Annotated in this window: 48 protein-coding genes (1 of these 48 cut by a window edge); 38 read left to right on the forward strand and 10 right to left on the reverse strand. The window is 35.7% G+C overall.

The window, feature by feature from the left end:
* Positions 1–511, forward strand: the 3' portion of a protein-coding gene (aroC, locus tag EDC58_RS09180) for a chorismate synthase (RefSeq protein WP_123353219.1). Its footprint begins 563 nt before the window's first position; the window shows 511 of its 1074 coding nt (coding positions 564–1074); the start codon falls outside the window, past its left edge; it ends in the stop codon at positions 509–511.
* Here the strand turns inward: aroC and EDC58_RS09185 are convergent.
* Together EDC58_RS09185 and EDC58_RS09190 are read right to left on the reverse strand one after the other, a co-directional pair.
* Entirely contained in the window at positions 505–804 is a 300-nt protein-coding gene (locus EDC58_RS09185) for a cupin domain-containing protein (RefSeq protein ID WP_123353220.1), read from the reverse strand. The two genes, aroC and EDC58_RS09185, sit on opposite strands and share 7 nt — an antisense overlap.
* Positions 767–1405 carry an MqnA/MqnD/SBP family protein gene (locus EDC58_RS09190; protein WP_123353221.1) on the reverse strand — a complete coding sequence of 213 codons (639 nt, stop codon included), beginning with the start codon at positions 1403–1405 and terminating at the stop codon, positions 767–769. The genes EDC58_RS09185 and EDC58_RS09190 overlap by 38 nt, the downstream gene beginning before the upstream one ends.
* A gap of 39 nt (positions 1406–1444) precedes the next feature.
* Here EDC58_RS09190 and EDC58_RS09195 point away from each other — a divergent pair, with 39 nt between their 5' ends.
* Both EDC58_RS09195 and EDC58_RS09200 read left to right on the forward strand, forming a co-directional pair.
* Positions 1445–1666, forward strand: coding sequence for a MoaD/ThiS family protein (locus EDC58_RS09195; RefSeq protein ID WP_123353222.1), 222 nt, complete (start codon positions 1445–1447; stop codon positions 1664–1666).
* A 22-nt stretch (positions 1667–1688) separates the two neighbouring features.
* On the forward strand, positions 1689–2117 hold the full coding sequence (locus tag EDC58_RS09200) for a molybdopterin synthase catalytic subunit (RefSeq protein ID WP_123353223.1): 429 nt from the start codon (positions 1689–1691) through the stop codon (positions 2115–2117).
* Here EDC58_RS09200 and EDC58_RS09205 read toward each other — a convergent pair.
* Both EDC58_RS09205 and EDC58_RS09210 read right to left on the reverse strand, forming a co-directional pair.
* Positions 2109–3296, reverse strand: a complete 1188-nt coding sequence (locus tag EDC58_RS09205; protein WP_123353224.1) for a molybdopterin molybdotransferase MoeA — start codon at positions 3294–3296, stop codon at positions 2109–2111. The two genes, EDC58_RS09200 and EDC58_RS09205, sit on opposite strands and share 9 nt — an antisense overlap.
* 251 nt (positions 3297–3547) lie before the next feature.
* Positions 3548–4549 carry a molybdopterin-binding protein gene (locus EDC58_RS09210; protein WP_123353225.1) on the reverse strand — a complete coding sequence of 334 codons (1002 nt, stop codon included), beginning with the start codon at positions 4547–4549 and terminating at the stop codon, positions 3548–3550.
* A gap of 62 nt (positions 4550–4611) precedes the next feature.
* Here EDC58_RS09210 and nspC point away from each other — a divergent pair, with 62 nt between their 5' ends.
* The gene (gene nspC, locus EDC58_RS09215) at positions 4612–5727 is read left to right on the forward strand and encodes a carboxynorspermidine decarboxylase (protein ID WP_123353226.1); all 1116 of its coding nucleotides are present in this window, start codon (positions 4612–4614) and stop codon (positions 5725–5727) included.
* 5 nt (positions 5728–5732) lie between these two features.
* On the opposite strand, the gene EDC58_RS09220 is transcribed toward nspC, so the two are convergent.
* A complete protein-coding gene (locus EDC58_RS09220) occupies positions 5733–7736 on the reverse strand; it encodes an EAL domain-containing protein (RefSeq protein WP_123353227.1) in 2004 nt (667 codons plus the stop codon).
* Positions 7737–7827: 91 nt separating this feature from the next.
* Here EDC58_RS09220 and topA point away from each other — a divergent pair, with 91 nt between their 5' ends.
* From topA to gltX, 5 genes are read left to right on the forward strand one after another with little or no spacing between them, the layout of a single operon-like run.
* On the forward strand, positions 7828–10011 hold the full coding sequence (gene topA / locus EDC58_RS09225; protein WP_123353228.1) for a type I DNA topoisomerase: 2184 nt from the start codon (positions 7828–7830) through the stop codon (positions 10009–10011).
* Positions 10012–10539 (forward strand): metallophosphoesterase family protein, encoded by a 528-nt coding sequence (locus tag EDC58_RS09230; RefSeq protein ID WP_123353229.1) that lies wholly within the window; start codon positions 10012–10014, stop codon positions 10537–10539. It abuts the gene before it with no gap.
* Entirely contained in the window at positions 10536–11363 is an 828-nt protein-coding gene (locus EDC58_RS09235) for a biotin synthase (protein ID WP_170151142.1), read from the forward strand. The genes EDC58_RS09230 and EDC58_RS09235 overlap by 4 nt, the downstream gene beginning before the upstream one ends.
* Complete coding sequence (locus EDC58_RS09240; protein ID WP_123353231.1) at positions 11353–12507, forward strand: cation:proton antiporter; 1155 nt, start codon at positions 11353–11355, stop codon at positions 12505–12507. The genes EDC58_RS09235 and EDC58_RS09240 overlap by 11 nt, the downstream gene beginning before the upstream one ends.
* Positions 12507–13892, forward strand: a complete 1386-nt coding sequence (gene gltX, locus EDC58_RS09245) for a glutamate--tRNA ligase (protein WP_123353232.1) — start codon at positions 12507–12509, stop codon at positions 13890–13892. Before EDC58_RS09240 ends, gltX begins: the two co-directional genes overlap by 1 nt.
* Here the strand turns inward: gltX and EDC58_RS09250 are convergent.
* Positions 13889–14518, reverse strand: a complete 630-nt coding sequence (locus EDC58_RS09250; protein WP_139932229.1) for a metallophosphoesterase family protein — start codon at positions 14516–14518, stop codon at positions 13889–13891. The two genes, gltX and EDC58_RS09250, sit on opposite strands and share 4 nt — an antisense overlap.
* 1 nt (position 14519) lies before the next feature.
* Complete coding sequence (locus tag EDC58_RS09255) at positions 14520–15665, reverse strand: amino acid permease (RefSeq protein WP_123353234.1); 1146 nt, start codon at positions 15663–15665, stop codon at positions 14520–14522.
* An 84-nt stretch (positions 15666–15749) separates the two neighbouring features.
* Between EDC58_RS09255 and EDC58_RS09260 the strand changes: the two genes are divergently transcribed.
* Together EDC58_RS09260 and EDC58_RS09265 are read left to right on the forward strand one after the other, a co-directional pair.
* Complete coding sequence (locus EDC58_RS09260) at positions 15750–16547, forward strand: helix-turn-helix domain-containing protein (RefSeq protein ID WP_123353235.1); 798 nt, start codon at positions 15750–15752, stop codon at positions 16545–16547.
* Positions 16548–16810: 263 nt separating this feature from the next.
* On the forward strand, positions 16811–17689 hold the full coding sequence (locus EDC58_RS09265) for a DMT family transporter (protein WP_123353236.1): 879 nt from the start codon (positions 16811–16813) through the stop codon (positions 17687–17689).
* Here the strand turns inward: EDC58_RS09265 and EDC58_RS09270 are convergent.
* Entirely contained in the window at positions 17679–19616 is a 1938-nt protein-coding gene (locus EDC58_RS09270; RefSeq protein WP_123353237.1) for a transglycosylase domain-containing protein, read from the reverse strand. The genes EDC58_RS09265 and EDC58_RS09270 overlap by 11 nt on opposite strands.
* On the reverse strand, positions 19613–20674 hold the full coding sequence (locus EDC58_RS09275; RefSeq protein ID WP_123353238.1) for an aminotransferase class I/II-fold pyridoxal phosphate-dependent enzyme: 1062 nt from the start codon (positions 20672–20674) through the stop codon (positions 19613–19615). Before EDC58_RS09275 ends, EDC58_RS09270 begins: the two co-directional genes overlap by 4 nt.
* A gap of 50 nt (positions 20675–20724) precedes the next feature.
* Here EDC58_RS09275 and alaS point away from each other — a divergent pair, with 50 nt between their 5' ends.
* The 26 genes from alaS to EDC58_RS09410 all read left to right on the forward strand — a co-directional run bounded on the left by alaS (position 20725) and on the right by EDC58_RS09410 (position 45691).
* Positions 20725–23262, forward strand: a complete 2538-nt coding sequence (alaS, locus tag EDC58_RS09280) for an alanine--tRNA ligase (protein ID WP_123353239.1) — start codon at positions 20725–20727, stop codon at positions 23260–23262.
* Positions 23263–23338: 76 nt separating this feature from the next.
* A complete protein-coding gene (locus tag EDC58_RS09285) occupies positions 23339–23974 on the forward strand; it encodes a response regulator transcription factor (RefSeq protein WP_123353240.1) in 636 nt (211 codons plus the stop codon).
* Complete coding sequence (locus tag EDC58_RS09290; protein WP_123353241.1) at positions 23964–25847, forward strand: sensor histidine kinase; 1884 nt, start codon at positions 23964–23966, stop codon at positions 25845–25847. Before EDC58_RS09285 ends, EDC58_RS09290 begins: the two co-directional genes overlap by 11 nt.
* A 23-nt stretch (positions 25848–25870) precedes the next feature.
* A complete protein-coding gene (maf, locus tag EDC58_RS09295) occupies positions 25871–26428 on the forward strand; it encodes a septum formation inhibitor Maf (protein ID WP_123353242.1) in 558 nt (185 codons plus the stop codon).
* A complete protein-coding gene (locus EDC58_RS09300) occupies positions 26418–27317 on the forward strand; it encodes a PDC sensor domain-containing protein (protein WP_123353243.1) in 900 nt (299 codons plus the stop codon). The genes maf and EDC58_RS09300 overlap by 11 nt, the downstream gene beginning before the upstream one ends.
* A 2-nt stretch (positions 27318–27319) precedes the next feature.
* Entirely contained in the window at positions 27320–27925 is a 606-nt protein-coding gene (gene hisH / locus EDC58_RS09305; protein ID WP_123353244.1) for an imidazole glycerol phosphate synthase subunit HisH, read from the forward strand.
* A 9-nt stretch (positions 27926–27934) separates the two neighbouring features.
* Positions 27935–28639, forward strand: a complete 705-nt coding sequence (gene hisA / locus EDC58_RS09310; RefSeq protein ID WP_123353245.1) for a 1-(5-phosphoribosyl)-5-[(5-phosphoribosylamino)methylideneamino]imidazole-4-carboxamide isomerase — start codon at positions 27935–27937, stop codon at positions 28637–28639.
* A gap of 94 nt (positions 28640–28733) precedes the next feature.
* The gene (locus EDC58_RS09315) at positions 28734–29174 is read left to right on the forward strand and encodes a response regulator (RefSeq protein ID WP_123353246.1); all 441 of its coding nucleotides are present in this window, start codon (positions 28734–28736) and stop codon (positions 29172–29174) included.
* Positions 29175–29239: 65 nt separating this feature from the next.
* The gene (locus EDC58_RS09320; protein ID WP_123353247.1) at positions 29240–30070 is read left to right on the forward strand and encodes a 50S ribosomal protein L11 methyltransferase; all 831 of its coding nucleotides are present in this window, start codon (positions 29240–29242) and stop codon (positions 30068–30070) included.
* Positions 30063–32027, forward strand: a complete 1965-nt coding sequence (gene ftsH, locus EDC58_RS09325; RefSeq protein WP_123353248.1) for an ATP-dependent zinc metalloprotease FtsH — start codon at positions 30063–30065, stop codon at positions 32025–32027. The genes EDC58_RS09320 and ftsH overlap by 8 nt, the downstream gene beginning before the upstream one ends.
* Positions 32002–32649, forward strand: coding sequence for a phosphatidylserine decarboxylase (locus EDC58_RS09330; protein ID WP_123353249.1), 648 nt, complete (start codon positions 32002–32004; stop codon positions 32647–32649). The genes ftsH and EDC58_RS09330 overlap by 26 nt, the downstream gene beginning before the upstream one ends.
* Entirely contained in the window at positions 32636–33346 is a 711-nt protein-coding gene (gene pssA, locus EDC58_RS09335) for a CDP-diacylglycerol--serine O-phosphatidyltransferase (protein WP_123353250.1), read from the forward strand. Before EDC58_RS09330 ends, pssA begins: the two co-directional genes overlap by 14 nt.
* Positions 33347–33417: 71 nt before the next feature.
* Positions 33418–34971, forward strand: coding sequence for a 2-isopropylmalate synthase (locus tag EDC58_RS09340; protein ID WP_123353251.1), 1554 nt, complete (start codon positions 33418–33420; stop codon positions 34969–34971).
* Positions 34972–35016: 45 nt separating this feature from the next.
* Positions 35017–36405 carry a ribosome biogenesis GTPase Der gene (der, locus tag EDC58_RS09345; RefSeq protein ID WP_123353252.1) on the forward strand — a complete coding sequence of 463 codons (1389 nt, stop codon included), beginning with the start codon at positions 35017–35019 and terminating at the stop codon, positions 36403–36405.
* Positions 36392–37192, forward strand: a complete 801-nt coding sequence (locus tag EDC58_RS09350) for a TIGR04219 family outer membrane beta-barrel protein (RefSeq protein ID WP_123353253.1) — start codon at positions 36392–36394, stop codon at positions 37190–37192. The genes der and EDC58_RS09350 overlap by 14 nt, the downstream gene beginning before the upstream one ends.
* A 68-nt stretch (positions 37193–37260) precedes the next feature.
* Positions 37261–38055 carry a porin family protein gene (locus EDC58_RS09355; RefSeq protein WP_123353254.1) on the forward strand — a complete coding sequence of 265 codons (795 nt, stop codon included), beginning with the start codon at positions 37261–37263 and terminating at the stop codon, positions 38053–38055.
* Positions 38052–39020: a tryptophan--tRNA ligase gene (gene trpS, locus EDC58_RS09360; protein WP_123353255.1), complete on the forward strand. Its 969-nt coding sequence runs from the start codon at positions 38052–38054 to the stop codon at positions 39018–39020. Before EDC58_RS09355 ends, trpS begins: the two co-directional genes overlap by 4 nt.
* A 9-nt stretch (positions 39021–39029) precedes the next feature.
* Complete coding sequence (locus EDC58_RS09365; protein WP_123353256.1) at positions 39030–39263, forward strand: phosphoribosylaminoimidazole synthetase; 234 nt, start codon at positions 39030–39032, stop codon at positions 39261–39263.
* Positions 39260–40246 (forward strand): phosphoribosylformylglycinamidine cyclo-ligase, encoded by a 987-nt coding sequence (purM, locus tag EDC58_RS09370; protein WP_123353257.1) that lies wholly within the window; start codon positions 39260–39262, stop codon positions 40244–40246. Before EDC58_RS09365 ends, purM begins: the two co-directional genes overlap by 4 nt.
* On the forward strand, positions 40243–41031 hold the full coding sequence (locus EDC58_RS09375; RefSeq protein ID WP_123353258.1) for a phosphatidylserine decarboxylase: 789 nt from the start codon (positions 40243–40245) through the stop codon (positions 41029–41031). Before purM ends, EDC58_RS09375 begins: the two co-directional genes overlap by 4 nt.
* 8 nt (positions 41032–41039) lie before the next feature.
* Positions 41040–41588: a MotE family protein gene (locus tag EDC58_RS09380; RefSeq protein WP_123353259.1), complete on the forward strand. Its 549-nt coding sequence runs from the start codon at positions 41040–41042 to the stop codon at positions 41586–41588.
* The gene (locus tag EDC58_RS09385) at positions 41551–42261 is read left to right on the forward strand and encodes a hypothetical protein (RefSeq protein WP_123353260.1); all 711 of its coding nucleotides are present in this window, start codon (positions 41551–41553) and stop codon (positions 42259–42261) included. Before EDC58_RS09380 ends, EDC58_RS09385 begins: the two co-directional genes overlap by 38 nt.
* 33 nt (positions 42262–42294) lie before the next feature.
* Positions 42295–42852 (forward strand): DUF507 family protein, encoded by a 558-nt coding sequence (locus EDC58_RS09390; protein ID WP_123353261.1) that lies wholly within the window; start codon positions 42295–42297, stop codon positions 42850–42852.
* The gene (gene carA / locus EDC58_RS09395) at positions 42849–43973 is read left to right on the forward strand and encodes a glutamine-hydrolyzing carbamoyl-phosphate synthase small subunit (RefSeq protein WP_123353262.1); all 1125 of its coding nucleotides are present in this window, start codon (positions 42849–42851) and stop codon (positions 43971–43973) included. The genes EDC58_RS09390 and carA overlap by 4 nt, the downstream gene beginning before the upstream one ends.
* 253 nt (positions 43974–44226) lie before the next feature.
* Entirely contained in the window at positions 44227–45186 is a 960-nt protein-coding gene (locus EDC58_RS09405; RefSeq protein ID WP_123353264.1) for an SLAC1 anion channel family protein, read from the forward strand.
* A gap of 1 nt (position 45187) precedes the next feature.
* A complete protein-coding gene (locus EDC58_RS09410) occupies positions 45188–45691 on the forward strand; it encodes a DUF302 domain-containing protein (protein WP_123353265.1) in 504 nt (167 codons plus the stop codon).
* Positions 45692–45694: 3 nt separating this feature from the next.
* Here the strand turns inward: EDC58_RS09410 and EDC58_RS09415 are convergent, their stop codons facing one another.
* Complete coding sequence (locus EDC58_RS09415; protein ID WP_123353266.1) at positions 45695–46519, reverse strand: 3'-5' exonuclease; 825 nt, start codon at positions 46517–46519, stop codon at positions 45695–45697.
* A gap of 84 nt (positions 46520–46603) precedes the next feature.
* On the opposite strand from EDC58_RS09415, the gene carB reads away from it, so the two are divergent.
* Positions 46604–49873, forward strand: a complete 3270-nt coding sequence (gene carB, locus EDC58_RS09420; RefSeq protein WP_123353267.1) for a carbamoyl-phosphate synthase large subunit — start codon at positions 46604–46606, stop codon at positions 49871–49873.
* Positions 49874–49993 lie beyond the last annotated feature (120 nt).

Genomic DNA, 49993 nt, shown 5'->3' on the forward strand with positions numbered 1-49993 from the left:
AGAAGCGATAGATAAAGCAAGAGAGGAACATAACTCCCTTGGAGGAGTGGTGAAACTCAGAATAAAAAATCTCCCCGTAGGGCTTGGCGAGCCGATTTATTACAAGCTCGATAATATTTTGGCAAGTGCGATGGTTAGTATCAATGCCGTAAAAGGTATCTATATCGGAAACAGTGAGGCTCATAAACTAACAGGTCTTGAAAACAACGACGAAATAAGCAAAGATGGCTTTTTGAGTAATAATTGCGGAGGAGTTTTGGGAGGTATCAGTAACGGAGAAGATGTCGAACTTGAAGTCTTTTTCAAACCGACGCCTTCGATTTTTAAACCTCAGAAATCTGTCGATATTTACGGAAACGAAGTTGAAGTAAACCTAAAAGGCCGCCACGACCCTATCGTAGCGGTTAGAGGTAGCGTTGTGGCCGAAGCTATGGCTGCTTGTGTGGTAGCAGATATGCTGTTTTTGAATATGACGAGAAAAATGGAATATATCAAAAAGATTTATCAATAAATATGAATAGCAAGCCATACGGCCGTTTTTTTTGTTTTTAGAAGCGTATGGGGAGTATTTGCGGGAATAAAAAGATAATCTCCGGCTTTTAGTTTTTTAATCTCTCCGTTTATTTCTATTTTTGCGCATCCTTTAAGCAAAACTACGAATTCGTCTTCTTCCTGGCAGAAAGTTTGAGGTGTTTTTAGAGTGTTTGAAATTATTTTTTTTATTTCGACGTTTTTGTGTTTTAGGATAGTTTCGAAAAATTCGCTATCAAGAGGAGGCAGTTTTTCTATGTTTAGTAAGTTCATTCGCTTTTCTCCAAAATATTTTTAACGCTTTTTTTTCTCTCCAGCCGAGGTTGTAATATATGATTTTATCAAGATACTCTTTTGCTTCTTTGTAGCTTATTCCAAGAGACTCGGCATATTTTTTTAGAGTGAGATAAGGGATTTTTTGTTTTGTTTTTATGAACTCTTTAATAAGTTTTTCGTACTTTTCGTATTTTTTATTTACGCAAAATAGAGCGAATACAAAAGGTAGATTATATTTTTCATACCAAAGTTTCGCTAAATCTTGGCAGTTTTTTTCTCTAAAAGCTTTGTCGCCGATTACTACTTTTCCTTTTGTATTTAGGATTTTTGCAAGCACGTTTGAAGTGGCCGATTCGAAGTCGTCTCCGATTCCGGGGCATACGAGCACGCTTTTGACTTCTTTTTTCGCGGCTATTCCTACCGGAAAGCATTTTTGATTTTTTGCTTTGATAGATGAGATAAAAGCGGCTTCGATTTTGCCGTTTTCGAACCATTCGTTTATTTTAGCGGGATATGAACTTTTTACTTTTATCCCTTTTTTTTTCAAAAATTGATAAAATGGCAAAAGGTTTAAGTAATCAATGTGTCCGATTTTCATATAAGCCTTTTTTTCGTAATTTTAGCATAAAGGAATTAAATGATAAGAGTTGAATTTTTAGGTCCTATTAATAAAGAAGCTATGGAGATTGACGTTAAGAGTTTAAAAGAGCTAAAAGAAGTACTAAGTAAAGACGAAGAGCTTAAAAGTTGGCTTAAGTCTTGTGCGGTTGCTGTAAATGACAAAATAGTGACTTCATTGGACGTAGAGCTTAAAGACGGAGACAAAGTAGTGTTGCTACCGCCTGTATGCGGAGGATGAAATAATAATAAAAGGAGTATAAATGGTTGAGGTATTTAAAGGCGGCGTTCCTGTAATTCCTACGCTTGAGAGGTGGTATGAGGAGTTTAAGCTCGAGGGGTACGGGGCGATGATTCCTTTTATCGGAATTGTAAGACCGGATAACGAAATAGAAGGGCTTAGTTTTGATTTGTATTTGCCGATGCTAAACGAGTGGTTTAAGAAGTGGCAAAATTTAGATGACGCTAAAATTATGATGGCTCATAGTTTCGGGGATGTAATGGTAGGTGAAACGAGCTTTTTGTGCGCCGTATTTACAAAACACAGACGTGAGGGGTTTAAGTATCTTGAGGAATTCGTAGAGGATTTCAAAGCCAACGCTCCGATTTGGAAATACGACCTTAAAGGCGGCAAAAGGATTTTTGCAAGCGATAGAGCAAAAGAGCTTCCGGGAGCCGGACTTTTAGATTAGGATATATTCTACTATTTCTCCCGCTTCTTTTGTACCTTCGTTTTCATCAATTACGGCAAGTGCGTTTGAAAGGGCGATTGAGAGGTAGTTTGAGGTTTGTTGCGTGTATGCCGCAGTAAAGGTTACTTTTTCGTCGCACTCGATATTGCCTCTTATGAAATCGACTCTTCCTTCTTTCGCTTTTGTTTTTGTAGTTAAAACGGCTTTTTTGTATTCGTTTTGATAATTTACAATACCTGCCGCTTTTTTGACGTACGGAATCAAAAATTCAACGGCGTTTACAAGCAGTGCAGCAGGGTATCCCGGCAGTCCGAAAAATAGTTTTTTGTCTTTATTTCCGAAAATCAAAGGGCGTCCCGGGCGGATGTTTGTAGTGGTGAATTTTATATCGACTCCTATTTGTTTTGCTATCTCTTTTGTAAAGTCGTATTTTCCTTTGCTTGCACCCCCGCTTGAGATTAATATGTCGTTTTCTTCTATGGCGTTTTTGAAAACTTTTATCATTTCATCCAAATTATCTGGAAGTTTTCCGTAGTACGTAATATCGGCATAAGGTTTTAAAAGCCCTTTTAAAATATAAAGATTTGAGTTTTTCACTCCTGCCTTGTCGAGTGCTTCAAAGGGCTCTTTTACTTCGCTACCCGTAACTACGATACCGATTTTTACTTTTTTAAAAACTTTGATTTGATAATGTCCCAAATTTGCAAGAAGCGCTACTTTTTTATAATCCAGAATTTCGCCTTTTTTTAAGACCACATCTCCCGTTTTTACTTCTTCACCCTCGAAATTTATCAAATCACCTTTTTTTACAGGTTTTTTTATAACGATATAATCTCCATCTTTTTCTACATCTTCGATTCTGACAACGGCGTTTGCGCCTTTTGGTACCACTCCGCCGGTCATAATGAAAATAGCGCCTTCTTTTAATTCTTTTTGCGCTTCTCCGGCGGGTGCTTCGTCTATTATTTTTAGTTTTGCCGGAAATGTCAGATTATCTACGTTTATGGCGTATCCGTCAACCGCACTTTTATCGCTTTCGGGAATATTGAATTTCGCCTTCATATCTTCAAATAACACCCTGCCTTCCGCCTCGTCAATAGTTATCGTTTCATAGTATTTTTGGGATGTAAGAGAATCAATTATCTCTTTTGCTTCGTTACGCGTTACTTTTATAAACATTTTTGCCCTTTAGCCTTTAATTTCGTAAAGAATTAATAAATAAAGCGAAACAATTGCAAATTTTAATGGAAAAAAAGCGTTAAAAAAAGCACACAAGCTCAAAGAGGTCTGTGCTTTTTAGCTTTTTTGAAATGGCCAAAATTTGCTCTCTTGTTGAGCTTATTTATTAATCTTCATTTTTGGTTACTTGCTTCTTTTCCTTATCTTTTCCACTTTTTCACAATTTCACAAAAATTTTCCATTATCACTTATTAAGGTATTTCCCCATTTACCGCTTCTAAAAGTCCTCCGTGCGCTCTTTTGATAACTTCTTCTTTGCTGATAACTTCACCTATTAAAAGTCTTGGTAGCCATATATCAAAAGCCGTTCTTTTAAAAAACAAAGCCGCCGCAGGTACGGCAACAACCGGCGTATCTTCTATCCATCCCATAGTCAGCATATTTCCCGGCTGAATAGGATTTCCTCTAATGTAATTTTTAACTCCGGCTTCGTGGATAGCTTTATACGTTACATCATCAGGGTCTACGGATGTGCCGCCTGTTAGGATTACGAGGTCGTATTTTTGTGCGAACTCTTTGATTTTGTCTCTTATTTGAGCTTGGTCGTCGGGTAAAATCACCTTTTCTTCGATTTCGCATAATAGCTTTTTTAATTTCGGGCGAAGTTTTTCTTCGAATTTGTCTTTTATTCTGCCTTTATATACTTCGTTTCCGGTGACGATAAGTCCCGCTTTTTTAGGCGTAAAAGGCACTACTTTTACGATTCCTCCCGCTTCTTTTGCGATTTTTGCGGCTTTTTCGACTTCGGCTTTTGGCGCCACAAGCGAGATGATTCTAACGGCCGCTAATTTATCGCCTTTTTTTACTACCGTATTGTTATAAATAGTAGGACAGCTCGGCTCTCCTATCGAATTAAACTCGTTTAGTTTTTCTACGTCTATTTTACATACACCGAATACATCGGAATAGATTGTTAATTTTCCTTCTTTTACCTCTTTTGAATGATAAGTGTTTTCACCCATTAACGCGTCGGCTAAGATATATGCCGCGTCGTTTTCGTGGATTTCGTCTTCTTTTATCTCAAAAACGTAGATGTGGTCTTTTCCCACGTCTTTTAAAACGGGAATATCCTCTTCTCTTATTACGTGGCCTTTTTTGAAAATTCTTCCTTTGAATTTATCACCGTCGACTTTGGTGATATCATGTAACAATACCTGACCTACGGCATCCTCGACTCTTATTTTTTTAGCCATTTTTCAGCCTTTTTGCCAAATTATAGCAAAAGAGGATAAAATTGCATTAAAAAAGGGCAGATATGAATATAAAAACACCGGCTTATGTTATTGAAGAAGAACTTCTTGAAAAAAACCTAAAAATTCTTGATAGAGTACAAAAAGAGGCGGGTTGTAAAATTTTGGTGGCTTTAAAAGGTTATGCTACTTGGGCGACGTTCGATTTGCTTGAAAAATATTTGGCTGGCGCTACTGCAAGCGGACTTTGGGAAGCAAAACTTGCTCAAATGAAGCCTTGGGAAGTGCATACGTATTGTCCTGCGTTTAAAGAGGACGAAATAGATGAAGTAGCCGATATTTCCCATACGGTTGTTTTCAATAGTTTTAATCAGCTTGAGAGATTTGAGGATAGAGTAAAGAACAAAGCTTTGATAGGGCTTAGGGTAAATCCGGGAGTTTCAAGCTCGCCCGTGCCTTTATACGACCCGTGCGCTCCTTATAGTCGTCTTGGAATTACAAAAGAAAACTTTAGAGCCGATAAACTACAAAATGTCAGCGGACTTCATTTTCACGCTCTTTGCGAGCAGCTTGACAGCGCTCTTGAGAGAACGCTTGAGGGGTTTGAAAAGCTCTACGGCGAATATCTAAAAGATATGGAGTGGGTAAATTTCGGAGGCGGTCATCACATTACGCGTGAGGGATATAACGTAGAGAATCTTATAAGAATGATAAAAGAGTTTAAAAACAGATATCCTAACATTAAAGACGTATATTTAGAACCCGGCGAAGCGGTAGGGCTAAATGCCGGATATTTGGTAGCCGAGGTGCTTGATATTATCGATAACGGAATGAAAATAGCCATTCTCGATACTTCTGCCGAGGCTCATATGCCCGACGTCCTTGCTATGCCTTATCGTCCTAACGTAAGAGGGGCTGGGAAACCGGGAGAGAAAAAATATACTTACAGATTCGGCGGGGTTACGTGTCTTGCCGGTGATGTTATAGGGGATTACAGTTTTGATGAGCCTTTAAAAATCGGAGATAAAGTTATTTTTGAAGATATGGCTATTTATACAATGGTGAAAAATACGGCGTTTAACGGTATAAGACTTCCTAGTATCGTTATCAAAAGAAAAGACGGCTCTTTATGGACTACAAGAGAGTTTCATTTCGAAGATTTCAGAGACAGACTAAGCTAAGCTTTTTAAGCCCGGCTTAGTTTTAGGTGCAGTTTTTCGAACTCTTTTGCGAATTTAACGGCTTTATTTAGAGGTAATGCCGGAGCGAAAATATATCCCTGGATTAAGTCGACGCCTAAATTTTTAAGAATTTCCAATTGTTTTTGTGTTTCTACACCTTCGGCTACCACTTCTATTCCTATTTCTTTACACAAATGAATAGTATGAGAACAAATCAAATAGCCTCTGTGAGACTCTATTTTATCTATTAAAGTTTTATCGAGTTTTAATTCGTCGATTTTATATTTTATTAATGTCTCAAGAGATGAGTAACCCACCCCGTAATCGTCTATTGATAATCCAAAACCGCTTGATTTTAGTCTGTTAATGTTTCTTACGGCCGTTTTATCCACAAAACTTCTTTCGATTATTTCAAACATAATATTTTCATCTTTTAAGATATCTAAAATTTTGCTTATAGCATCTGTACTTTTTAGAGTGTCAGGATGAAGATTTACGCTAAGAATCGGATAAAAGCCGAGTTTTCTGAATTTTTCTATATCTTTTTTAACCTGTTTGCAAACCCATATATCGATTATGGGAGCAAGCCCCGCTTTTTCGATGATATCCAAAAAGTAAGGCCCTTTTATTTTTCCATTGTCGTTATATCTGATTAAAGCTTCGAATTTTTCTACTTTATTGTTTTTTATATCTACTTTCGGTTGATAATAAATGAATAGTTTTTCTTTATTCAGATTATCTATTACTTCTCTAATTTTAAAATTCGCATCGATTAATTCTTGGTTTGCTTGAAAAGCTTTTATATCTTCTTTGGCTCTAAGCTCAGTTTCTATTTCGAGGTTGTGTTCTAGTGCCGAGGCGTGAGTGAGTATAGACTGAGATGAGAAAAATTTTTTCATAAAGTGCGTATAAATAAAAACGTCAAGAGCCAAAAGGAACATTTGTAATATCATAGCCGTTATGCAATGGGATTTTAAGTAAGCATCAAAAAACACCGGCATAGACCATACGACATAGTACTTTGTAAAGTGTATGTTGAAAATTTTTATACTTATATAAGCAATTAATATGTTCATAATCGGAAGTAGGATAAAAGGTATTAATAAGAATCTGTTAAAAACGATTACGAGGAATATTAAAATGTTATCGATATTAAAGATAGTAAAAGGAGAGGAAATTAATGCTATTTTTTTGATTGTTTTATCTTTTGCGGTAATAAGTAACGATATCAGTATGGCAAGCCCTATACCGGCTCCTCCGATATTAACGAATATTCTTTGAAATTCGCCGTAAGTGAGATTAGGAAACATCTCTTTAAAAAGTAATTCTTTTCCAAAAAGCGCATTTACCATATGCTCTCCGTGCATTCCGAAAAACCAGAATATTTGAACTAATAGGTTTCTTATTACAAGAAGTACTATTCCTGGTAAATCAAGGTTGAAAGGGTTTAATTCGTCGATTAAATAATCCATTACGAAATCGATAGCGATGTAGGTAATCATTGTTGCAAAATACGCTATAAAAAAAACGAATAAATAATTAAATAGTCTATAAGCGTAATGTTTACCGTCGTTGGCTTTTATATCTAAAGAAAATACGGGATAAAGATATTTTAAAAAAATAGTGGCAATTATCGGGTTTGTAACGGTTGCGGCGGTAAATCCGTACGGTAGTTCGAGAGGAAATGCGGGATGTTCGTAAAAAACTATAGTGATAAAAGTGGTGACTGAGAGTAAAATTGCCATAATTTCGGATATTTTTATTCTTTTTGCAAAAAAATAAGCAATAGAAATGGTAGGTATGATAGATGTGTATGATTGGATTGTTTTGGTAAATAAAGAAAAATGTTCCGGAGATATAAAAAAGAGTTTGATGTGAAAATACTGAATTAAAATATTTAAAAGAGTTAAAATACCCGTTAATATGAAAAAAGGAATAATAGCAATAAAAGCTTCTTGAAGGGTTATTAAAAACAGAAGAATTTTTTTGTTTTGAATAATTCGTTGCAAAATTAAGACCTTTAATGTTTTATATATTATAGTAAAAATTTTTCTTTTTTCGTCACTTTGATATAATATCGCCAAAAAAGGCGTATAGTTTATGGGTAAAAAACTGATTATTGTCGAGTCTCCGGCAAAAGCGAGAACAATTAAAAATTTTTTGGGTAAAGATTATGAAGTTGTTGCGAGTAAAGGTCATATAAGAGATTTGCCGAAGACTTCGTTCGGGATTAAAATCGAAGAAGATCAATTCATTCCTCAATACAGAGTCACAAAAGACCACCAAAGCGTTGCAAAAGAGCTTAAAGAAAAAGCAAAAAAAGCGGATATGGTTTATATTGCGACGGACGAAGATAGAGAGGGAGAAGCGATAGGATTTCATATCGCTCACGTAATAGGTAAAAAACCCGAAGAGCTTCCGAGAATCGTTTTTCACGAAATTACGAAAACGGCGATTAAAAACGCTCTTGAAAATCCGAGAACTCTTGATATCAACCGCGTAAACGCACAGCAAGCAAGAAGACTTCTTGATAGGATAGTCGGGTATAAACTCTCTCCTTTACTTAATAAAAAAATCCAAAAAGGTCTGAGTGCGGGTAGGGTTCAAAGTGCCGCGCTTAAACTTGTGGTTGATAGAGAAAGAGAAATAAAAGAGTTCAAACCTCAAGAATATTGGACGATAGAGGGTATTTTTAAAAAGGTAGTGGGGAATTTAATCAAATATCACGGAAAAAAACTTGAAAAATTCGACATAAAAACAAAAGATGACGCTCAAAAAATAGTAGATGAGCTAAAACCTCTTGAGTATACCGTTACGAAAATAGAAAAAAAGATTACCACTTCAAAATCACCCGCTCCTTTTATGACTTCTACGTTGCAGCAAACGGCAAGCAGCGAGCTTGGGTTTAGTCCGAGAAAAACGATGCAAATCGCTCAAAAACTTTATGAGGGTGTAAAAACGCCGGTTGGTGAGACGGGTATTATTACTTATATGAGAACGGATAGTTTAAATATCGCCGAAGAAGCTCAAAAAGCGGCGATTGAATTTATTAAGCAAAACGTCGGCGAAGAATATGCGGAAGCTAAAACATACAAATCCAAAAACCAAAATGCCCAAGAAGCTCACGAAGCCATAAGACCTGTGGATGTAAGATTGACTCCAGATGATTTGAAAAACTACCTCACAAAAGACGAACTAAAACTTTATACGCTTATTTATAATAGATTTTTGGCTTCTCAGATGAAAGACGCAAAATTCGAAACGCAAAACATTTACCTTGCAAACGATAAGGGAGAATTTAAAATTTCAGGTAAAAAGCTTATTTTCGACGGATTTTATAAAGTGTACGGAAAACCTAGCGCGGATACGCTGCTGCCTGAATTTAGTGAGGGTGAGAGATTAAAACCTGAAGATATCAAAGCCACTCAGCACTTTACAAAACCGCCTGAGAGATACACTGAAGCGAGTCTTATTAAAAAACTCGAGGCTCTTGGAATCGGTCGTCCTTCTACATACGCACCGACTATTACGCTTTTGCAAAACAGAAATTATGTTGAGGTGAAAGACAAAAAACTTCATCCTACGGAAATCGCATTTACCGTGATAGAAACGCTTGAAAAACATTTTCCCGATATCGTAGATGCCAATTTTACGGCGAATATGGAAGAGATGCTCGATAATATAGCCGGCGGCAAAAAAGATTGGCAGGAGATGTTAAGAGAGTTTTATAATCCTTTTATGGAGCTTATCAAAAAAGGCGAAAAAGAGATTCCTTCTCAAAAAATCGCAAAACCGACAGGTGAGCTTTGTCCGCAGTGCGGCGCTCCACTTGTAATAAGAAAAGGAAGATTCGGAGAGTTTATTGCGTGTAGCGCTTATCCGAAATGTAAATATACAAGACCTATTGAAGAGGAAGAAGAGAAAAAAGTTGATGTTAAGTGTGACAAATGCGGCGCTCCTATGGTTGTAAAAAGAGGTAAAAGGGGCGAATTTTTGGCGTGTAGTAATTATCCGGAATGTAAAAACACAAAACCTCTCAATCCGCCGGAAGTTTTAGAGGATGTGAAATGTCCCGAGTGCGGAGGTGATATCGTCAAAAGAAATTCAAGAAGAGGGGAATTTTACGGATGTAGTAATTATCCGGAGTGTAATTTTATATCCAAATACAGACCCGTAAATAAAAAATGTCCCGAGTGCGGTTATCTTATGGCAAAAAGAACGTATAGAGGAAAAGAAGTTTACGAATGTATAAAATGTAAGCATAGAGAGGATGCGGAGAGTTAAATGAAAGTCGGAATTATAAGCGATACTCACAAAAAAGCGGGGAGGGCTAAAAAGGCTATAGATTTTTTAATGGATAAAAATATCGAATTCTTAGTGCATGCCGGTGATATCGTAAAAGAGGAGATATTGGAATATATGGAGGCTTTGCCTATCAGATACGTTGCGGTTTTGGGAAATAACGATTTGCATTTATATTCCGTGGTAGATAAATACGAGCTCGTCACCGAGCCTTTTTATTTCAAACTTGCCGGAAAAACCTGGAAACTTATGCATTATCCGAGATATATGTTTCCTCTTGATACGGATATAATAGTTTACGGGCATACTCACGATGTGGATATTACCTTTAACGGAAAAAACTTGATACTAAATCCCGGAGAAGTTTGCGCAAGAGACCACGGATTTTCCACATGTATGACGCTTGATATAGAAGACGAAAAATATATCGTAACGCTTTATTACAGAAAAGTAGGAGAAAAAGAGTGGAAGAGCAAAGTAAAAGAATTTCTCATTCCTAAGGGCGAATGATGGTATATCTTTGTGCCATATCCAATATTCGCTCGGGTGCCTGCAGGGAAGATTGTAAATTTTGTACTCAAAGCGTAAAATGGGGAGCGGATATTAACAGATACAAAGAAAAAAGTATCGAAACTATCGTAAAAGAGGCGAAATTAGCCAAAAAAAACAGGGCTTCGGGGTTTTGTCTTGTGACAAGCGGCAAAGGGCTTGATGAAAAGACGCTCGAATACGTATGTAAAGCTACAAAAGCGGTTTTAAAAGAGGTAGAAATTTCAATAATCGCGTGTAACGGAACGGCTGATAAAGAGTCTTTAAAAGAGCTAAAAAAAGCAGGAGTGAAAATTTATAACCATAATCTTGAGACTAGTCGGGAGTATTATCCTAAAATCTGTACGACTCATAATTGGGATGAGAGATTTAAAACCTGCGAAAACGTAAAAAGCGTAGGGCTGAATCTTTGTAGCGGCGGAATTTTCGGTATGGGAGAGAGTGAAAGAGATATCGAATCTTTATTAAAATCACTAAAAGAGTTAAGTCCCGAGGGAATTCCGCTTAATTTTTTTATAGAAAACGAAAAGCTGCCTTTAAAAGCCACTCATTCAAGAGGTATGGCAATTGAAATAATTAAAAAATTTAGAAAAAATTTTCCAAATTCGATTATAATGCTTGCAGGCGGAAGAGAAGTGGTGTTTGGTAATTCGTGGCTTGAGGGGATAAAAGCCGGGGCGAATTCAATAGTAATAGGGGATTATCTCACTACAAGAGGAGAGAGGCCGGATAAAGACCTCGAAATTTTAGAAAAAGAAGGAATAGAAATAGCAAATGAGTGCTGAAATAATTTTGATAATAACTTTATCGGTGATACTTTTAATTTCTCCGTTTATCAGTAACGCTTTGAAGTTGCCTATTTCCATGGTGGAAATAGCGCTTGGTATGATTGCCGGAAGTATCGGTCTTTTGCACGAAAACGAGATGTTTAAGATTTTGGCGGAAGTAGGGTTTTTGTATTTGATGCTTTTGGCCGGGATGGAAGTGAATCTAAAAGATTTGCTAAAGCTTCCTAAGAGTTTTGTTATAAAAGCCGTTATAGTTTTGGGACTTTTGTATATTTTAAGCGCAATTGTGATAGCGATTTTTAAATTTTCTTTTATATTTTTGGCGATTTTTCCTCTTATTTCAATCGGGCTTATGCTTTCTATTCAGCAAGAAATCGGAAAAACCGAGTGGCTTGACAATGCAATAAAAATCGGGGTTATCGGTGAGCTTTTATCAATTTTGGTATTAACTATAATAAGCGGATATTTTGAATTCGGAGTTAGTAAAGAGTTATTGATAAATATCGGGATTTTATTTGGTTTTTTAGTGCTTTTAGGTGTGGTTTTTATGGCGTTTAGGACTATTTTTTGGTGGTTTCCGAGACTAAAGCATTCGATTATGCCTATTGCGGATAAATATCATCAAGACGTCAGAATCGCAATCAGTCTCTTTTTCATAATGATAGCCGTGATGTTGGTACTTCATTTGGATGTGGTACTCGGGGCGTTTGTTGTCGGTGTGTTTTTGACGACGTTTTTTGATCACAATCACCATTTGGAACATAAGCTGGCGCCTTTTGGGTTCGGGTTTTTGATTACTATTTTCTTCGTGCATGTCGGAAGCAGTATAAAATTTTCGGATATTTCGCTGAAACTTTTGGGTGACGCTCTTTGGATTACGTTTTTGATGATAATTTTAAGAATCATAGCTTCTATTGTTTTCGTTAAAGAGTATGGAATTAAAACCACGATACTTTTCGGGCTTTCTTTGTCGATGCCTCTTACTTTATTGATTGCGACGGCAACTTTGGCATATAACAATCATATGCTCGATAGTTATTGGTATACCGTATTCGTAACGACAGCGGTACTTGAGGTTATCGTCGTAATGCTTGGAGTTAAGTTTATAAATAAGTTAAAATTTCAAAAAAAGGATAGTTAATGGTAGTTACGCGTTTTGCACCGAGTCCGACCGGATATTTACACATCGGAGGGCTTAGAACGGCTCTTTTTAACTGGTTGTGGGCTAAGAAAAACAACGGAAAATTTAGACTCAGAATCGAAGATACCGACCAAAAAAGAAACAAACAAGAAGCGGTTGATGCCATACTTAAAGCTTTTAATTGGGTAGGGATGCATTGGGATGATGAGGTCGTATTCCAAAGCGAGAGATTTGATATTTACAAAAAATACGTTCAAGAGTTACTTGATAAAGGGCTTGCTTATAAGTGTTATTTGACTCCTGAAGAGCTTGAATTAATCAGAAACGCAAAAATGAAAGGCGAAGAGCCTCCTATCGATATCAGAAAATATAGAGATTTTAAAGGAGAGCTTGATAAACCGTTTGTGGTTAGGTTTAAAACTCCGCTTGAGGGGACTTTGTGTTTTGAAGACGGAGTAAAAGGCAAACAATGCGTAGAAGCAAAAGAGATTGAGGATTTCGTAATTGCAAGAAGCGACGGTACTCCTACTTATAATTTCGTTGCCGCGATAGACGACCATGAAATGGGAATGACGCATATCATAAGAGGAGACGACCACCTCAGAAATACATTTAAACAGATGTTGATTTATGAAGCGTTCGGGTGGGATATGCCGAAATACTACCACGTTCCTATGATTCACAACGAAAAAGGCGCAAAAATGAGTAAGCGTGACGGCGCCGTGGATGTTATGGAATATAAGCGTGAAGGATACCTGCCTGAAGCTCTTTTGAACTTCTTAGTACGTCTTGGGTGGAGTCACGGAGACCAAGAGATTTTCAGCGTAGAAGAGATGATAAACCTATTCGACCCGAAAGACATCAATAAAGCACCGAGTCGCTTTAACAAAGAAAAACTTGATTGGCTAAATGCACACTATATTAAAAATTCACCTAACGAAAGACTTGAAAAACTTTTAAGGGATGATTTCGGTGTTGATATTGTAAATCACGACAAAAAAGAAATATTAATCGACGAGCTTAAAGAGAGGGTGAAAACTCTAAAAGAGATGGCTTTAGAGATTGAAAAAATATTGACTCCTCCGAGTGAATACAACGAAAAAGCGGTTAAAAAATTCCTAAAAGACGAAGTGTTGAGTAACTTAAGAGAATTTTTGGTCTTTTTAAACGCCAAAGACCCGAAATTGCCTCCTGAATGGCATGACGTTATGGATGAATTTTTAAAACTAAAAGGTATTAAGCCTAAATTCCTTATGCCGCCTCTACGAATCGCAATGGTAGGAGACACAAAAGGTATTGATCTTGCGGCACTTTTAAGCGTGCTCGGAAAAGAAGAAGTCAAAAAAAGAATCTCCTCACTACTTGCTAAATTCGAGGTTTTTTAAACCTCTTTTTCTTTTAAAATAAACGGTTTAAAATCATTTACTTCAAGGCATGCGTTTATGCATCTTTTGTCATTTACCATATACGAATGAGTGTGACCGTGGACGTTGAGGTCGCAGCCGCACAGATAAAAGATTTCTTCAAGCAATTTTGAGATATTTTTATATTTTTCATCATACGGATTGTCGTTAAATACGGGATAATGTGAGAAAAGAATAGTTTCTGAATCTATCTTTTTTATAAGACATGCGGTTCTTGAGAGCGTTTTTTTGTCGTATTTGTATTGTAGGTAATTTAAAATTTCTTTGTCAAAATCGGTTTGAATTTCTATATCTTCTATTACTCTCCAGCCTATCGATTTATAATATTCAAGATGTTTTTGTTTGTCGTGGTTGCCTTTTATGAGCGTTATTTTTCCGTTTAGTTTAGAAGCGGTTTTATATGCGTCTTTAAAAGCTACGTCTCCTAAATGCAATACTTCGTCTTCTTTTGAAATATATTCGTTTAATCTGTCTATTAAAAACCTCTCAAAATCCTCATATCCTTCCATTCTCGCTTTTTGAATGCGAAGAGGCTCGTACAACAGAATATTTGAATGTCCGAAATGCGTATCGGCTATTATTTTCATATCAGGCAAATTTTTCCTTTATTTGTGAAATAATTAAAAACACTACAAACGAAACAAGTGCGTATATCATATCAAATCCCAAAATAGAGATGATTATACCCATCGAAATTACGGCAAAAAAAGAAGTTTTTGTTTTTAAAATTTTAAGCGCCGCAAGAGATACCAAAAAGTATATAAGCACGAAAACGCCGTTTGAATAGGTGATAAGCAAATCTATTTTAAAATCGAATAAAAACTTAAAAACACTTACCACAAAAATAATTCCCATAATAATAAAAAGCGCCTTTTTAAAGCCGATATTCAATGTCGTCGCGAGTCGTGTAAGGGACGCTACATATAGATTCAGAGCCATAATGCAGATTATAAAAGCCACAATCGCCATAATTTTATCGGCGTAAGGCATTATGTGAGAGGCGACGATTACAAGAGAGTGCAGATTTTTATCTTCATTTCCGTATGCGTTAAATACAAGAAGAGAAAACGTAACCGCCATATACATAAAAGCAACTATTATTATTCCGATAACCACCGCTTTGAAAAAGTCGTTTTCGTTTTTAAATTCATGTGAAATATGGCTCATCGCTTCAATCCCCACAAAACACCAGAATATTATCCCGAGTGTTTTTATTATATGAAATTCGTGAGCGTTTATATGGAAGTTCTGAAACAGCGAAACGGTAAAAAACGTCGAAATTATAGTAATTACGGTAACCGCCACGGCAATGTTTATGTTTGATGAGATTGTTAAACTCATCAGATTTAAAATCAAAATTATTGCACTTGCAAGAAAGATAAATTCTATCAGGTATTGGTTACCAAACGCTCCGGCAAGATATGAAGCGGCCGTAATTATTACAACAGGAGGGCCTATCGGGATGATTGAAAGGTACAGAAGTTTTGTGGCAAATCCCATTTTCTCTCCGAAAGCCTCTTTTACAAACGTCGCACTCCCTCCGGCACTCGGATACATAATGCCGAGTTTTCCGAATACAAATGCAACAGGCAAAATCATTATAGCCATAACAAACCATAAAATAAGTGAAGCCCATCCGCTGTATGTCGCACTAAGAGCCGGTACGATAAACACGCCGCTTCCAAGAAGCGTAATTACGATAGTGGCGATTCCCTGAGTTAATGAAAGTTTCACAAAATGCCTTTTTTAAAATTATACCCAATTTGACAGGAAACAAAAACTTTTATAGAATTTCTTAAAAGAAACAAAAGGCTTAAAATGACGCTTGGAAAGAAGATAAAGTTTTTTAGAGAAAACAAAGGACTTAATTTAAGCGAGCTTGCAAAAAAGGCGGGGGTCGCGAAATCGACGCTTTTTAAAATAGAAGAAAACAAAACAAATCCAACTATAAATACAATTTGGGCGATTGCAGAAGTTTTGGGAGTGCCTTTTGGTGAGCTTGTGGGAGAAGGGGAAATTAAGGGTGAGGGTGTTAGTGTCGTATTGATAGAAAAGACGGAAGAATTTGAGAGTTACAAAATGAATTTAAAAGAAAATGCAGAGTATATTGCAAAACCGCATTTTGCTGGGGCAAAAGAGAGAATTTACGTTTTAAGCGGAGAGGCTATTGTAGGTCCCGTTGATAATCCAAAAAGTGTAAAAAGCGGAGAAACGATAGAATTTAGAGCCGATAAAACTCATATTTACAAATCAAAAACGTCGAGTGTTTTAATCGTAACTATTTTTTATCCTAAAAAGATATATTTTCAAGAAGACGTTTTTGTAGACGTGTTTGATGAAGAGGTTTATGAGAGGCTGAATAATTTAATCAAAAAAGGGGTCGGAATTATCAGGGTTATTGCAAAACACGATAAGTTTGACGCCCAGAACGTAGTAAAAAACGAGCACGGGATATTTATTTACGGCAAGTTTGAAGTTAAATTTAACGAGCCTCTCAGTATCAGAGATTTTGAAAGACGTGAAATTTTGGAAAATTTTAGCGAAGATAACATTTATGCGGCTTATCTTGCCTTGATAGGTGAAGTGGAAGCGGCAAAAGAGCAGATGGAAAATTGATAGTTGATAATGGGAAATGAAAACAGTGAAAAGCAGAGAAAAAAGGATAATATTTAAAGGCGTTGATTGAGATTATGTAAACATAATTAATAAAAATGTTAAAGAAGCGGAACAATTGCGAATTTAAACGAAAAAAATACGTCAAAAAAATCACACAAAAAAGCGGAAGCGGTCTGTGATTTTTAGTATTTTTGAAGTGAAATAAAATTCGCTCTCTTGAGGAGCTGATTTACACGATTTTTATTAATTCCGAGGAGTGTTTTATGAAAAATAATAATTTTTTTAAACCGGAAAGTGCTGATAATAAAAAAGGCCTTATCGAAATGATAGGAGCCACTTTCATATGGGGCTCTACGCCGCTGATGTCAATATGGTCGGGTTTGCCAAGCGGGGTATTTGTTTTTTTTAGGGTGGTATTCGCTTTTCCTTTTATATTTTATTTTGCGATAAAACGTGCGGGAATAAAAGAATTTTTTAAACTAAAACCTTTTTGGCCTCTGTTTGTAAGTGGCATAGCCCTTGGTGTAAATTGGGTCTTTTTCTTTTGGGCGGTAAATACGATCGACGTTGCGAGTGCTGTTAGTATTTATTATTTAGGTCCTATAATTTCCATGCTTTTGGCTATTTGGTTTTTGAAAGAAAAAGGAAACTTTTATATTTATATTTCCGGTGTTTTGGCTGTAATAGGAGCGGTGGTAGCAGCCGGAGGCGTTCATTTTCAAGAAGGGATAATAGTGGCTTTTTTAGCTGCCGTTAGTTACGGGGCTCTTGGGTTTTTTTCAAAAATTGCCACAATGCACCATAGAGCCGTAGCCGTTACGGCGTGGCAGATTTTGATATCGATTTTTATAACGGCTCCTTTTTTATTTTTGAATGATTGGCATTTAAGTTTGCAGGGGATAATAGTGGCTTTTATTACGGGTGTGATTCATACGGCTCTTGCTCTTTTTTTGTGGTATGACGCACTTAATTACATAAAAGTATCAATCGCTTCTATTTTGCAGTATTTGGATATCGTTTTTGCTATGATATTGGCTTTTTTGTTTTTGGGGCAAGTTCCTCAAATTCATCAAATTTTAGGAGCGGGACTTATAATAATTGCAGGGATTTTGAGTACGTTTAAAGAAAAAGCTAAAAAATAGGAGCTTCTTCTTTTAATTCTTGTTTCGGAGGAGGAGACATTTTTGTAAATAGCTCTTTGTGTCCGTTAATTTCGAAATATTTAACACCTTTTGGTACTTTGAATTCTCTTAATAATTCTGGGTGGATTTGTAATAGTTTCGTGTAATATCTTTTGAATACCGGAGCCGAGACGACTCCTCCGCTCATACCTTTACCAAGAGATGCCGAGTTGTCGTTTCCAAACCAAATAATAGTTTCGGTATTAGGTGTAAATCCGCAAAACCAGGCGTCTCTGTATTTGTTTGTCGTACCCGTTTTTCCTGCTATTTGAATACCATTTACTCTTGCTTTTCTACCAGTACCTTTTTTTACAACGTCTTGCATAATATTTATCATTAAATATGCCTGATAATCGGGCTGTATTTGTTCGTGTTTTTCTTTAAATTCGATAGTTTCGTTGTTTTTGGTATTTACTACTTTGAGTACGAGTCTCGGGTATGTTTTTACTCCGTAGTTGCTTATGATAGTGTAGTATTTGCTGAGGTTCCATGGGCTAACCCCGAGACTTCCGAGCGCAATGGACATATCGTGAGGAAAATTTTTAAATCCGAACTCTTCTAAGCCTTTGATAATTCTATCAAGTCCTATCGACATTACTAGATTGATTGTCGCGAGGTTTCTTGAGTGTACGAGAGCTTGTCTTAGGGTAATGAGTCCTAAAGTGTTTTTTTCATAGTTCTTAGGCTTCCAATATTTGTCTTCTTCAGGTGTGTCGCCCGGGATTTTGAACGTTCTGCTGATATCCGGAATCATACTTGCCGGATTGTATCCTAAATTTAGAGCGATTTGATAAATAAAAGGTTTTATGGCGCTTCCCACGCTTCTTCTTGATTGAGTGACGCGATTAAATTTGCTTTTTTCATAATCAACGCCGCCTACAAGTGCTAAAACGTCACCCGTTTGTTGGTTTATCGTAATTAATGCTCCGTTTAATTGATTCGGGTCTAATTTTTTATTTTTCTTAAGTAGTCTTTCATAGTTCCATTTTACGGCATTTTCGGCCGCTTTTTGAGTTGGAAGGTCTATACTTAGATGAATATCGTATCCTCCGGATAATAGATTCGGAAACTCTTTTTTGAGCTGTTTTATTGCGGTATCGACTGCGTATTGGGCTTTTGGGGTTACCATTTGTTTATAAACTTTCGGCGTTTCAAGCAATGCATTTCTGTATTCACTTTCGGTTATCCAGCCGATACTATACATTCTTTTTAAAATCCAATTCGCTCTTTTTAAATTCAGTTCGTAGTGTTTTGTAGGGTCATATAATGACGGGCCTTTTGGAAGAGCTATAAGCATAGCGATTTCTTTTAGACTCAGTTCGTTTAGAGGTTTATGAAAATATCCGAGTGCCGCCGTTTTTATGCCGTAGTATCCGTGACCTAAGTAGATTTGGTTTAGGTATCTTTCTAAAATCTGCTCTTTTGTCAGGTAATGTTCTACTTTTAGGGAAATGATAATCTCTTTTATTTTTCTTTCTATAGTTTTTTTGCGAGTTAAATAGATGTTTCTGACAAGCTGTTGAGTGATTGTAGAAGCACCCTCGACTTTTTTTCCGGCTTTGATATCTTTTATTATCGCTCTTAAAATTGCGTTGAAATTTACTCCCGGATGTTCGAAAAACGAAGTGTCTTCCGTTGCAAGAAGTGTTTCTATGACTCTTGGCGGGATATCTTTGTATTTTACGTAAAAACGATTTTCTTTTGAAAATCTCACATCCAAAAGGTTTCCGTTTCTATCGTAAAATCTTGCCGATAAAGGAGGGTTGTAATAGATTATTTTCGCACTTGCAAAACGTGTGGAATTATATAAATATAGTGCGTATCCGGCACCGGCAAGTACTAAAATTAACAAAAGTATCAAAAATCCTGCGAATATTTTTTTTATCATTTCTCACCTAAAAATTTTATTGTTTCATCTATGGTTTTTAAATCTGTATTCGTTCTTAAGATTACTCTAAAAATCGGTGATTTTACCGTCGGAGGTCTTATTGCGCCGACTAAAACGTTACGGTTTAAGAGTTCTTTTTGTCTTTTTTGTAAAAACTCGTTCGATTTTGCGGGTATTATTTTAATAAGAGATTCTAAATTATACGTTAATTTTCTTTGATTAACAAGTGTTTTGTAGTGCGAGAGGTTTTCTTGAATCTCTTTTAGTGCGTAATAGGCCAAAAGCGAATCTATCGGGCTTAGGGCTGTTGTGTATATGACGCTTTTGGCTCTATTTAGAAGATAAGAGATAATCTCTTCGTCGGCTAAAATATAAGCCCCGTAGCTGCCTAACGTTTTGCCAAGAGTACCCATTTTTATCGTTTTTTGAGGATTTAGGTCGTATTCTTGAGTAACTCCCAAAAGATTTTCACCGCAAATTCCTACGCTGTGAGCTTCATCTATTATCAAAAACCCTATTTCCTGGGCGAATTCACATATCTCTTTTTTGACTTTATCGCCCATCATAGAAAAAATACCTTCGGTTACGACAAAAACTCTTTTAAATTTTTTAAAATCTTCGCTTTTTTTCTTTAAATCTTCAAAATCGTTATGTTTAAAAAATCTAACTTCGGCTTTTGTGAGTTTGGCACCGACTATTCCGCTTGCGTGGTACTCTTCGTCCACTAAAAACAAATCTCCTTTTCTTCCTAACTCAAAAAGCGCCATATTTGCCAAAAACCCGCTTCCCAAAACCAAGGCGTCTTCGAAATTGTTCAGCTCTTTTAAATAATCTTCAAGAAGTTTGTGAGCGGGGTGGTAGCCGTTTACGAGCATTGATGCTTTTGCGCCGTGAGATTTGAAGTTTAAAGCGTGAGAAAAGGCGTTTTTTCTTACGTTTTCGTTTTGAGCCAATCCCAAATAATCATTGCTTGCAAGGTCTATAATGTTTTCGTCATAAATTTTTCTCTCTCTAAACCTGCCTTTTTTACGCAAAATATCGAGCTCTTTTTTATACATATTTACCTTTTTAGCATATTTAGTTAAAATTTTATCAAAAAAGGCCGTTAATGGATATTAGGAAGAAGTTTTTAGAGTTTTTTGAAAGCAAAGGACACAAGGTATACCCTTCGGCTCCTCTTGTACCCGAAGACCCGACTCTTTTATTTACAAATGCCGGAATGGTTCCTTTTAAGCCTATTTTTACGGGAGAAAAAGAACCGCCGAATCCTCCAAGAGCCACTTCGAGTCAGTTATGTATGAGAGCGGGAGGAAAACACAACGACCTTGAAAACGTAGGTTACACCAACCGCCACCATACGCTTTTCGAAATGCTCGGAAATTTCAGTTTCGGAGATTATTTTAAAGAAGAGGCTATCGCTTATGCTTGGGAATTCGTAACGGAAGTACTTAAACTTCCAAAAGAGAGACTTTGGATTACTATTCACGAAAGTGACGATGAAGCTGGGAAAATTTGGGAAAAATACGTTCCTAAAGAGAGAATCGTCAAAATGGGCGATAAAGATAACTTTTGGCAAATGGGAGATACGGGACCTTGCGGGCCTTGTAGCGAAATTCATTACGACCAAGGAGAAGAATTCAACTCACCCGAAGATTATTTAGGAGGCGAGGGGGATAGATTTCTTGAAATTTGGAACTTGGTATTTATGCAATATAATCGCGATGAAAAAGGCAACTTAACTCCTCTTCCAAAACCGAGTATCGATACGGGAATGGGACTTGAGAGAATTACGGCTGTTGTCGAGGGTGTAAAAAGCAACTACGACACTTCTATTTTCAGACCTTTATTAAACAAAATCGTTGAAATTACGGGTAAAGAATACTGCCAAGACAAAAGAGGAGCAAGCCACAGAGTAATTGCCGACCATATTAGAGCTGTGAGTTTTCTTGTGGCTCAAGGCGTAAGATTCGATAGAGAAGGTAGAGGTTACGTTCTTAGAAGAATCCTTCGTAGAGGAGTTAGACACGGATATATGCTCGGACAAAGAGAGCCTTTTATGTATAAAATCGTAGATACGTTAGCCGAGCAGATGAAAGAGCAGTATCCTTATCTTCTTGAAAAGAAAGAAGCGATAAAAGACGCTATCAAACTTGAAGAAGAGAGATTTTTCGAAACTATCGATAAGGGAATGGCGCTATTTAAGGAAGAGCTTGCAAAAACTACAGGCGATACGTTTAGCGGTGAAGTCGCGTTTAAGCTATACGATACTTACGGATTCCCGCTTGATTTAACTCAAGATATGCTAAGAGAAGTGAATAAAAAAGTGGATATCGCTACGTTTGAAAAGCTGATGCAAGAACAAAAAGAGCGTGCAAGAGCGAATTGGAAAGGTAGCGGGGATGTAAAAATCAACCTAAAAGACCTTGAAAAATACGAGCCTAATAAATTCGTAGGATACGAATATTTAAGATATGAGACAAAAGTAAAAGCTCTTTTTGATGAAAATCTAAACGAAGTAAAAGAACTAAAAGGTTCGGGTTGGGTAATGCTTGAAGAGACTCCTTTTTATGCCGAAAGCGGTGGTCAAGTCGGAGACAGGGGAGAGATTTTAAAAGACGGGAAAGTAGTCGCGAAAGTAGTAGATACTAAAAAATTCGACGAAAAAAATCTAAGCAAAGTCGAAGATGCCGAGCTAAAAGTTGGCGAAAAAGTAGAAGCGGTTGTGGATGAGAGCAGAAACGAAATCGCAAAACACCACTCTGCGACACACCTTTTACATTCGGCTTTAAGAAAAGTTTTGGGAGAGCATGTAACGCAAGCGGGGTCTTTGGTTGAAGCCAACAGACTCAGATTCGACTTTACGCATCCAAAAGCGCTTAGTAAAGAAGAGCTTCAAAAAATTGAAGAAATGGTAAATAACGTAATAGCAAGAGGCGTAAACGCAGAAGTTGCCGAAATGCCTATAGAAGAAGCGAAAAAAGCCGGAGCTATGGCATTATTCGGTGAAAAATACGGAGATATAGTAAGGGTCGTGAAATTTAGCGATTTCAGTGTGGAGCTTTGCGGCGGTACTCATGTAAAAAATACTGCTGAAATCGGAAGTTTTTATATTACGAAAGAGAGCGGTGTTAGTGCCGGTGTCAGAAGAATCGAAGCGGTTGTCGGACTTAGCGCTTATAAATACGCAAAAGAGTATATCGACTTGGTAGAAGAGTTAAAAGCTCAAAACAAAGCCAAAGATTTAGAGACGTTTATTTCTAAACAAAAAGAAGAAATCAAAAAATTAAAAGACGAAATTAAAGCTCTTCAAAAAGCAGCCGTTAAAGAGATAAAACCTATACAAAAAGACGGAATCAATTTCGTAATCGAAAGAATAGACAACGCTGACCTTAGAGAAATCGCAACCGATTTAAAAGGAAAAATTGATAATTTAGTGGCGTTTTTAGCGGGAGAAAACAAAGGAAAAGTAACTCTTGTAGCCGTTTCTAAAGTTCCTGAAATTAAAGCCGGAGATTTGATTAAAGAATTCGCACCGATTGTAGGCGGAAGGGGCGGTGGAAAACCTGACTTCGCACAAGGCGGCGGAAAAGACGCTTCGAAAATCGACGAATTAATCAAAAAAATTAAAGAAAAATTTAATATTTAACCTCTTTTTTTCCTTTTTCTTACATAGATTTGACTTTGGTTTATTATAATTTTCTCAAAAAAAGGGGAAAGGTTTTATGCATAGCGTTTTATTGATAGAAGACGATCCGCAACACGCAAAAATCGTCAAAAGAATTTTGGAGCACAAAGATTTTCAAGTTACGTTGTGTGAAGACGGAAAAACGGCTGTCGATTTGATTAGAAAAAGGGATTTCGACTTATATCTTATCGATATCAATATTCCTTATATCAACGGAATAGAGCTTGTAAAATTTATAAAAGAGCAGAATAAAACGGGATTTATTATTATGATTACGGCGGCTGTAGAAGAGGAAAACTTCGAAAAAGCATACGGATACGGGTGTGACGACTATATCAAAAAACCTTTTCACGCCGCTGAACTTGAGATGAGAATCAAACATCTTTTAAAAGAGAGTGTGAAATTCGATGATTACGAGTTTAATTTTCACAGCGGAGATTTGTTTAAAAACGGAGAGAGGGTTAATCTCAGAAAAAAAGAAAAAAGACTTCTTCATATTTTATTAAAAAACCTAAACTATACCGTTTATAACGATAAAATTATCGATTTTGTATGGGAAGGAGAAAACAAAAAAAACTACCCTCTAAGACAACTTGTAAACGAACTGAGAAAAAAATTCGACAAGGATTATATTAAAACCGTAGTAGGAGTAGGGTATAGATTTGAAGTATAGAATTAAACTCGACAAAATCGTTTTACTTTTCTTTTTTATTTTATCCATATTCATATTTGCAGCACTGTTTTTTCAATACAACTACTCAAAAAACGTACTTATTCAAAATTTCGTAAACAAGCATTATCTCGATACTATTAAAATTAGGGAATCTTTCAAATCTCTTCTTGATAAAGCTCAATATTATTTCAAAACCGCCGAGGATGAAAATCTGAAATTTTTAAATACTCTTCCTCTTTTTTACAGCAAAGGAAATTTTGACGTTAACGGGATAGCTAAAATATTAAACGAAAATTCGGTATTCGGTAAATACGAAGTTTTTAAAATAGACAGAAATTATAAAATAGTCGACGGTAGTTATAAGCCGGATATCGGATATGACCTCGGAAAATTTAAAGCATACAAGCAAATATTAAACGACGTATTTACGGGTAAAAAAGATATCGATATTTCAAGCCCTCATTTAGACGTTTCTTCTATGAACTTAAAAAGATATTATTTGATTGTGTCACCGGATAAAAAATATCTTTTACAACTTGCTTTTGTAGTAGATATGTTTAAAGACGCAAAAAAATTATATGAAAAAATTTTAAAAAGTACTTCGGACTTAAAAAAACTAAATATTTATTATGTAGATAATTATCTTATTACTCCGATCAATTTTAAAAACAGATATCAGCAAAAACTTCCTTTAAACATTATGTGGCAAAGAACAAATGATATTTTTCAAAAAATTTTGAAATATTCCAACGTTAAAATAGATTTGCCTAAAAAAGATATAAAAAAACAGAATATAATGCTTGCAAAACTTGTGGAAGATATATTTAGAACTAAACATGGCGTAATTAAAAATTTGGACTTAGACCGACATCAATTAGTGTTTTTTACGATAATTAAAGGCGTTTTTGAGAAATCAAATAGTAGACTTTTAATAGAAACGGTATATGACACGACTAAATTAGAAGCCAATATAGAATCTTTAAGAAAAAGATTTTTGTTAATTTTTTTGGCAGTAGTTCTTGGAGTATTTATAATTTATAAATTTGTAATAGATAAAGTTTCGTATGAGATTAAGGAGATAGTCTCTCATATGAAACAAAATAAAAAAGTGGAAAACGTTTCAAGTTTTATAGACGAAATTTACGAACTTAAAAACAGATATAACGATTATCACGAAAAAATTAATCAAGAAATAGCTAAAAACAGACAGCTTTTGGAAGAAAATAAACGTTTTATCGTAGATACCGTTCATCAAATCAAAACTCCTATGAGTGTTATTACCTTAAATCTTGATTATGTTAAAAATATTCTTGCGCAAAAAAAAGTGCTTAACGATAACGAAGTAAACGAATCTATAGAAGAAGTGGATGCGGCAATTCAGATGCTTTTGAATTCATATAACGATTTATCCTATATAGCTTCGAATGAAACGGTAGAGTATAAACCGGAAATGTTAAATCTCTCTCAAATTGTAGAAGAGAGAATAAACTTTTTCTCTTTGATAGCAAAAGCCAATAATAAAGAGATTCATGCCGATATAGATAAAGATGTCTATTTTAATATCAACAGAATCGAGTTCGAAAGACTTGTGGATAATAATATTTCTAATGCTATTAAATATTCAAAGAAAAAAGATATTTATGTTTCTCTTAAAAAAGAGGAAGACAGAATAATCTTAAAAATCGAATCGTACGGTGAGAGGATTAAAAATCCTATTGAAGTTTTTGAAAAAAATTACAGAGAACATTCTCATAAAAGAGGTCTTGGGATAGGGCTTAATATCGTCAAAAACATTTGTGAAAAGTATCAGATTTCTTATAAAACCTACTACAAAGACGGCAAAAATATTTTTGAATATATATTTAGTATTTGATACAATTAGCAAAAAGGAAAGTCTTGCTGATACTTTGCAGCTCATCTCCTACAAGAGCCTCTTTGCTTAAAACTTACAAAATAGATTTCATTCAAAAAAGTTGCGATTTCGACGAAGATTCTATCAAATCAAAAGACCCTTACGAATTTGTAGTTTTGGCAAGTTACGGAAAATTTAAAGAGTGTATGAAGTGTTTTGAAAAAGAAGATATCGTAACTGCCGATACGGTTGTGAGTGACGGCAAAAATATTTTAAGAAAAGCAAAAGACGAAAATGATGCAAGAAGAATTCTTTTGGCTCAAAGCGGAAAAGAGATAAGAATCATTACGGCGATGTGGGTAAGGCTTGAGGGACAAAAATTCGGAAGAATTGATGAAACGATATACGAATTTGATAAATTCGACGAAAAAGATTTGGAAGAGTATATAAAAAGCGGAGAGTGGAGAGGAAAAGCCGGGGCTTGTATGGTGGAGGGATTTTGTAAAAAATATATTAAAAAAGTAATAGGTTACGAATCTACGGCAATGGGACTTTGCGTGGAAGAACTTTTGAAAATAATAGGAGGGAAATATGCATATTAGAGAGATTAAAGATTTTCAAAAAATTAGAAAAGAAGCAAGGGCTTATTTTTGTTATCTCTTGCAAAGAAATTTGCCTAATAAATTACCGGAAATTACAATTGACGTAGTAGTTGACGGGCTTGAAAAGATAGTGCATGAACTTCCTTTTGCAAATGCAGCGTATGTGCTTGATGCGAAAGGAATGCAAATCTCAAGAATGATTACATTAAAAAATGAATATCAAGAGACTATGGTTGAGGTAAACCAAGCCAATAGGACGTATTTTTATAAAGCGGTAAAAGAGAAAAAATGTATTTTAACCGACCCTTATCCGAGTCTTGTAGGTGGAGATATGGTTGTTAGTGCGGCGTATCCTATTTTTAATAATAAAGGTGAATTGTTATACGTTGCCGTTATCGATATTCCTTTAAGAGAACTTTTAAAATTTATGCATGAAGAAAAAGGCGAAAAGTGGTTTCATAATTTCAATAGAGTGGTTTACGGACTTTTTAGTTTGGCGCTTTTTAGTATTGTTGTGTTATTATTTATCGACGGCGTTAAGATGTTTTTTTCTTATAATCTCGCACAGCTTGACGTTAAGAAGATGTTTGAATCTACAATTCTTTTGACTCTTTCTCTTGCGCTTTTCGATTTGGTAAAAACGCTTGTCAGCGAAGAAGTTATAGAAGAAAAAGAAGAACATCCTTTCGCTATTCACAAAACTATGATTAAGTTTTTGGGAAGTATCGTTATCGCTCTTGCGATTGAGGGGCTTATGCTCGTATTCAAATTTGCTATGATTGCACCTCAAAAACTTATGTATGCGGCCGTTTTATTAGCAGCGGTTACGTTTTTGCTTATAGGTCTTGCATATTATATGAAATCCGTCGGAAAAGATATTAAGGACTGATAATGATTGGTATCGTTAATTACAATATGGGAAATTTGGCAAGTGTTGCAAATGCTTTTAAAAAAATAGGCGCAAAAGCCGAAATAGTTAGCGATAGCGATAAACTAAAAAATTACGACAAGCTTATTTTTCCGGGAGTCGGGGCTTTTGGTGATGCTATGGAGCATTTGAGAGAAACAGGGCTTGATGAAGCTATGAGAGAATACGTAAAAAGCGGCAAATACGTACTTGGGGTATGTCTTGGAATGCAGCTTTTGTTTGAAAGTAGTGAGGAATTCGGTAATCACAAAGGGCTTGGAATAATTCCAGGAAAAGTTGTAAGATTCGATAAAAAAATAGAAAAAACTCACAAAGTTCCTCATATGGGGTGGAATAAGATGTTTTTTCAAAAAAATACGCCGCTTTTTGAAGGACTTGAAAATCCTTATCTTTATTTTGTTCATTCTTATCATGCGGTGTGTGAGGATGAATATGTTATCGGTAAAACTTTGTACGGATACGAGTTTGTTAGTGCGGTAAATAAAGATAACGTTTTTGGGTTTCAGCCTCATCCAGAAAAAAGTCACGATGCAGGACTAAAAGTACTTCAAAATTTTGTCAATTTATAAGGAGATGAAATGATTGTTTTTCCCGCGATAGATTTAAAGGACGGACAAGCCGTTAGGCTTACAAAAGGATTAATGGAAAGTGCTAAAGTATATAGCAACGAGCCTTGGGAACTTGCCAAAAGATTTGAGGATATGGGCGCTAAATGGCTTCATATCGTTGATTTAAACGGAGCATTTGCCGGTGAGCCTAAAAATATAGACCAGATTGAAAAAATAAGAAAAAATACGAATCTGAAAATCCAACTCGGCGGTGGAATCAGAGATGAAGAGACTATAAAAAGATATCTTGATTTGGGGATTAACAGACTCATTTTAGGAAGTATTGCGGCAAGAGAACCTGAAAAAGTAATAGAACTTGCAAAAAAATATCCTATTGCTGTTGGAATCGATGCAAAAGACGGATACGTAGCGGTTGACGGATGGGGTAAGAGTGAAGGAATAAAAGCGACAGAACTTGCCGAAAAATTTAAAAATAGCGATATCGAATGTATTATCGCTACCGATATAAGCAAAGACGGAACTCTTCAAGGTCTTAATATAGATTTTATTCTTGAAGTTATGAAAGCTTCGAACAAACCTGTTATCGCAAGCGGCGGTGTCGCAAGCGAGGAAGATATCATAAAAGTAAAACAAAACGACATCTACGGAGTAATAATCGGAAAAGCCTTCTACGAAGGAAAAATAGACCTGGCACAAATTTTAAAACTTCAATAATTTTTTCACAATTCACCTCAAAATCCTCCTCTTTTTCTAATTTTTTTATTTTTTTTGTCGATATGGAGTAAAGTATTCTCTTAAAGGAGTTGTTATGGGAAAAATATTAGTTGTTGATGATGCTAAAACCATGAGGAGGATTATCAAAAACTCATTAATAAAATTAGGATTTAACGAAGCGGATATTTTAGAAGCCGAAGACGGAGTAAAAGCTTGGGAACTTTTCCAGCAATATAAAGACGAAATCGACGCGGTGCTTACGGATTGGAATATGCCTAATATGAACGGACTTGAACTTGTGAAAAAAATAAGAAATTTTGAGCAGGAACAAGGTATTTTAGGTAAAGGCGCTAACTTTATCAAAGATATAAAAGCCGGAAAAGGCGTAAAAATTATTATGATTACCACAGAAGGTGGTAAAGAAAGCGTAATTGAGGCGGTAAAAGCCGGAGTAAATAACTATATCGTTAAACCGTTCAATATTCAAAAACTAAAAGAAAAACTTCAAATGATAAAATTAATAGGAGCGGCTTAACTTTATTTAAGGTGAAATAATTTGTATAATTACAAAGCAATACAATATAAAGGTGCTTTGTAATTATGAAAGAGATTTATTACGAATATTCCATAAAAACTGACAAATTTAAAGATGAAATAGAAAATTTTTTAATGGAGAGGTTTTTTAACGGAATAGAAGAAAAAGATAATACGCTTATTTTAAGAAGCGAAGAACCTCTTGATGAGATTATGGAGCAATTAAGAGAGTATGTTAAGGCTTTGGAAGAGATTTTTTCCACACGGATAAATTTCGAAATAAACGTTGAGAAAAAATCGAATAAAGATTGGGTAAAACTTTATCAAGAATCGATAAAACCCGTAGAAATAGACGAATTTTATATTCATCCCTCCTGGTATCCCCCAAAAGAAGGTAAAATCAATATTATTATCGACCCGGCTCTCGCTTTTGGGAGCGGTCATCACGAAACTACAAGAAGCTGCGTAAAAGCGTTAAAAAAATATGTCAAAAAAGATGATACTCTTTTTGATGTGGGATGCGGTAGCGGAATTTTGGGAATTGTCGCAAATAAACTCGGAGCAGTCGTAGATGCTTGCGATACCGACCCGCTCGCAGTGGAAAGTGCAAAAGAAAATTTCGAATTAAACAACGCAAAATATAGAAAAATATTTCAAGGTAGCGCCGCAGACTCAAATGAAACCTATGACGTTGTCGTAGCCAATATTATTGCGGATGTTTTGGTGTTTATCGCTAACGATTTGAAACAAAGAGTTAATAATATTTTAATACTATCGGGTATAATTGACAAGTACAAAGACAAAGTGCTTGATAAATACAAAGATTTCGAACTTTTAGAGGAGATAAGAGAAAACGAGTGGGTGACATTAATATTAAGAAAGGAAGTTAATGGATAATAAGAACAATAAAAATAATAACTTTTTCAATCAAAATCCGCTACTGCTATTTATAATTTTCGCAATTGTAATAATAGTAATTTTTAGAAGTATCTCTCCGACTGCGACGAATACGGTATTTAACAATCAAACAAAACAGGTGATGACATATACCTATTCGGATATAAAACAACTTGCAAAAGAAGGCAAACTCGAATATGTGGCAATCGGTAAGAATATCGTAAGAGCCAAATTAAAAGACGGAGAAATAATTACGGTACAAAAAGTACCTAACGACCCGACGTTAGTCGAGACTCTTGATAAGTATAAAGTTCCGTACGGAGCAATTAACGACAATAATTGGCTTAGCGATTTGATTTTCGGATGGATTATTCCTATATTTATTTTCTTTGCCATTTGGATGTTTTTGGCAAGCAGAATGCAAAAAGGAATGGGCGGAGTTTTAGGTTTCGGTAGTGCTAAAGGGCTTATAAAAAGCGAAAAACCGAACGTAAAATTTGACGACGTTGCCGGTAACGAAGAAGCCAAAGAAGAGGTAAAAGAGATTGTCGATTTTCTAAAAAATCCGGACAGATATATAGAGCTCGGAGCGAAAATTCCAAAAGGTGTGCTTTTGGTAGGGCCTCCGGGGACGGGGAAAACATTGCTTGCAAAAGCCGTAGCCGGTGAAGCGGATGTGCCGTTTTTTGCGGTAAGCGGTAGTAGTTTTATCGAAATGTTCGTGGGTGTTGGTGCCGCAAGGGTTAGAGATTTGTTTAATCAGGCGAAAAAAGAAGCGCCGAGTATTATATTTATCGACGAAATCGACGCGATAGGAAAAAGCAGAGCCGCAGGCGGACCTATGGGCGGAAACGATGAAAGAGAACAAACTCTAAATCAGCTCTTAGCCGAAATGGACGGATTTGATTCTAACGAGCCGGTAATCGTTTTAGCGGCGACAAACAGACCCGAAGTTTTAGACCCTGCACTTCTTAGACCGGGGAGATTTGATAGACAGGTGCTTGTAGATAAGCCGGATTTCAAAGGAAGAGTCGAGATTTTAAAAGTTCACGTTAAAAAAATAAAAGCCGGAAAAGACGTTGATTTGGAAGAAATTGCAAGAATGACGGCCGGACTTGCGGGTGCGGATTTGGCAAATATCGTAAACGAAGCGGCATTGCTTGCGGGTAGAAAAAACAAAAAAGAGGTTAATCAAGAAGATTTCGTAGAAGCTGTTGAGAGACAAATCGCAGGACTTGAAAAAAGAAGTAGAAGATTAAACGACAAAGACAAAAAAATCGTAGCGTATCACGAAAGCGGACACGCCGTAATTGCGGAAGTGACTCCGGAAGCAAGAAAAGTAAAAAAAGTTTCAATAGTTCCTCGTGGGCTTGCCGCGCTCGGATATACGCTTAATATGCCTGAAGAAGATAAGTACTTGATGCAAAAAAGAGAGCTTATCGCGGAAGTCGATACGCTTCTTGGAGGACGTGCGGCTGAGGAAGTGTTTATCGGTGAGATTTCTACGGGAGCCGGAAACGACCTTGAAAGAGCTACTGATATCGTAAGAGCAATGGTTAGTATGTACGGAATGACGGACGTTGCGGGGCTTATGGTTCTTGAAAAACAGACCAATAGATTTTTAGGAGGCTTTGCTCAGCAAAGAGAATATTCCGAAAAAACACAAGAAGAAGTCGATAAATTTATAAAAGAGTTTTTAGCTCAAAGATACGAGCATGTAAAAGAGACACTTAAAAAATACGCACCTGTAATCGAGGCTATGGTAAAAGAACTTTATGAAAAAGAAGTAATCGAAGGAAGTAGAGTTAGAGAGCTTATTAAAGCTTTTGAAGAGGGAAGACTCGAAGAGGAGACAAACTCTAAAAAAAGCGAAGAAAAAGATGAAAAAAATAGTGAGAATTCGGAAACAGATTCTCAAAAAGAGGAAAACAATGAAAAAGACGGAAATAATTCTTAAAGAAGGGTATCCTTTTATATTAACGAGCGGCGCTTTATTTATATTGTCGTTACTTTTTGGTTTTTCGCTTTTTTGGCAGATTCTGTTTTTTGCTTTATTTGCGTTTTTTCTCTATTTCTTTAGAAATCCGGCAAGAATTCCGGAAGATGAAAGCCCCGGGGCTATAATTTCTCCGAGTGACGGAACAATTATAGAAATAAGCGAAGCGATTTCGCCGATAACAAAAAAAGAGGCTATAAAAATATCGATAAGACTCTCTATTTTTGACGTTCATATTCAACGTGCGCCTATTAGCGGCGAAATGAGTGCAAGAGAGTATATTCACGGAACGTTTTTATCGTTAAACAGCGAAAAAGCGAGTGAGCTAAACGAACAAAACAGAGTTTTGTTTCAAAATGAAGATACCCAAATCGTAGTAAATCAAATAGCAGGTTTTATCACAAGAAGAATCGTTATGTTTAGAGATTTGGGACCTATAAAATTAGCAGAGAGATACGGAATGATAATGTTAGGCTCTCAAGTGGACGTTTATTTGCCGAAAAATACGATTGTTAAAGTTACTGAATTTCAAAAAGTTTATGCAGGTGAGAGTTTGATAGGATATGTGTATGAAGAGAATTAATTTAGCGTATCTTTTGCCGAATTTTTTTACGGCTCTTAGCGCTTTTTTCGGAGTGATGGCAATAATTGCTTCGTCACAGCAAAAGTTTGAAAAAGCTTTTATTTATATTGTTTTGAGTCTTATTGCCGACGGGCTTGACGGAAGAGTGGCGAGAATGACCAACACGACTTCCAAATTCGGAGTGGAGTTCGATTCTCTTGCGGATTTGGTGGCGTTCGGAGTAGCGCCTGCTATGATGCTCTTTTTTGCCGCAGGGCATGAGTTCGGTAGATTCGGAGCGCTTGTTAGCGGTCTTTATGTTGTTTTCGGGGCGATAAGACTTGCGAGGTTTAATGTTACGACAGGTGAGCTTGACCCGAGATATTTCATAGGGTTGCCTATTCCTACCGCGGCTGTAGTGCTGAGTAGCTGGATTATGCTCGATTTGAAATATGAGGGAGGTTTGAGCTTACTTCTTGAAATAGGAGCGCTGTTTTTGGCGTTTTTGATGGTGAGTAATTTCAGATATCCGAGTTTTAAAAAGATAGATTTCAATAAAAGCGTAGCTTTGAAAGTGCTTGTAGGTATTATTTTGGTCGCTTCTTTGATATACTTATTTCCGATTGAAGCGATAGCGGGAATACTTACGATTTATACGTTTTACGGGTTTGTGCGAGGAATTTTGAACTATAGTAAAGCAATAAAGAAAAGTAATTAATAATTTTTTTCCATTGACAATCATTTATGATTGCAGTATAATTATAAAAAAATAGCCAAAAAGGAATTTTTATGGAAATGGTAAAGATATTTGACACCACTTTAAGAGACGGAGAGCAAAGTCCCGGTGCAAGTATGACGATTGAAGAGAAGATAAAAGTGGCAAAACAACTTGAAAAATTGAGAGTTGATATTATCGAAGCCGGTTTTGCCGCTGCGAGTCCGGGGGATTTCGAAGCGATACACAATATCGCAAAAGAAGTTCAAACATCGACTATCTGTTCGCTTGCAAGAGCGGTCGAAAAGGATATAAAAGCGGCAGGTGAGGCTATTGCACCCGCACCTCTAAAAAGAATACATACATTTATAGCGACAAGTCCTATTCATATGGAATATAAACTTAAAATGACTCCCGATGAAGTTATTAAAAGAGCGGTTGATGCCGTAAAATACGCTAAAACATTTGTCGATGATGTCGAGTTTTCTTGTGAGGATGCGGGAAGAAGCGAAATGAGCTTTTTAAAAGAGATTATAAGTGCCGTAATAGAAGCGGGGGCAAAAACTATCAATATCCCGGATACGGTCGGATATAGATTTCCTACCGAAATGGGAGCTATGATAAAAGAACTTGTCGATTACTTCCCAAAAGACGTGATTTTTAGCGTGCATTGTCATAACGACTTGGGACTTGCAACAGCTAACTCTTTATATAGCGTACTAAACGGCGCAAGACAAGTGGAATGTACTATAAACGGACTTGGTGAAAGAGCAGGAAACGCCGCACTTGAAGAGATTGTAATGGCTATAAAAGTTAGACGCGATTTGTTTGAAGGAATCGATACGAGAATCAATACAAAAGAGATTTATCCGACAAGCAGACTTGTTGCGAGCGTAACGGGAATAGAGCCGCAACCGAATAAAGCGATTGTGGGTAGAAACGCTTTTGCTCATGAAAGCGGAATTCATCAAGACGGAGTGTTAAAACATAAAGAAACTTATGAAATTATGAGTGCGGAAGATATCGGGCTTGATGTGAAAGATACTATTGTTCTTGGAAAACACAGCGGACGCCATGCGTTGAAGAAAAAACTCGAGCAATTAGGATTTACCGATATCAGCGAAGAAGAATTGAACGAAATTTTTATGAAGTTTAAAAAACTTGCTGATAAGAAAAAAGAGATTTACGACGAAGATATTTTGGCTATTATCAACGAAGCAAGCGACAAAACGCCGAAAGTTTACGAACTTATATCTTTGCAACTTAGCGATTGTAGCGACGGAATGCCGAGTGCTGCTGCAAAAATTAAATTCGAAGACAAAATTTATGTAGATGCGGCAATCGGCGAGGGAACAATTGACGCGGTATTTAAAGTAATAGATAGAATCAGCGGAATAAACGGAAGACTTATGGATTATAAAGTCGAGGCGGTTACCGAAGGAAAAGACGCTCTTGCAAAAGTAATGGTAAAAGTGATTTTCGATGAGAATAAACCGGCTGTTATGGGGCACGGATTAAGTATCGATACTATGCTTGCAAGCGCAAAAGCCTATATTAACGCTCTAAACAACTACATCCACATGAAAGACCTTCTAAGCAAAAAAATCAGCTACAAAGACTCAATCTGAGTCTTTCTTATTTGATATAATTTAATTAAAAAAAAGAGGATATTAATGTTAAAAATAGCAATACTTGGTAAGCCGAACGTTGGAAAGAGCAGTTTTTTCAACAGAGTGCTTAGACAAAGAGACGCGATAGTCAGCGAAAAAGCAGGTACTACTCGCGATATAAAAAAGAGAATAGTCTCCCTTGATGACGAACTTGAGGATATTATTTTACTTGATACGGGAGGGCTTGAAGAGAGAGACGAACTTTTTGAAAAAGTAAAACAAAAAGCTCTTGATGTTGCTAAGAAAGCCGATTTGATTCTTTATATGGTGGATGCCAAAACTATCCCCGATGAAAAAGAGATAGAATACGTAAGAACTCTTCAAAGATTAAATAAACCTATGATTTTGGTTGTTAATAAAGTAGACAACGACAAATTAATGGAAAACGTCTATAATTTTTACGAACTCGGAATAGAAGAAGTTTATCCGATATCGATAGCTCACAATAGAGGAGTCGGGAAATTAATTGAAAGAATCAAAGATTATATTCCTAAAAAACCGAGAGTTATCCAAGAAGCTACCTCTATTGAAGAAGATATTCCTCTTGAAGAGCTTTTTAGCGAAGAAGACCAAAACGAAGATTTGGAAACTCTAAAAGAGATTAAAGTTGCGATAGTCGGTCGTGTAAATGTCGGGAAAAGCTCTTTACTTAACGCTCTTGTTGGAGAAGAAAGAGCGATAGTTAGTGATGTTGACGGAACGACTATCGACCCGATTGACGAGAGTATTTGGTTTGATGGCTATAATATCACTTTTATCGATACGGCCGGAATTAGAAGAAGAGGAAAAATAAAAGATATAGAAAAATACGCTCTTATGAGAACAGAAAAAGTCCTAAAAGAAGCGGATGTCGCTATTTTGGTGCTTGATAGTAAAGAAGGAATAGTCGAGCTTGACGAAAAAATCGGTGGTCTTATCCAAAAACACAAAAACGCCGTAATAATCGTCGCAAATAAATGGGATGAAGCCAAAATGGATTATAAAAAATTCGAAACCGAAGTAAGAGATAGATTCAAATTCCTTTATTACGCTCCGTTTATGGTAGTGAGTGCCAAAACGAAAAGGAATCTTGATAAATTAAAAGAAAAAATTATTTACGTATATGGCAACTATACAAAAAGAGTACCTACCTCAAAACTTAACGAATGGATAAAAGAAGCGACTCAAAGACACCATCTACCTACCGATATCAGAGGAAGAGAAATCAAAATTTACTATGCAACGCAATTCGGTATTAAACCTCCGACTATTGCGCTTGTGATGAATAAACCGAAACTTCACTTCTCATATGAGAGATATTTGATTAACTTTATTCGTTCAAAAGAAGATTTTACGGGAACGCCTATCGTTCTTATACCAAGAGAGAAAGGAAGCAAGAATGAAAAAGATTAGTATAGCGGCACTACTAATAACGGGAATTGCAAGTTTTGCGAGTGCCGATTTATTTAGTGTGAGTGCAGGTGCTGGGTATGAACAGCAAAAAATTAGCGGTTATGCGAAAAACGGAGATACTATCAACTACTTCGGTAGTGTGAGTAGTTATGGAGGAACTGTCGGATATTTAGGTTTGAAAGATGAAAATAATCCGTATGTGTGGGTAAAACTTATTCATCCGATTCCTCTACTTCCTAATATTAAATTACAATATACGAGATACGATTCAACAGGTCATAGTAACTATATCGCTGGTAACGTAAAAATCGGAAAAGTTTATATTAACGGAGCTATAATCAACGCTGACACTTCTCAAAAAATCAACTCTTACGATGTAACTTTATTTTACGAATTCAAACCGGTTTTTGCGGATTTTGAATTTGGTGCGGGTGTTGATATATGGCAAGGACATACGAAAATTTACGGAACCGAACAAAATACCGGTGTGACGAAATATTGGGTGGATAACGATTGGACGGTAATATTGCCTTATGTTTACGGAAACGTAGAAACAATGCAATTTTTCGGATTTTCGGCACTCGGTTATGTAAAATGGGCGAAAGCCGGAGATAATCACCATTATGAATATTTAGGAGCTCTTAAATATACGATTGACGTACCGGGTCCTATCAATCCTTTTGTAAAATTAGGATATAAATACAAAGAAGTATACGGAACTGACGGAGATACTACTACAAAACTTCAATATAAAGGTGCTTTTTTAGAGCTTGGCGCTAAATTTTAATTTATTTTTTTACTTAACTTATATACCTCTTTACCGATATAAAAATAAAACCGGTAAAGGGGTATAAAATGAAAAGATTATTTTTGGCTGTTTTTTTAACTGCCGGAATGTTAAAAGCTGATTTTTTTAATATCAGCGGCGGATATGGTGTAGAACAACAGATTATAGGCGGATATGTAAAAGGTTCCAAAGGTAAAAACTATTTTGGAAAAAAAAGCGTTGATTTTAATAACGATCCGTATACGGGATATTTCGGACTTAAAAACAAAACTCATCCTTACTTTTGGATTAAATTAACTCACAAAATTCCTTTTGTTCCTAATTTTAAATTCAGATACATAAAATACGAAACTACCGGGCATAGTAATTATATTGCTTCAAATGTTACTGTGTTTGGGAAAGTTAGCATAAATACTATTTTGACCGATGCGGATACTTATATGTCGATTGATGCGTATGAAGGGACTGCTTTTTATTGTATAAATACACCTATAGGTAAGAGTGAATTAGGACTTGGGGCCGATTATTGGAGAGGTACTTTTAGGATATATGATAACGTAACGAAAGAGTACAAAATAAATTATACCGGTTCTTTGATTCTTCCTTATTTGTATGGAAGTATAAATACGGTAAAATTACATGGATTTTCTTTTGTAGGAATTGCAAAAGTGGCAAAAATCGGAGATAAACATCATTACGACTTCTCCGGTGGAATAAAATATAGTATAAATTTAAAAAATATTATCGAACCTTTTGTTAAAATTGGGTATAAATACAAAGAAGCATATTATACGGATAGTAACGATAACACCACAAAACTATCCTATAAAGGTGCATTTTTAGAAATAGGAGCGAAATTTTGAGAGTAGTAAGTGGAATGAGACCTACGGGTAAACTTCATTTGGGGCATTTTATAGGTGTGCTTAAAAACTGGAAAGAGTTGCAAGAAAAATATGATTGCTTTTTTTTCGTAGCCGATTGGCATGCGTTAACGACTAAATTTGATGAAAAAATAGATTTGAGACAAAATAGCGTCGAGCTTGTAAAAGAGTGGATAGCAAGTGGTATAGACCCGGAAAAAACGACGCTTTTTATCCAAAGCGAAATAAAAGAGCATGCGGAGCTTTATTTGATTTTTAATATGATTACACCTGTAAGTTGGCTTGAGAGAAATCCGACATATAAAGACGCTATGCAGCAAGAAGAGTATAAGAAAAAAAATAACGCCGGATTTTTGACATATCCTGTTTTACAAACAGCGGATATCGTACTTTATGATGCGGATTTGGTGCCTATCGGTGAAGACCAAAAACCTCATTTGGAACTTGCAAGGGATATCGTTAATAGATTCCATTATCTTTATAAAACCGAAATATTTAAAGAGCCTCAAGAGATGCTAACTGAAGTACCGAGACTTCCGGGGCTTGACGGTAGAAAAATGAGTAAAAGCTTTAATAACGCTATTTATCTTGACGAAACTCCAGAAGAAATTTGGGCAAAAGTAAGAATGGCCAAAACAGACCCCGCAAGAATCAAAAAAACAGACCCTGGACATCCGGAAGTTTGTATAGTTTTTGAATATCATAAAGCCTTTTCATCTCCTGATGAGGTGGCTGAGATAGAGAGTGCTTGTAGAGCGGGAACTATCGGATGTGTGGAGTGTAAAAAAAGATGTGCGACAAATATAGAAAAAGTGGTCGCACCGATAAGAGAAAAGAAAGCTCAGTTAAAAAACGATGAAATTTTAGATATAATAAATAACTCAAATAAAAAAGCAAGAGAGTTGGCAAAAGAAAAAATGAATCAAGTTAATAGAGTAATTTTTTAAAGGAGCGTAATGAAGACTAAAAAAATGTTTTGTGCAGAGAGAGTTCAAAGACTTATGATGAGTATGTTTTTGTTGCTTATTTTAGCTCTTTTGGCAAAAGGGTATAGCGTAGCAGGATTGGTATTGTTGGCGTTTATGTCGATTATGTTGTTTATTCACTTTATTTTTGATTTTTGTCCTTCAACAGTTGTTTTGACAAAAATCTTCGGAAGTTGTTATTGCGAATGTAAGGATGAAGAATGAAAATAAGCTACAAAGACGCCGGTGTCGATATTGATGCCGGAAATTCGTTGGTAGATAAAATTAAACCGGTAGTAAAAGAGACTTTTAACGAAAACGTAGTCGGTGGAATAGGAAGTTTCGCCGGAGCTTTCAGACTTCCTGCGGGATATAAAAAGCCGGTATTACTATCCGCGACAGACGGAGTGGGTACTAAACTGAAACTTGCAATCGATGCAAAAAAATATGATACAGTCGGAATCGATTTGGTTGCTATGTGTGTAAACGATTTGATTTGTAACTTCGGAGAACCTCTATTTTTCTTAGACTATTACGCAACGGGCAAACTTGACGTTGATGCGGCCGCTGATGTTATTAAAGGAATAGCTAAAGGGTGTAAACAAGCCGAGTGCGCTTTAATAGGCGGAGAAACGGCCGAAATGCCAGGTATGTATAGTGAAAATGATTTTGACTTGGCAGGATTTGCTGTGGGAATCGCTGAAGAAGACGAACTTAATCCTAAAGTAAAAGAAGGTGATATTTTAGTCGCTCTTCCAAGCAGCGGAATTCATTCAAACGGATATTCGCTTGTAAGAAAGCTTTTCTTTGAAAAATTAAATATGAAATTCGATGACGAAATCGACGGTAAAAAACTTATCGACATACTTTTAACTCCTACAAGAATTTACGTAAAAGATTTCAAACGTCTAAAACCTTATATTCACGCACTCGCACACATCACAGGCGGAGGAATCGTAGAAAATTTACCAAGAGTATTGCCTGATGATTTGGAGGCTGTGGTATATAAAGATAAAATCAAAGTTCTTCCGATTTTCGAATTTATGAGTAAATACGTTGATGAAGCGGAAATGTATAGAACGTTTAATATGGGAGTCGGATTGATTCTTGCGGTTGATGAAAAAGACGTTGATGAAGTGCTTAAAAACAGCGACGGTTATGTTATCGGTGAAATTCAAAAAGGCAAAAAAGGAGTAAAACTAAAATGAACCCCTCCCGTTTGCTTTCAAAAATAGTTGTTAAAATAGCAAGAACTCCCTTTCCTAAATTCATTCAATGCTTTATCAACAAAACATACGTAAAAATCTTCAAAATAGATATGAGCGAATATACGCCTGAAGACCCTTGCGAATATCCTACTTTAAACGATTTGTTTATCAGACACAAAAAATATATCGAGTTTTATGAAGACAAAGATATTTTCGTAAGTCCGAGCGATTCTATGGTTATTTGTGACGGAGAAATAGAAGATGATACCGTTTATCAAATCAAAGGAAAAAAATACGATATAAAAGAGCTGATTCCTTATGAGACGAAATTAAACGGCGGATATTTTGTAAACCTATATCTCTCTCCGAAAGATTATCACAGATTTCACGTACCTATCGATATGGAAATAGTAAAAGCAACTTATATTCCGGGAGATTTGAAACCGGTGAAACCGAGCCAACTTGAAAAAGAGCTCGTTTTTCCAAAAAATAAAAGAATCGTACTAAGATGTAGGGACGATAAAGAGAGATATTTTTATTTCGTAGCCGTGGGTGCTATGATTGTCGGTAGAATCGTTATGAATTTCGATGAAAGATTGCAAAGAGACTATGACGAGATTACGACTTTTGAATATGATGAGCCGATTAAGCTTCAAAAAGGCGACGAGCTTGGAAGATTTGAATTCGGAAGTTCTATTTTGTTATTCTTCGGTCCTGAGCATTTTAAATATCTAAATCAAAAAGATTTCGTAGAAGTCGGTGATATTTTAGGAGAAATCTATTAGGAGTCGCTTTGAGAGCTAAATTAGTTTTTATTTTAATTCCTCTTTTTCTTTTTGCCGTTGATAATCAAAAACTTCTTGATTGTTATGAAATTTTCGCACAAAAAAGAGCCGAGCTTGAAGCACAGGCAGAGAAGATAATAGAACAACAAGAAGCTTTAGAATCCCTAAAAAACACCTATAAGGCGCTTTTTAAGAAAAAAGAGCAAAAATTAAAAGAAAAAGAAAAAGAACTAAACGCCACTCTTGCAAAAATCGAGCAAGAAAAAAAAGAGATTCAAAATCTTATAGAAGAGAATAAAAAAATCTTAGAAGAGATAAAAAAAGCAAAACTTGATAAAGTTACTCAAAGTTATGCAAAAATGCGTCCGAAAAACGCCGCTCAGATTCTTTCGAATATGCCTACTAAAGACGCTCTTGAGATTATTCAAAAACTCCCTGCAAAAACAATTGCAAAAATTTTTGCGAAAATGGACCCTCAAACAGCCGCGAAACTTAGCGAATTGTTATTAAAGGATACGAATGAAAGCACAACTACTCCTAACGCCAACGGCGGCTAAGTATTTAATAGCCGAAGCTCTTTTTAAAAAAATAGATTTTTCAAAAAGAATTTATGTCGCTTACGGCTCAACAAATCAAATTTTTTTAGAAAAGTTGGGAATAAAATTCGATGAACTTTATGTTGCCGGATGTTTTACGAATAAAAGCTTAAACGTAACCAAATCAAGACCCGATATCGTTGTTTTGCAAAACAAAAAAAAGATAAACATAAAAGATTTCGATATAACAAAAGACGACTATTTCATAAAAGGAGCAAACGCTCTTTGGTATGAGAACGGCAAAAAACACGCGGCTGTTGCGGCGGCTGACGATAAGGGAGGAACTTTTGGGAATTTTTATATCAAAGCCGCTTGCAGAGGTTCTAAAGTAATAATCCCGGTAACCCACGAAAAACTTATACCTTTTTACACACCTTCTTCTCAAAATGTAGATTTGGCTATGGGTAGCAAAATTGCCATGCTTAGATTTTTCTATGGAGAAGTATATACGGAAATAGAAGCCTTTAAGGAACTTTTCGGAGTAGAAGCAAAAGTAATAGCAAGCGGCGGAATTTTAGGAAACGAGGGAAGTTTGATATTTGAAATAGAGGGTGAAAGAGCTAAGGAAGCTTTTGAATTCGCAAAAGAGGCAAATAGTTATATTTTCGATAAAAGAGCGGAGTTTCTTTACTGAGTTTTTGTTATAATTTTATAAAAAAGGTTTGTAATGCTCATAAAAGAAGCCCAAGTGCCTTTTATTGCCAGAAGAATAGCAATAGATTTACTAAATAGCGGATACGTAACTTTCCCAAAAGGCATGGATACCGCGATAAAAGAGATAGAAGATATCGTGCTTGATGATGTTTTGTGGGAGAGAGAAATAGAAGATAAAGCAAGAGAAATCCTTGCTAAACAAGAAGAAGAAAACGAATATCTTTTTTATGACGTAGATAGAAGAGAAGTTTTCAAATTAATAAAAAAACAGATAGCCGAAGAAGAGGGGTTTCCATTAAAAAAAGACGAAAGAATCGATGATTTGGCTCACTTTTTGGTAAAAGAGCTTTGGGATAACGAACTTATAGATTACGACGTAAGAGACGGGAAAATTAAAAATATTATTTTCAAGTCTATTATGAACTTCCTAAATCAAGAAATAGAAGCAAGAGACGCAGTTTATAAAAAAATAGAGAATTACAAAAGACCTTTGGTTCCCGGCAGTGAAGAGTGGGAGCTTGTGTTTCAAAGACTTTATGAGCAAGAACTTAGAAAAAGAGGATTGCTATGAAAATATCTATTTTACTTGAAAACGGAACTTTTTTAGAAGCGAAAGGTTTTGGAGCTGAGGGTACTGCGGTTGGTGAAATAGTTTTTAATACTTCGATGACCGGTTATCAAGAAATTATTACCGACCCGAGTTACGCAGGGCAATTCGTAGTATTTACAATGCCTGAAATCGGAAACGTCGGAGTTAATAAAGACGATAACGAAAGTCAAAAAGCTTGGCTTAAAGGTGTAATCGTTAGAGAATATGTCGATACTTATTCGAATTTCAGGGGAGAGAGAAGCTTAGGAGAGTTTTTAAAAGAACAAGGCGTTCTTGGAATTTGTGAAATCGATACGAGGTTTTTAACTAAAATGATAAGAAACGAGGGTGCTATGATGATGATAGCATCGAGTGAAATTCATGATAAAAACGAACTTGAAAAAATCTTAAAATCTACTCCGAGAATTGAAGAGATTGATTATATTAAAGAAGTGACTACAAAAGAAGCTTATATTCACCCTCATGGCGCTTGGGATAGCAAAAACTTAAAATATAAAGAGAAAAATACGGATAAAAAAATTGCGGTTTATGATTTCGGGGTAAAAAGAAATATCTTAAACGAATTAACCGAAGCCGGAATGGAATGTTTGGTGGTTCCAGCAAATACTCCTGCTGAAGATGTAATTAAAATGTATGAAAACGGAGAAATCGGCGGAGTGTTTTTAAGCAACGGACCTGGTGACCCTCTTATTTTAAAAGAAGTACACGAAAAAATAAAAAAACTACTCGAAGCGAAAGTTCCTATGTTTGGAATTTGTCTTGGGCATCAACTTTTAAGTATTGCACACGGCTATCCTACTTTTAAACTTAAATTCGGACATCACGGAGGAAATCATCCTGTTAAAAACTATATCGGTAAAAGGCCGGTTGTTGAAATTACGGCACAAAACCACAACTACAACGTTCCTGAAGAGATAGAAGAAATTGCAGAAGTAACACACAAAAACCTTTTTGACGGCACTATCGAAGGTGTTAAATACAAAAACGAACCAGTATTTTCGGTACAACATCACCCTGAAGCAAGTCCGGGACCTCACGATAGTAAATATATTTTCAAAGAATTTTATAAAATAGTAAAATGAATCTCAAAATAATACACAAACTTCTTCTCGGAGTTTTTGTATTATTTCTACTTTTTTCCGCAATAGTTATCTTAGTTGGAGATTATTTAAACGATCCTTTACTTTCCATTGTGATTTTCATTGTCATATTATATGTTGTTTATTATTTAGGCATTAAATTTTTTATGAACGAATAATTATTTATAATTTTTTCTTATATCTGCCATAATATTTTTTAATATGTGCTATACTTCCCTCAAAAAAGGAGGGGAGTATGCAACGAAATTTGGCATATTTTCCTATACAGCTTTTTGCTGTAATTATGGGACTTTCTGGAATTACAATAGCTACAGCTAAAGCATGGCATTTTTTAAATTTACCTATTCATTGGCTTTATTTATTGTTACTTGTGATTGATACGATAGCTTTTTTTGTTATTTTAACTCTTTATTTAATTAAGCTAATTAAATATCCGGATATGGTAAAAAAAGAGTTTAATCATCCTATTAAAAGTTCTTTTTTTGCGGCAATTTCTATCAGTTTTTTATTGGTTTCGATTGCTTATATGGATTTTGCTCCAACAATTACTGTAGTTTTTTGGTACATAGGAGCGATTTTACAAATTATTTTTACCTTTATAGTAATCAAATTTTGGATCATTAACGATTTTGAAGTACATCATATTAATCCGGCCTGGTTTATTCCTATTGTAGGTAACGTATTGGTTCCTGTTGCTGGAGTTGATGTCGCTCCTTTATTTGTGAATCTGTTTTTCTTTTCGATAGGTATGTTTTTTTGGATCGTATTATTTACAATTGTGGTTTATAGAATGATATTTCACCATCCGCTTGGAAAGAGACTTATACCTACTTTTTTTATTCTTATAGCCCCTCCGGCGGTAGGTTTTATCAGTTATTTTAGGATAACGTTCGGGCTTGTTGATATGTTTTCTTTATTTTTATATTCAATAGCGCTTTTTATTTTGATATTGCTGTTTAGTATGTATAAAATGTTTATTAAATTACAGTTTTTTATTTCATGGTGGGCATATACGTTCCCTCTTGCGGCAATTACAATAGCAACTATTCTTTTGGATACGGCTTATCATAACGTAATATTGAAATCTTTCTCAATCTTATTGTGGATATTAACATTTTCGGTTGTATGTTTTGTTGCGTATAAAACTTTTGTTGCGATAAAAAATCAAAAAATTTGTGTACCTGAGGAGGAGTAAAATGAAAAGAAGTTTTTTAGTTGGAATTGGATTTGGTGTAGTTGTTTCACTGTTTTTGTTAGCATTGTTTTTTAAATGTTCGGCTGAAAATATGCTTTTTAAGCAAATTAGAAGCCCGTATGATTTTGATAAAACGGTTTCTTTAATTGTAAAAAGGATTTCCTCTACACCAGGTTGGCATGTTGTTACTGTAATCAACCAAGAAGAAGAGATTGAAAAATATGGTGGTCCAGATGTGGGGAAAGTGAAAATTATCAAGTTTTGTAATGCAAAGTATGCTGGGGAGATGTTAAGTAACGACAGAACGAAATTTATGGCTGTAAAAATGCCTTTGAGTATAGCTGTTTATGAAGATTCAAACGGGGAAGTAAAAATATCTCTTATGAACGGATATCTTTTGACAAGACTTTTAAGCATGACGCCTGAATCTAAAATTATGGAAAAAGTGGTAAGAGATATAGAAAAAATACTCGGATTCGTACATTTCAGATATTCAGTATTTTGATTTTTATAACTTTTCCCCTTCTTCCAATATTTTGTTAAATACTTTAAGTGTCATCTTAACGTCTTCTAACGCATCGTGATAATTTGCTTTTTGATTGCCTAAGAAAAATGCCACTGCTTCTTCGAGTTTAGGTTGTTTTTTCTTATCGAGTACCACGATATCCCAAGAATAAAACATAGTATCGAATATCGGAATATCTATAATATTTGGAAAATGTTTAGCTCTTTCAAGCTCCCTTTTTAACACACCGAAATCATAAAATACGTTATGTCCCACCACCATATCAAGTGAGTCGAAAATTTTTAAAATATCTTCTTTTTTTTCTTCGAAAGTAGGTTTGTCTTGAAGGTCTTCTTGTTTGATTTTATGGACGTTATACGCTTCTTCGCTAATTTTTGCTTTCGGGTTTAAAAATTCGTATATCTCTTCGGTTTGCATATTTTCCATATCTTGAATCACGATAGCATAAGAAATAATATAGCCGTAAATATCGGTGGTTTCCGTATCGAATACGCCGATTTTTTTTACTTTCGCTTCTTTTGGAGTGTTTTTTAAGTCGTTTATATAGAATTTTAAGAATTCTTTGCTCGAAAAGGCTTTTTGTGAGGGAATAGGTTTTAATCTTTTCATAAGACCGTCTCTTTCGAGTACGGTGGAGATAAGATAGTCTTGGTAATTTCTAAAAATTATATTATCGTGAATATCTTCTTTGATACATTTTTCAAGATAGCTTTTATCTTTTTTTAATTCTTCAAGAGCGTATTCTTTTGTTTTTTTATTAAAAATCGTCGCCCTTCTTAAAGCTTCAATTTTTTGAGGAAGTCTCAATTTTCGCCTTTTTTTAAAATTATATCATTTTTCATTTTTCACTTGTGACTTTTAAGGTATAATTACATATAAAAAAGGTTTTGTATGCCAAAAAGAGAAGATATTAAAACCATACTGCTTATAGGCTCCGGACCTATCGTTATCGGTCAAGCTTGCGAGTTCGATTATTCGGGCGTTCAAGCCGCAAAAACATTAAAATCATTAGGGTATAGAGTTGTTCTTGTGAATTCAAACCCGGCTACTATTATGACCGACCCGGAATTCGCCGATGCAACGTATATCGAGCCTATTACTCCGGAAGTTGTCGCGGAAATAATCAAAAAAGAAAATGTTGATGCTATTTTACCTACGATGGGAGGACAAACGGCCCTAAACGTAGCTATGGAAATGTATGAAAAAGGTATGCTTGAAGGAATCGAGTTTTTGGGTGCCAATCCTGAAGCTATTAAAAAAGGTGAAGATAGAGAAGAATTTAAAAAAGCTATTGAAAAAATCGGTCTTGATATGGCAAGAAGCGAAACCGCTCATACGCTTGATGAAGCCGTAGCAATTGCAAAAGAAATAGGCTTTCCTTTAATTGTCAGAGCGGCATATACTTTAGGTGGACTCGGAAGTGGTGTTGCGTATAATATGGAAGAGTTTAAAGAGCTTGCTAAAATCGGTCTTGAAGCAAGTCCGATTAGTGAAATTGAAATACTTGAATCTCTTCTTGGCTGGAAAGAATACGAAATGGAAGTTATCAGAGACAAAGACGATAACTGTATTATCGTATGTTCTATCGAAAACGTAGACCCTATGGGAGTTCATACGGGAGATAGTATCACCGTAGCACCAGCTTTGACACTTACGGATAAAGAATATCAAAGAATGAGAGACGCTTCGTTTGCGATTCTTAGAGAAATAGGTGTCGATACCGGAGGAAGTAACGTACAATTTGCCGTAAATCCTAAAAACGGAAGAATGATAGTAATCGAAATGAACCCGAGAGTTAGTAGAAGTAGTGCGCTTGCAAGTAAAGCTACGGGATATCCGATTGCAAAAGTGGCTACTCTTTTGGCGGTAGGATACACACTTGATGAAATTCAAAACGATATTACCGGAACAGCGGCGAGTTTCGAGCCGGTAATTGACTATGTCGTTACTAAAATCCCGAGATTTACTTTTGAAAAATTCCCTCAAGCCGATTCGACTTTAACTACTTCTATGAAGAGTGTCGGTGAAGTGATGGCGATTGGAAGAACGTTTAAAGAATCTATCCAAAAAGCTTTATATTCTCTTGAAACGGGACTTGACGGATTTGAGAGAAGAGAGTGTGATGAAGATACTTTGATTAAAAAATTAAGAATTCCGAATGACGAAAGAATTTTATACGTAGCCGAAGCTTTTAGAATGAGTAAAAGTGTTGATGAAATTTATGAAATTAGTAAAATAGACCCTTGGTTTTTAAACCAAATCAAAGAAATAGTGGAACTTGAAAAAGAGTTTTCAAAAGATATGTTAAATGACGAAGAACTTTTAAGAAAAGCGAAAACTTACGGATTTAGCGATAGAATGATTGCTAAAATTATCGGTGTTAGCGAAGAAGACGTATATCAAGCAAGAAAAAAATTCGGTATTGAAATCGATTATAACGAAGTGGATACTTGTGCGGCTGAATTCGATACGACTACAAGCTATCTATATTCAAGCGTAAATGTTACAAAAAACGTACCCCTTAGAGAATCTAATATCAAAAACGATAAAAAAGCTCTTATTTTAGGTGGGGGACCGAATAGAATCGGGCAAGGTATAGAATTTGATTACTGCTGTGTTCATGCTGCTTTTGCTCTTGAAGACTTAGGCGTTAAAACTATTATGTACAACTGCAACCCTGAAACTGTTTCAACGGATTACGATACGAGTGATGTTTTATATTTCGAACCTATTACTTTTGAGAGAGTGAGAAACGTTGTTGAGGTGGAAAATCCTGATGGTGTTATCGTGCAATTCGGAGGACAAACACCTCTAAAACTTGCAAAATCACTAACTGATATCAATGCCAAAATTATAGGTACATCTGCCGAAGTTATCGATAGAGCCGAAGATAGAGAAAAATTTGCCGAATTTATAAAAGAACTCGGACTAAATCAACCTGAGAACGGGACGGCGTTTACAAAAGAAGAAGCGTTTAAAATTGCAGAAAACATCGGATACCCGGTACTTGTTAGACCGAGTTACGTACTTGGCGGAAGAGCAATGAGAATCGTTTATAACGAAAACGAATTAAAAGAATATATGGACGAAGCGGTAAGTGTAAGTAACGAATCACCGGTATTAATCGATAAGTTTCTTGATAGAGCTATCGAACTTGATGTAGATGCGATAAGCGATACTAAAGAAGTGTATATAGGCGGTATTATGCAACATATCGAAGAAGCGGGAATTCACTCGGGAGACAGTGCTTGTAGTTTGCCGACCGTTAGCATTAGCGAAGAGAAGATAAAAGAGATAGAAAACGCTACAAAACAAATCGCTTTGAAACTCGGAGTTAAAGGATTACTAAATATCCAATACGCTCTTCATAAAGACAAACTTTATCTTATAGAAGTAAACCCAAGAGCAAGTAGAACGGTTCCTTTCGTGTCAAAAGCTACCGGTCTTCCTATGGCGAAAGTAGCAACGCGTGTTATGTGGAATCTTGCGTATAATCCTGAGATTAATGACGGAAAAGTACTTCAAGAAGCACTTAAATTTTATGATAAATTTAATGTAGTTACGTTTGACGGTAACGTATATAAACCTAAACAAAAAGATCACATCGCAGTTAAAGAAGCCGTATTTCCGTTTAATAAACTTCCTGGTGCCGATTTAATTCTCGGACCGGAAATGAAATCTACCGGTGAAGTTATGGGTATAAGTGAAAGTTTCGGTGAAAGTTTCCTAAAAGCACAACAAGCGGTAAAATTTAATCTTCCTACAAACGGAAAAGTATTTATTTCACTTACTGATATAGATAAAGAATTCGCTCCTGAAATTGCAAAAGAGTTTGTAAGTTTAGGATTTGAAGTAGTTGCAACAAGCGGTACTTATAAAGTTATTACAGAAGCCGGAATTAAAGCTACTAAAGTATTAAAAATAAGCGAAGGAAGACCGAATATCGTAGATATGATTAAAAATGAAGAAATTGCTCTTGTAATTAATACAAGTGATAATAAAGCAAGCAAAGACGACGCAAAAATTATTAGACGTGAAGTATTAAATCAAGGTATTCCTTATTATACGACAATTGCAGCAGCAAAAGCTGTAATTGAAGCGATTAAATTTATTCAACAAAATAAAGTCGGAGTTAAGTCTATCCAAGATTACTTTATTTAATCTCTCTTTTTTACTTTTTTCATTAAAACTCCCCAAAACTTGGGAATTCACAAGTATAATGTGAAAGGTGAAGAGAAAAAAGTGAAAAAAAGTGAAAATTTTTCAGAAAAACTCTTGACA

The organism is Caminibacter pacificus, from assembly GCF_003752135.1.
GTDB lineage: Bacteria > Campylobacterota > Campylobacteria > Campylobacterales > Nautiliaceae > Caminibacter > Caminibacter pacificus.

What these genes read in the sequence shown, in the direction of transcription:
- EDC58_RS09185 (WP_123353220.1), bottom strand. Translation starts at nt 804, where the DNA reads ATGAACTTACTAAACATAGAAAAACTGCCTCCTCTTGATAGCGAATTT.
- EDC58_RS09190 (WP_123353221.1), bottom strand. Translation starts at nt 1,405, where the DNA reads ATGAAAATCGGACACATTGATTACTTAAACCTTTTGCCATTTTATCAA.
- EDC58_RS09195 (WP_123353222.1), top strand. Translation starts at nt 1,445, where the DNA reads ATGATAAGAGTTGAATTTTTAGGTCCTATTAATAAAGAAGCTATGGAG.
- EDC58_RS09200 (WP_123353223.1), top strand. Translation starts at nt 1,689, where the DNA reads ATGGTTGAGGTATTTAAAGGCGGCGTTCCTGTAATTCCTACGCTTGAG.
- EDC58_RS09205 (WP_123353224.1), bottom strand. Translation starts at nt 3,296, where the DNA reads ATGTTTATAAAAGTAACGCGTAACGAAGCAAAAGAGATAATTGATTCT.
- EDC58_RS09210 (WP_123353225.1), bottom strand. Translation starts at nt 4,549, where the DNA reads ATGGCTAAAAAAATAAGAGTCGAGGATGCCGTAGGTCAGGTATTGTTA.
- nspC (WP_123353226.1), top strand. Translation starts at nt 4,612, where the DNA reads ATGAATATAAAAACACCGGCTTATGTTATTGAAGAAGAACTTCTTGAA.
- topA (WP_123353228.1), top strand. Translation starts at nt 7,828, where the DNA reads ATGGGTAAAAAACTGATTATTGTCGAGTCTCCGGCAAAAGCGAGAACA.
- EDC58_RS09230 (WP_123353229.1), top strand. Translation starts at nt 10,012, where the DNA reads ATGAAAGTCGGAATTATAAGCGATACTCACAAAAAAGCGGGGAGGGCT.
- EDC58_RS09235 (WP_170151142.1), top strand. Translation starts at nt 10,536, where the DNA reads ATGATGGTATATCTTTGTGCCATATCCAATATTCGCTCGGGTGCCTGC.
- EDC58_RS09240 (WP_123353231.1), top strand. Translation starts at nt 11,353, where the DNA reads ATGAGTGCTGAAATAATTTTGATAATAACTTTATCGGTGATACTTTTA.
- gltX (WP_123353232.1), top strand. Translation starts at nt 12,507, where the DNA reads ATGGTAGTTACGCGTTTTGCACCGAGTCCGACCGGATATTTACACATC.
- EDC58_RS09250 (WP_139932229.1), bottom strand. Translation starts at nt 14,518, where the DNA reads ATGAAAATAATAGCCGATACGCATTTCGGACATTCAAATATTCTGTTG.
- EDC58_RS09260 (WP_123353235.1), top strand. Translation starts at nt 15,750, where the DNA reads ATGACGCTTGGAAAGAAGATAAAGTTTTTTAGAGAAAACAAAGGACTT.
- EDC58_RS09265 (WP_123353236.1), top strand. Translation starts at nt 16,811, where the DNA reads ATGAAAAATAATAATTTTTTTAAACCGGAAAGTGCTGATAATAAAAAA.
- EDC58_RS09270 (WP_123353237.1), bottom strand. Translation starts at nt 19,616, where the DNA reads ATGATAAAAAAAATATTCGCAGGATTTTTGATACTTTTGTTAATTTTA.
- EDC58_RS09275 (WP_123353238.1), bottom strand. Translation starts at nt 20,674, where the DNA reads ATGTATAAAAAAGAGCTCGATATTTTGCGTAAAAAAGGCAGGTTTAGA.
- alaS (WP_123353239.1), top strand. Translation starts at nt 20,725, where the DNA reads ATGGATATTAGGAAGAAGTTTTTAGAGTTTTTTGAAAGCAAAGGACAC.
- EDC58_RS09285 (WP_123353240.1), top strand. Translation starts at nt 23,339, where the DNA reads ATGCATAGCGTTTTATTGATAGAAGACGATCCGCAACACGCAAAAATC.
- EDC58_RS09300 (WP_123353243.1), top strand. Translation starts at nt 26,418, where the DNA reads ATGCATATTAGAGAGATTAAAGATTTTCAAAAAATTAGAAAAGAAGCA.
- hisH (WP_123353244.1), top strand. Translation starts at nt 27,320, where the DNA reads ATGATTGGTATCGTTAATTACAATATGGGAAATTTGGCAAGTGTTGCA.
- hisA (WP_123353245.1), top strand. Translation starts at nt 27,935, where the DNA reads ATGATTGTTTTTCCCGCGATAGATTTAAAGGACGGACAAGCCGTTAGG.
- EDC58_RS09315 (WP_123353246.1), top strand. Translation starts at nt 28,734, where the DNA reads ATGGGAAAAATATTAGTTGTTGATGATGCTAAAACCATGAGGAGGATT.
- EDC58_RS09320 (WP_123353247.1), top strand. Translation starts at nt 29,240, where the DNA reads ATGAAAGAGATTTATTACGAATATTCCATAAAAACTGACAAATTTAAA.
- ftsH (WP_123353248.1), top strand. Translation starts at nt 30,063, where the DNA reads ATGGATAATAAGAACAATAAAAATAATAACTTTTTCAATCAAAATCCG.
- EDC58_RS09330 (WP_123353249.1), top strand. Translation starts at nt 32,002, where the DNA reads ATGAAAAAGACGGAAATAATTCTTAAAGAAGGGTATCCTTTTATATTA.
- pssA (WP_123353250.1), top strand. Translation starts at nt 32,636, where the DNA reads ATGAAGAGAATTAATTTAGCGTATCTTTTGCCGAATTTTTTTACGGCT.
- EDC58_RS09340 (WP_123353251.1), top strand. Translation starts at nt 33,418, where the DNA reads ATGGAAATGGTAAAGATATTTGACACCACTTTAAGAGACGGAGAGCAA.
- der (WP_123353252.1), top strand. Translation starts at nt 35,017, where the DNA reads ATGTTAAAAATAGCAATACTTGGTAAGCCGAACGTTGGAAAGAGCAGT.
- EDC58_RS09350 (WP_123353253.1), top strand. Translation starts at nt 36,392, where the DNA reads ATGAAAAAGATTAGTATAGCGGCACTACTAATAACGGGAATTGCAAGT.
- EDC58_RS09355 (WP_123353254.1), top strand. Translation starts at nt 37,261, where the DNA reads ATGAAAAGATTATTTTTGGCTGTTTTTTTAACTGCCGGAATGTTAAAA.
- EDC58_RS09365 (WP_123353256.1), top strand. Translation starts at nt 39,030, where the DNA reads ATGAAGACTAAAAAAATGTTTTGTGCAGAGAGAGTTCAAAGACTTATG.
- purM (WP_123353257.1), top strand. Translation starts at nt 39,260, where the DNA reads ATGAAAATAAGCTACAAAGACGCCGGTGTCGATATTGATGCCGGAAAT.
- EDC58_RS09375 (WP_123353258.1), top strand. Translation starts at nt 40,243, where the DNA reads ATGAACCCCTCCCGTTTGCTTTCAAAAATAGTTGTTAAAATAGCAAGA.
- EDC58_RS09385 (WP_123353260.1), top strand. Translation starts at nt 41,551, where the DNA reads ATGAAAGCACAACTACTCCTAACGCCAACGGCGGCTAAGTATTTAATA.
- EDC58_RS09390 (WP_123353261.1), top strand. Translation starts at nt 42,295, where the DNA reads ATGCTCATAAAAGAAGCCCAAGTGCCTTTTATTGCCAGAAGAATAGCA.
- carA (WP_123353262.1), top strand. Translation starts at nt 42,849, where the DNA reads ATGAAAATATCTATTTTACTTGAAAACGGAACTTTTTTAGAAGCGAAA.
- EDC58_RS09405 (WP_123353264.1), top strand. Translation starts at nt 44,227, where the DNA reads ATGCAACGAAATTTGGCATATTTTCCTATACAGCTTTTTGCTGTAATT.
- EDC58_RS09410 (WP_123353265.1), top strand. Translation starts at nt 45,188, where the DNA reads ATGAAAAGAAGTTTTTTAGTTGGAATTGGATTTGGTGTAGTTGTTTCA.
- carB (WP_123353267.1), top strand. Translation starts at nt 46,604, where the DNA reads ATGCCAAAAAGAGAAGATATTAAAACCATACTGCTTATAGGCTCCGGA.